The following is a 57671-nucleotide window of genomic DNA, read 5'->3' on the forward strand; positions in this document are numbered from 1 at the left end:
CGCCGATGGCAGAACCTCAGCTCGAACCGCCGACACCCAGGGTCGAGCCGCCCGTTCCTGCCGCCCAAGCACCCGTCGAAGCACCCCCGGCAGCGCCCGCCGAGCCTGCGCCCCAGACTAGACGCACCACTGACAGTGGCGAACGCGTATTGCGCGTCACCGCCGAGCGCTTGAACAGCCTGCTCGACCTGTCGAGTAAGTCCCTGGTGGAAACCCAGCGGCTCAAGCCGCACCTGGCCACCATGCAGCGCCTTAAACGCATGCAGAGCAATGGCCTGCGGGCGCTGGAAAGCCTCAACGTCCATCTCAAGGACCATGCCTTGAGCCTCGAAGCTCAGGAAGCCTTGGGCGATGCCCGTCGATTGCTGGCTGAATCCCAGCAATTGCTGGTGGAAAAAAACGCTGAGCTGGACGAGTTCGCCTGGCACGCCAGCCAGCGCGCACAGGTGTTGTATGACACCGCGCTGGCCTGTCGCATGCGGCCGTTCGCCGACGTGCTGAGCGGGCAAGTGCGCATGGTCCGCGATCTCGGCCGCAACCTTGGCAAACAGGTGCGGCTGGAGATCGAGGGCGAAAAGACTCAAGTCGACCGCGACGTACTGGAAAAACTCGAAGCGCCGCTGACGCACCTGCTGCGCAATGCGGTGGATCATGGCATCGAAACCCCGGAACAACGGCTCTTGGCGGGCAAGCCGGAAGAGGGCCTGATCCGTTTGCGAGTGTCGCATCAGGCCGGTCTGCTGGTGCTGGAACTGAGCGATGACGGCAATGGCGTCGACCTGGAAAAGGTCCGCCGCACTATTGTCGAGCGGCAGTTATCCCCAGCCGAGACGGCCGCCCAACTGAGCGAAGAAGAACTGCTGACGTTCCTGTTTCTGCCGGGGTTCAGCCTGCGCGATGCGGTCACCGAAGTGTCCGGGCGCGGCGTCGGGCTCGATGCGGTTCAGCACATGGTCCGTCAGTTGCGCGGCGCCGTGGTGCTGGCGCAAACGGCGGGGGCGGGCAGTCGCTTTCATCTGGAAGTGCCGCTGACGCTGTCGGTGGTGCGCAGTCTGGTGGTGGAAGTCGGTGACGAGGCGTATGCCTTCCCGCTGGCGCATATCGAGCGCATGTGCGACCTGGAGCCGGAAGACATCGTGCAGGTCGAAGGCCGGCAGCACTTCTGGTACGAAGGCCGGCATGTCGGGTTGGTCGCCGCCAGTCAGCTGTTGCAGCGCCCGGCGAGCCAGAACAGCGCGCAGACCCTAAAAGTGGTGGTCATCCGCGAGCGCGAGGCGATCTATGGGGTGGCGGTCGAGCGGTTTATTGGCGAGCGAACGCTGGTGGTGCTGCCGCTGGACGAGCGCCTGGGCAAGGTGCAGGACATTTCCGCCGGGGCCTTGCTCGACGATGGCTCGGTGGTGCTGATCGTCGACGTCGAAGACATGCTGCGCTCGGTGGACAAACTGCTCAATACCGGGCGTCTGGAGCGCATTGCCCGGCACCCCGATCAGGCCGTCGAAGCGGCGCGTAAACGGATTCTGGTGGTAGACGATTCGCTGACCGTTCGTGAGTTGCAGCGTAAATTGCTGCTCAATCGCGGCTACGACGTCGCTGTGGCGGTGGACGGTATGGATGGCTGGAATGCCTTGCGTTCGGAGGATTTCGATCTGCTGATCACCGACATCGACATGCCGCGCATGGACGGCATCGAGCTGGTGTCTTTATTGCGCCGTGACAATCGCCTGCAATCGCTGCCGGTAATGGTGGTGTCCTACAAGGACCGCGAAGAAGACCGTCGCCGTGGACTGGACGCCGGCGCCGACTATTATCTAGCCAAGGCCAGTTTTCATGATGACGCGTTGCTGGATGCCGTGGTTGAGCTCATTGGAGGGGCGCGGGCATGAAAATCGCTATCGTCAATGACATGCCCATGGCGGTAGAGGCCTTGCGCCGCGCGCTGGCGTTCGAGCCGGCGCACGAGGTGGTCTGGGTCGCCGGCAACGGCGCCGAGGCAGTGCAACGTTGCGCCGAATACACCCCGGATCTGATCCTGATGGATTTGATCATGCCATTGATGGACGGCGTGGAAGCGACCCGGCGGATCATGGCCGAAACCCCGTGCGCGATTGTCATTGTCACCGTCGACCGCCAGCAAAACGTGCACCGGGTGTTCGAAGCCATGGGCTATGGCGCGCTGGATGTGGTGGATACCCCGGCGATCGGGGCCGGCAATGCTCAGGAAGCCGCCGCACCGCTGCTGCGCAAGATCATCAACATTGGCTGGCTGATCGGTGACCACAGCAATCGGGTGCGATCGGCACCGAGCCCGCACCGCAACTCGGCCTCGCGCCAGCGCCTGGTGGCCATCGGTTCATCCGCCGGCGGACCGGCGGCGCTGGAAGTGCTGCTCAAGGGCCTGCCCCGAGATTTTCCGGCGGCCATTGTGCTGGTCCAGCATGTGGATCAGGTGTTCGCCGCCGGTATGGCCGAATGGCTTGCCAGCGCCAGCGGCCTGGACGTGCGCCTGGCCCAGGAAGGCGAGCCGCCGCAAAGCGGCACGGTCCTGCTGGCCGGTACCAATCACCATATTCGCCTGCTGAAAAACGGCACGTTGGCCTACACCGCCGAACCGGTCAACGAAATCTATCGGCCTTCGATCGATGTGTTTTTCGAGAGTGTGGCCAGTTACTGGAGCGGTGACGCCGTGGGCGTTCTGCTGACCGGTATGGGGCGCGACGGCGCCCAGGGGCTTAAACTCATGCGCCAACAGGGCTACCTGACCATTGCTCAGGACCAGCAAAGCAGTGCGGTGTACGGCATGCCGAAGGCGGCCGCGGCCATCGACGCGGCCGTGGAAGTTCGCCCACTGGACAAGATAGCGCCACGATTGCTGGAGATTTTCCAAAAATGACTATCATTAGCAGCAATCGTGGCCCAGGCAGTACTCAGGTGACCGCACATGAATGATTTACAGCTCGACGATTTCAAAACCGACGAAAACGCCGCCATGGTGCTGTTGGTGGACGATCAGGCGATGATCGGCGAGGCGGTGCGGCGTGGTCTGTCGAACGAAGAAAACATCGACTTCCATTTCTGCGCCGACCCGCACCAGGCCATCGCCCAGGCGGTCCGCATCAAGCCGACGGTGATCCTTCAGGACCTGGTCATGCCCGGCCTCGACGGCCTGAGCCTGGTGCGCGAATACCGCAATCACCCGGCGACCAAGGACATTCCGATCATTGTCCTGTCGACCAAGGAAGACCCGCTGATCAAGAGCGCGGCGTTCGCCGCAGGCGCCAACGATTACCTGGTCAAACTGCCGGATAATATCGAACTGGTGGCGCGCATCCGTTATCACTCGCGCTCCTACATGACCCTGCTGCAACGTGACGCGGCGTACCGCGCGTTGCGGGTCAGCCAGCAGCAGTTGCTCGACACCAACCTGGTGCTGCAACGCTTGATGAACTCCGACGGCCTGACCGGGCTGTCGAACCGCCGGCATTTCGATGAATACCTGGAGCTGGAGTGGCGGCGTTCGCTGCGTGATCAGACGCAATTGTCGTTGCTGATGATCGATGTCGATTACTTCAAGTCCTACAACGACAGTTTTGGCCACCTCGAAGGCGATGAAGCCCTGCGCAAAGTCGCCACGGCGATTCGCGATGCCAGCGCCAGGCCATCGGACCTGCCGGCCCGTTACGGCGGCGAAGAGTTCGTTCTGGTCCTGCCCAACACTTCGCCGGGCGGTGCGCGGCTGGTGGCGGAAAAACTGCGCCAGACCGTGGCCGGGTTGAAGATCCCGCACACTTTCCCGACCGAAGGTTCGAGCCTGACCATCAGCATCGGCCTGTCGACCATGATCCCGCAGCCGGGCAGCGACTGCCGGCAATTGATCTCGGCGGCGGACAAGGGGCTGTACCTGGCGAAGAACAATGGGCGCAATCAGGTGGGGATCGAATGAACCATCAGGTTCATTCGCCGCTAAAGCCGCCAGGCGGGCTGCCGTGACAGCTTGATTACGTTATACTCGCCGGCTTTCAAAAGTTCGCCAACGAGTGCTGCCCGCCATGGAAATCAACCCGATCCTTAACAGTATCAAGGACCTGTCCGAGCGCTCCGAAACTATTCGGGGGTATCTTTGACTACGATCAAAAGCATGAGCGTCTGACTGAAGTCAATCGCGAGCTTGAAGATCCGAGTGTCTGGAGTAACCCTGAGTACGCTCAGAACCTGGGTCGCGAGCGTTCGCTGCTGGCTCAGATCGTAGAAACCCTCGATGAAATGTCCAGCGGTCTGGCCGATGCCAAAGACCTGCTGTTGATGTCTGCCGAGGAAGAAGACCAGGCCGCCGTCGACGACGTAGCCCTTGAAGTGGAGCGCCTGCGCGAAGCCCTCGAGAAGCTCGAGTTCCGTCGCATGTTCAGCGGCGAGATGGACCCGAACAACGCCTACCTGGACATCCAGGCCGGCTCCGGCGGTACCGAGGCTCAGGACTGGGCCAACATCCTGCTGCGCATGTACCTGCGCTGGGCGGATAAACGCGGTTTCGACGCGACCATCATGGAACTGTCGGCCGGTGAAGTCGCTGGTATCAAGGGCGCTACCGTGCACATCAAGGGCGAATACGCCTTTGGCTGGCTGCGCACCGAAATCGGCGTGCACCGTCTGGTGCGCAAGAGCCCGTTCGACTCCGGCAACCGTCGTCACACCTCGTTCTCGGCCGTGTTCGTGTCGCCGGAAATCGATGACAACATCGAAATCGACATCAACCCGTCGGACCTGCGCATCGACACCTACCGCTCCTCCGGTGCCGGTGGTCAGCACGTAAACACCACCGACTCGGCCGTACGGATTACCCACGTACCGACCAATACCGTGGTCAGCTGCCAGAACGAACGCTCCCAGCACGCCAACAAAGACACCGCGATGAAAATGTTGCGGGCGCGCTTGTACGAGCAGGAAGTGCAGAAACGCAACGCTGCTTCCCAGGCCCTGGAAGACACCAAGTCGGACATCGGCTGGGGTCACCAGATCCGTTCGTATGTGCTCGATGCCTCGCGGATCAAGGATCTGCGTACCAACATCGAACGCAGCGACTGCGACAAGGTGCTCGACGGCGACATCGACGAATACCTGGTGGCGAGCCTGAAACAAGGCTTGTAAGACATGCAACAAAGGATCGCCTGATTCACCGCGATCCTGTGGGAGCGGGCTTGCCCGCGATCCCCAGCCGAAGGCTGGGGACAACGAACCTGATGGAATATTTAAAGACATGAGCGACCTACAACTCGACCCGCAAGCCCTGCAACAGGAAGAAAACTCCCTGATCGCCCTGCGCAAGGAAAAGCTTGCTGCCGAGCGCGCCAAAGGCAATGCCTTCCCCAACGACTTCCGCCGCGACAATTACTGCGAAGATTTGCAGAAACAGTACGCGGACAAGACCAAGGAAGAGCTGGCAGAGGCTGCAATTCCGGTCAAGGTGGCGGGTCGCATCATGCTCAACCGTGGCTCGTTCATGGTGATTCAGGACATGACCGGGCGGATTCAGGTTTACGTCAACCGTAAAACCCTGTCCGAAGAAACCCTGGCCGCGGTGAAAACCTGGGACATGGGCGACATCATTGCAGCCGAAGGCACCCTGGCGCGTTCCGGCAAAGGCGACCTGTACGTCGAAATGACCAGCGTGCGCCTGCTGACCAAGTCGCTGCGCCCGCTGCCGGACAAGCACCACGGCCTGACCGACACCGAACAGCGCTACCGTCAGCGTTACGTTGACCTGATCGTCAACGAAGATGTGCGCCAGACCTTCCGCGTGCGTTCGCAAGTGATTGCGCACATCCGCAGCTTCCTGATGAAGCGTGACTTCCTGGAAGTGGAAACACCGATGCTGCAAACCATTCCAGGCGGCGCGGCGGCCAAGCCGTTCGAGACGCATCACAACGCGCTGGACATGGAAATGTTCTTGCGCATTGCGCCTGAGCTGTACCTCAAGCGGCTTGTTGTTGGTGGGTTTGAAAAGGTGTTCGAGATCAACCGCAACTTCCGTAACGAAGGCGTTTCGACCCGTCACAACCCTGAATTCACCATGTTGGAGTTCTACCAGGCTTACGCCGACTACGAAGACAACATGGACCTGACCGAAGAGCTGTTCCGCGAATTGGCTCAGCTGGTTCTGGGCAGCACCGACGTGCCTTACGGCGACAAGGTGTTCCACTTCGGCGAGCCGTTCGTGCGTCTGTCGGTGTTCGACTCGATTCTCAAGTACAACCCGGAGCTGACCGCTGCCGACCTGACTGACATCGACAAGGCCCGCGCCATCGCCAAGAAGGCCGGCGCCAAGGTGCTCGGCTTTGAAGGTCTGGGCAAACTGCAGGTGATGATTTTCGAAGAACTGGTCGAGCACAAGCTGGAGCAGCCGCACTTCATCACCCAGTACCCGTTCGAAGTGTCGCCGCTGGCCCGTCGTAACGACGAGAACCCGAGCGTCACCGACCGTTTCGAACTGTTCATCGGCGGCCGTGAAATCGCCAACGCCTACTCCGAGTTGAACGATGCGGAAGATCAGGCCGAGCGTTTCATGGCGCAGGTGGCCGACAAGGACGCTGGCGACGACGAAGCCATGCACTACGACGCCGACTTCGTTCGCGCGCTGGAGTACGGCATGCCGCCGACCGCTGGTGAAGGGATCGGCATCGACCGTCTGGTGATGTTGCTGACCAACTCACCGTCGATCCGCGACGTGATCCTGTTCCCGCACATGCGGCCGCAAGCGTAAGTGTTTCAATTAAAAAGCCGCCTATAACAGGCGGCTTTTTATTGCCTGTCTGGTACAAACGTATCAATTGGTTACTTTTGACGTTTAGAGAGGAATACCTGTCGTGAATCGTGCAATGGCTCAAGAAGGTGCAGCGGATATCGCCACTGCGGTCGCTGAAAGTGTTCAGTACCAGGGCCGCAAGGCCAGCCGACAGGGCAGCGAACAGCGTCGACAGGACATTCTCGACGCGGCGATGCGCATTGTCGTGCGCGATGGCGTGCGGGCCGTGCGTCACCGTGCGGTGGCCGCCGAGGCCTGTGTGCCGCTGTCGGCCACCACGTACTATTTCAAAGACATCGATGACCTGCTCACCGATACCTTCGCGCAATACGTGGAACGCAGCGCGGCGTTCATGGCCCGGTTGTGGGCCAGCAACGAAGGCCTGTTGCGCGAGATGGTTGTCAGCGGCGATGGCACCCCCGAGTCCCGCTCACAACTGGCGGACGATATCGCGCGGCTGATGGCTGACTATGTTCATCGGCAATTGATCAATCGCCGCGAGCACTTGATGGCCGAGCAAGCCTTCCGCCAGGAAGCGCTGCTCAACCCGCGTCTGGCGTTATTGGTGCGCTCCCATCAGCAAATTCTGCTGCAGGGCACCTGCCAACTTTTCGAAGTATTGGGTTCCCGTGAGCCACAACAGGATGCCAAAGTGTTGACGGCGATTATCGGACGGATGGAATATCAGGGCCTGCTCAACGACGCCGAGCCTGTTGCCGAAGAGGAAATGCTCGGCATCCTCAACCGCTACATGCATTTGGTACTGGCGTCGGTGTAACCCCTGAGTGGAGGCTAACCCCTGTGGGAGCGAGCCTGCTCGCGATGACGGTCTGACATTCAACATCTCTGTTGCCTGACACACCGCCATCGCGAGCAGGCTCGCTCCCACAGGGGCCGGCTTTCACTTGAGGTTGGTGTTGTGTTCATAGGGAGTGTTGAATGAAAGCCTGGCGTGTCGTTGTGATCGCCTTGTCGTTCCTGCTGCTCAGTGGCTGCCTGGTGACCTTCAAGGAGCCATTGCCCGCCAGCGAGCCCGCGCCCAAAGGGCTGCTCGGCGAATGGACCAGCACCAACGCCTGGGGCGAGCCGATGAACCTGGAACTGACGCGCATCGGTGACAACCACTATCAGGCGGTCAGCTACTTCAAGGCCAAACCCCATGAGCGTGAAGCCTATCCCTTCACTGTGTCGCGCCATGGCAATCGCTGGTACCTGTCGGCGAAGGTGCCGGCGCAGTTCGGCGGGCACTTCACCATCGCCGGGTTCGAACTCAACGAAAAGCACGAATTGGTGGTCTACAACCTCGACCTCGAGCAGATCAAGCAGGCCATGGGGCAAGAAGCCCTCAGCGGCGAAGGCTTCCAGACCGACGACGGCGACGGGATGTTGGTCAACAACAGCATGGATCAGGTGTTTGCCTACCTCGACGACCCGGCCAATTCCGATGTCTTCGTCGAAGCGGTGCGCTATCAGCGCCTGGCCAAAACCAAATAAACCCAGCACGTAACGGTTTACTACAGGAGTTTCGGGTGGACGAATACCAGCAGACGATACGCATGTTGTCCGATCGCATAGTGCTGGCGCAGACGCCGATTCGCGTTCTGGATGCGGTCAAGTGGGATGACAGCATTCGCAAGGGGTTCCTCAAAGGCAAGGGCAAGGAAATGCCGGCCGTGGACCGCGATTACTACCTCAATCGACCGCTGTCGTTCGACTCCAGCAAAGTGAAGCTGGAATTCCAGAACATCGAGCGCGACATCACCCGCCAGCTCGGCCAGTTCAACCCGGTCGGCCAGATCATGCGCCGCATGTGCAAGGAGTACCGGATGGTGGTGCGCATGCTCGAAGCGCGCGGCACCGAGGATTTCGGGCTGATTTCCCAGGAATTGTATGGCGCGGCGTCCGATGCGTTTCACGCCGGCGACCCGACCCTGGCCGACCTGGGGCTGATGCTCTCCGACTACCTGAACAACATCGACGGCCGTGGCGACCTCAAGGACGAACCGAAAATCCTCACCGCCAAGGAAGCCGTCAACCTGCTGCAACATCGGTTGAACAAGGTGTTTGGCGAAAACGAGGAAACCATTCGGGTATTCGAATCCGACGGGATCGTCGCCGATGCGGCGGCCGGTGCCGACTACATCAAGATCCGCGCCGACGCGATGTTCAACGATCGTGATGTACGTGCGCTGGAAGTCCACGAAGGGTTGGTGCATGTGGGCACCACGCTCAACGGCCTGAATCAGCCGATCTGTACGTTCCTGTCCAAGGGCCCGCCGTCGTCCACCGTGACCCAGGAAGGCCTGGCGATCCTGATGGAGATCATCACCTTCGCCTCCTACCCGAGTCGCCTGCGCAAACTCACCAACCGCACCCGCGCCATTCATATGGTGGAGGAGGGCGCGGACTTCCTGCAGATCTTCGAGTTCTTCCGTGAGCAAGGCTTCGAAATGGCTGAAAGTTACGGCAACGCCAGTCGGGTTTTCCGCGGTTCGGTGCCGACCGGTCTGCCATTTACCAAAGACTTGTCCTACCTCAAGGGCTTCATCATGGTTTACAACTACATTCAGTTGGCCGTGCGTAAAGGCAAGCTGGAGCAGATACCGCTGCTGTTTTGCGGCAAGACCACGCTCGAAGACATGCGGACCTTACGCCAATTGGTGGACGAAGGCCTGGTGGTGCCGCCCAAGTACCTGCCCGACCAATTCCGCGACATGAATGCGCTGTCGGCGTGGATGTGCTTCTCCAACTTCCTCAACCACCTGAGCCTGGACCGGATCGAAGCGGATTACTCCAATATCCTGTAACGACGATGAAATCTCCTGTGGGAGCGAGCCTGCTCGCGATAGCGGCTGAACATTCAACATCGATGTTGTCTGACACACCGCCATCGCGAGCAGGCTCGCTCCCACAGGGGGGTGTATTCCAATCCCCCATTTTTTGCGAGGCTTCACCGGATGAGAATCCTCGGCATCTTTTGCCTGCTCCTGGCCCTCGGCGGTTGCAGCTCGTTGCTGTTTTACCCCGAGCCCGGTCAGCCGTTCACCCCGGAAAAAGCCAAACTCGAATTTCGCGATGTCACCCTGACCAGCGCCGATGGCCTCAAGCTGCATGGCTGGTGGCTGCCGGCGAAAAAAGGTGTCGAGGTCAAAGGCACGGTGCTGCATCTGCATGGCAACGGCGGCAACCTGGCGTGGCACCTGGGCGCGAGCTGGTGGTTGCCGGAGCAGGGCTATCAAGTGTTGCTGGTGGACTATCGCGGGTACGGTTTGTCTGAAGGTAAACCGGCGTTGCCGGCGATTTATCAGGACATCGACGCCGCCTTCACATGGCTCGACCGGGCGCCGGAGGTCAAGGGCAAGCCGTTGATCCTTCTCGGTCAGAGCCTTGGCGGTTCAATGGCCGTGCATTACCTGGCCCAGCATCCCGAGCGCCAGCGGCAACTCAAGGCGTTCGTGCTCGATGGCGTTCCTGCCAGCTACCGTGATGTCGGGCGTTTTGCCCTGAGCACATCCTGGATGACCTGGCCGTTTCAGGTGCCGTTGTCCTGGTTGGTGCCGGACGGCGACAGCGCGATCCATTCCATGACGCAGCTCAACGGCGTACCGAAACTGATCTATCACAGTATCGATGATCAACTGGTGCCCCTTTCCAACGGCATCCGTCTGTATCAAGCTGCGCCGCCGCCGCGAGTGCTGCAACTGACCCGGGGCGGTCATGTGCAGACCTTCGCCGACCCGGTCTGGCGAAAAGTCATGCTGCGCTACCTTGAAGACCCACAGCATTTCAACGGCTTGCGCCGCCTGGGTGAGATCCCCAATTACCCGGCACCCCCGTATTCAGAAGATGAACCACCAGAGAGTCCGCAATGAGTGAAGAACGTAACGCCATCCCGCTGATCATCACCGGTATTTGCAGCATCCTCGGCACCGTCGGGGCCCTGTGGTGGTACGGCTACCTGCACTTCGCCAAACCCGAGGATGCGCTACTGCTCAGCGACTTCACCATGCTCAAGACCGTGCCGGGCGAAGACTACAAGGTCTCCCTGGAACCGGCCCCGCAAGTGGCCCAGTGCATCGATGGCGTGCTGGTGATGTTCGACACCGAGCAGAAAGGCCTGACCGGCGTATTGGTCAACAACAAGAAAAAAGCCGTGCGCTGCATGGGCCAGGAAACGCCGCAGAAACTGCAGCCGTAACCATTCCGTAGGACGGCATAAAAAAGCCCCGCCTGATCAACTCAGGCGGGGCTTTTACGTTATCGCAGGTTCTTAGTTAGAGCTGATCGCCGAGCGCGGGACGACAGGCTGGTTGTCATTGGAGATGGTCACTTCCACCCGACGGTTCATCGCACGGCCCGAGACGCTGGCGTTCTCCGCGACCGGGTATTCCTTGCCGTAACCCTGGACCACGATGCGCGCAGGGTCGACACTCATCTTGATCAGGGCCACTTGCACCGAGGTCGCGCGACGCTCGGACAGCGACTGGTTGTACGACTCCGAGCCAGTGCTGTCAGTGTAGCCTTCGACAATCACTTTACGGTCCGGGTTTTCCTGAAGGAACTGCGCCAGTTTGTTGATATTCACCAGTCCGTTGGACTTCAGGTCCGCCTTGTTGGTGGCGAACAGCACATCACCAAACGTCACCAGCGTGCCGCGATCGGTCTGTTTGGCATTCAGGCTGTCTTGCAGCTGTTTGATCTGCTGGTCGCGGGCATCCAGACGAGCCTGGGCCCGTTGTGCCGCGGCGTTTTTCAGGTTGTTTTCAGCGGTGCGCAGGGCGATGGTCTGCTTGGCCACTTCAACACGCTGATTGGTCAGATAAGCCAGTTGGTCGACCTTGGCCTGGTCTTCCCTGTCCTGGTAAGCCTTGTCGGCCTTGTCCAGGTATTCGCTGGCGTCTTTGGTTTCCAGCGCCGCGACTTTGCTGGCTTGCGGGTTGGCTTGCAGGCCAGCGTAGTTGGTGCGGGCTTGCTCCAGGTTTGTGTTAGGCGGTGTGGAGCAGGCAGCCAGTGCAACACTTGCGGCCAGGAGGGCGGGGATCATCAGTTGTTTGCGCATAATGGTTCGTCCTTTTTATCGATAAGCGTGTCAGGTCTGGAAATCGGGATGCGCGCTTACTGCACGGTGCGCTGACTTTCCTGACGCAGTTCCTGAACACCTTTCTGGGAGTCCTTCACAGCTTGTTCGGCTTTCATCGCCTGGGCCTTGCGTTCCGCCACACGGGCGTCCCACTCGGCCTGTTCGGCCAACATTCTGGCCTCGTCATACTTTTTGTCGTGCATGGCGATTTCGGCTTGTTTGAGCTTGTCCTGCGCGGCCTTCATTTCCACTGCGGCGAATTCGGTACCGCCAGCGCTGACGGCGCTGTTCACGGCCGATTGGGTCACGGCGTATTGCTCGGTCGGCGGATTACCGGCGCAACCGGCCAGAACGAAGCTGCCGCCGATGGCCAGGGCAGCCAGTTTGAGACCGCGCAAGTGGGTGAACGAGGAGGGTGGGGTGCTGGTCTTCATGGTCTTCAACTCCATTGGATAACTCCTGAAAACATCTGAATCCATCCTGGACAAGGAGCCGCAGCCTTCAATTTCCAGCGCACTTTGAAACGGCCGTCCCAGGCATGGTTACTGGGTTGACCCCAGGTGTTTTTTAAAAGTTCAGAGAAGATGGCCTGTCGCCCGAAAAAAGGTTGACCGAGTGGCCAGGGCTCTAAAACGGGAACTTTAGTGATGTGCAGCGGTATACCCGACCGTCTCATGACCCGGGAATACGCCGTTTTGAAGGAGGGATGCAATCAAACTGTGGGAGCGAGCCTGCTCGCGAAAGCGTCAGTAAATCCAGCATTGAGGATGGCTGATCCAGCGCTTTCGCGAGCGGGCTCGCTCCCACAGGTTCTAGTGTTTTGGCTTGTCGTTATCGCTCGACAAATCGTGCAAATGACGACGGGACAAGGCGAGAAAACGCGGGGTCGGGCCGACGTCTTCGTACAGCGGATCGCCTTCTTCATCGGTGGCGACCACCGTTGACCCTTTCACATACGGAAAGCTCGCTTCGAGCTCTTCCAGGGCGGCGCCGATCAATTCTCCGAGCAGTTCTTCGGGGTGCCGTTTAGGGTACATTTCGATAATCGCCGCCAGCCGTGCGGCAGCTTCCACGTCCAGACGAATCGTGTAGCCGGTGTCGGTCAGGCGACCCTTGGCGTTTTCTTCCCAGTGCTTGGCGAGCTCGCGGATTTTCATAGTGACCTCATTGCGCACCTGCTCGTGGCAGGCCGGGTGAGTGTCCGGCGGTGGCCGGCGGCAAGCCGTTGTACGGCTCATTATTATTGAGACTAACTGCAACGCCTTGTGTTTGAAGTCCCTTCGTCTGCTTGTAAGAACCGCTTTACGACGGCACTCTCTATGTCAGAGCCTCTAATAAAGCATAGCCGCCCGGATTTTCGCTGGAGAACTGCTGATGACCGATATTGATGCACGCTTGCGCGAGGACGTTCACCTGTTGGGTGAGCTGTTGGGCAACACCATTCGTGAACAGTACGGGGACGGCTTTCTCGACAAGATCGAGCAAATCCGCAAGGGCGCCAAGGCCGACCGTCGCGGCTCGATGGACGCCGAACTCAGCGCCAGCCTCAACCAGTTGAGCGAAGGCGAGTTGCTGCCGGTGGCGCGGGCGTTCAACCAGTTCCTCAACCTGGCCAATATCGCCGAGCAATATCAGCTGATTCACCGCCGCGAAGAGTCGCAGCCCGCGCCGTTCGAGGCCCGGGTGTTGCCGGAACTGCTCGCTCGCCTGCTGGCTGCGGGGCATGACGCCGAGTCCCTGGCCCGGCAACTGGGGCGGGTGGAAATCGAACTGGTGTTGACCGCGCACCCCACCGAAGTGGCGCGTCGCACACTGATCCAGAAGTACGACGCCATCGCCGCGCAACTGGCCGCCCAGGACCATCGTGACCTGACGACTGCCGAGCGCGAGCAGATCAAAACCAGGTTGCAGCGTCTGATCGCCGAAGCCTGGCATACCGAAGAAATCCGCCGCACCCGGCCGACGCCGGTAGACGAAGCCAAGTGGGGCTTCGCGGTGATTGAGCATTCGCTGTGGCAGGCGATTCCCAACTATTTGCGCAAGGCCGATCAGGCCCTGCATGCGGCCACCGGCCTGCACCTGCCACTGGAGGCCGCGCCGATTCGCTTTGCCTCATGGATGGGCGGCGACCGCGACGGCAACCCTAATGTCACCGCCGCCGTGACCCGCGAAGTGTTGCTGCTGGCGCGCTGGATGGCCGCCGATTTGTATGTGCGCGACGTCGATCACCTCGCCGCCGAATTGTCGATGCAGCAGGCCAGCGACGCCTTGAAAGCCAAAGCTGGCGACAGCGCCGAGCCTTACCGCGCGGTGCTCAAACAGTTGCGTGAACGCCTGCGAGCGACCCGTAACTGGGCCCACGCCTCCCTGACGGCAACCACGCCGGCATCCGCCGATGTGCTGCAAAACAACCGCGACCTGTTGGACCCGCTGGAGCTGTGCTACCACTCGCTGCATGAATGCGGCATGGGCGTCATCGCCGATGGCCCGTTGCTCGATTGCCTGCGCCGCGCGGTGACGTTCGGGCTGTTTCTGGTGCGCCTCGATGTGCGCCAGGACGCCTCGCGCCACACGGCGGCCATGACCGAAATCACCGATTACCTTGGCCTGGGCCGTTATGAGGACTGGAGCGAGGAAGAGCGCATCGCCTTCCTGATGCGCGAACTGAACAATCGTCGGCCGTTGCTGCCGGCGTACTTCAAGCCGTCTGCCGACACTGCCGAAGTGTTGGCGACGTGCCGGGAAATCGCCGCGGCACCGGGGGCTTCCCTCGGTTCGTATGTGATTTCCATGGCCGGTGCCGCTTCCGACGTGCTGGCCGTGCAACTGCTGCTTAAAGAATCCGGCGTATTGCGACCGATGCGCGTGGTGCCGTTGTTCGAAACCCTCGCCGACCTCGATAACGCGGGCCCGGTGATCGAGAAACTCTTGCTGCTGCCGGGCTATCGCTCGCGCCTGCAAGGGCCACAAGAGGTGATGATCGGCTATTCCGACTCGGCCAAGGACGCCGGCACTACCGCGGCGGCCTGGGCGCAGTATCGGGCCCAGGAGCGGCTGGTCGACATCTGCCGCGAGCAACAAGTGGAGTTGCTGTTGTTCCACGGTCGCGGCGGCACCGTGGGCCGTGGCGGTGGCCCGGCGCACGCGGCGATTCTGTCGCAGCCGCCGGGGTCGGTGGCGGGGCGTTTCCGCACCACCGAACAGGGGGAAATGATTCGTTTCAAATTCGGCCTGCCGGACATCGCCGAGCAGAACCTCAATCTGTACCTGGCGGCGGTGCTGGAGGCGACCTTGCTGCCGCCACCACCACCTGAGCCTGCCTGGCGCCATTTGATGGACGAATTGGCCGCCGATGGCGTCAAGGCTTACCGTGCCGTGGTGCGGGAGAACCCGCAGTTCGTCGAGTATTTCCGCCAGTCCACCCCAGAGCAGGAGTTGGGGCGTTTGCCGTTGGGCAGCCGCCCGGCCAAGCGCCGCGCCGGCGGAATCGAAAGCCTGCGCGCGATTCCGTGGATCTTCGGCTGGACCCAGACGCGCCTGATGCTGCCGGCCTGGCTTGGCTGGGAAGCGGCGCTGAGCAAGGCGCTGGAGCGCGGCGAAGGGGCGTTGCTGGGGCAGATGCGCGAGCAATGGCCATTCTTCCGTACCCGCATCGATATGCTGGAAATGGTGCTGGCCAAGGCCGACGCCGATATTGCCCGGTCTTACGATGAGCGCCTGGTCGAGCCGGATCTGCTTCCTTTGGGTGCGCATTTACGCGACCTATTGTCGCAGGCTTGCTCGGTGGTCCTGGGGCTGACGGGTCAGTCGCAACTACTGGCACACAGCCCAGACACCCTTGAATTCATCCGCTTGCGCAACACCTACCTCGACCCGCTGCATCTATTGCAGGCCGAGCTGTTGGCCCGTTCGCGGCAGCAGGATGAGGCGCAGGGCAGCCCGGTAGAACAGGCGTTGCTGGTGTCTGTGGCGGGGATTGCCGCCGGTTTGCGAAATACCGGCTAAGGTTTTCGTCGTGGGGACAGGCACCCGGCGCGAGCGTCGAGTGCCTGCGGGCGAGCGGTCGAAAAGGTCTGTCACGCGACAGTTAATGATGGGGTTGCGACTTGGGTTACCCTTTCGCAGGGGCTCCTCAGGCGCGGGTTTCTCCGACTTTCGGCGGCTTGTGTGGGCAGGGTCTGCTGTGTATCTTGATCAGCCTTTGGCCGTTTGGGCGGTCGCGATCCTATTTTTGAGATTGGCCCCACGAGGCGAATCTGACGTTATCTATATAAAAAATTGAGGAGCACATCGATGCGCGTCATTCTGCTGGGAGCTCCCGGGGCCGGTAAAGGTACTCAGGCTAAGTTCATCACCGAGAAATTCGGCATTCCGCAAATCTCTACCGGCGACATGCTGCGTGCTGCCGTAAAAGCCGGTACCGAGCTGGGCCTGATCGCCAAGAGCGTCATGGACAGCGGTGGTCTGGTTTCCGATGACCTGATCATCAATCTGGTCAAGGAACGCATCAGCCAGGCCGATTGCGCCAACGGTTTCCTGTTCGACGGTTTCCCGCGCACCATTCCTCAGGCTGAAGCCCTGGTGAAGGCCGGTGTCGAACTGGATCACGTGGTCGAAATCGACGTCAAAGACGAAGAAATTGTCCAGCGTATCGCCGGTCGTCGTGTTCACGAGGCTAGCGGTCGCGTGTACCACATCGTCTACAACCCGCCGAAAATTGCCGGTAAAGACGACAGCACCGGTGAAGAGCTGGTGCAGCGCAAAGACGATACCGAAGAAACCGTGCGTCATCGCCTCTCGGTTTACCACGCCCAGACCGAGCCACTGGTGAAGTTTTACCAGGAGCTGTCCAACGCTCAAGGCAAGCCGAAGTACAGCCACATCGAAGGTGTTGGCTCGGTAGAAGCGATCACCGGCAAGGTGCTTGAAGCGCTGAGCTGAAAAGTCTGATCGGCTTCATCTTCTACGGCCCGCTTGCGGGCCGTAGTTGTTTATACTGGCGCACTTTTTCTGACCTTTCTTACGGAAACATCGATGAGCACCTTGCTGGCCCTGGACACCGCGACCGAAGCTTGCTCCGTTGCCTTGCTGCATGACGGCAAAGTCACGAGCCATTACGAGGTGATCCCGCGCCTGCATGCGCAAAAGCTGCTGCCGATGATCCAGCAACTGCTGGCCGATGCCGGGACCACCCTGCAAGCGGTCGATGCCATTGCGTTCGGCCGTGGGCCGGGCGCGTTCACTGGGGTGCGGATCGCCATCGGCGTGGTGCAGGGGCTGGCGTTTGCGCTGGATCGTCCGGTGTTGCCGGTCTCCAATCTGGCGGTACTCGCCCAGCGGGCTCATCGCGAACACGGTGTCAGCCAGGTCGCGGCGGCCATCGATGCGCGCATGGATGAGGTGTATTGGGGGTGCTACCGCGAAACGGCGGGGGAGATGCGGCTGGTGGGCAACGAAGCGGTACTGCCGCCGGAAGTCGCCGCGCTGCCGGCCGATGCCAGTGGCGAATGGTTCGGCGCGGGCACCGGTTGGGGATATGCCGAGCGCATTGCCGTCAACCTGAGCGGCCAGGACGCGGGCATGCTGCCTCACGCCGAAGACCTGCTGACCCTGGCGCGTTTCGCCTGGGAACGCGGTGAAGCGATCGTGGCTGACGATGCGCAACCGGTGTATCTGCGCGATAAAGTCGCGACGCCCAAAGCGCGTTAATTCCCAAGACCGAGCGGGTCCAATCGCGGACAAGTCGGATCGCCGCACCGCCGCTCCCACAGGGTTTGCGGAGATCCTGTGGGAGCGGGCTTGCCCGCGATGGCGGTCTACCAGCCAGTGCCAATCGTCATTTTCTCTCCTGCGCTTTTAAACCTTTTGTCTTTTATGTGTTCTAGTTATCACTCGGCAGTTTGCGAAGTGGGTGATGTGCCACTAAGCTGCCATCATCGATACCGAGCATGCACTTATGCGTATAGACGGCCTTTCCTCCCAGTCCTACCCCATCAAGCGCAAGCCCCGCAAAGGCCCTGTGGCGGATGACGACTACGTCGATATCGACGGCGAGCTGGAATTCCCAACCGAAGAGCAATTGGCCGCCCGTGCCGCCAAAGCCTCTGCGCAACGCCTGAGCAATCTGCCCGCGCGTCAACAAGACATGATTTATCACCGCGCCATGAGCAAAAGCGTGGCGATGGCACTGGCCAGCTACCTGAGCACCGCCACTTTTGTCGATTGGGATGCGGATGTACTGGGTCTCGACCTGTACATCTGATGGCGCTGCCTTACTACCTCGGCTGCCCGTCCTGGAGTGAAAACGCCTGGCGCGAGTACTTGTATCCACAAGACGCCAGGCCCGCCGAGTTTCTCAATCTTTATTCTCAAGTGTTCAACGCCGTGGAAGGCAATACGACCTTCTACGCGAGCCCCTCTGCCGCCACCGTGCAGCGCTGGGCCGACACCATGCCCGCACGCTTTCGCTTCACCGCCAAGTTCCCCGGCGACATCAGCCACAGCGGCGACTTGCGCGATCAACTGACCGCCGCCGAGACCTTCCTGCAATTGCTCAGTCCTCTGGGTGAGCGTGTTTCTCCCGTCTGGCTGCAATTGTCCAAAAGCTTCACCCCTCAACGACTGTCGGAGCTGGCCGGCTTTATCGATGCAGTGGACCGGCCCTTGGCGGTCGAAGTGCGGCATGACGAATTCTTCGCCAAGGGCGATGCCGAGCGGATGCTCAATCGCCTGCTGCTGGATCGTGGTGTCGAGCGCATCTGTCTCGATCCGCGAGCGCTGTTCAGCTGCACCTCCACCGATCCGTCGGTGCTCCACGCCCAATCGAAAAAGCCCAGGGTACCGCCTCGCCCCGCTGCGTTTACCCAGTTTCCACAGGTGCGTTTCATTGGCCATCCTGTGCTTGAAGCCAACGACCCGTTCCTGGTGCCGTGGGTCGAGAAAATCGCCGTCTGGATCGAAGAGGGGCGCACGCCCTATATCTTCTTGCACACCGCCGACAACCTGCTGGCAGCGAAACTCGCACAACGTTTTCATGCACAACTGATGTTGCGTTTGCCTGGCCTGCCGCCGCTGCCTGAGTTATACAGAGAACCCGCCGCCGAGCAACTTGGCTTGCTTTGAAGCGGCCTCGTTCCCTGATGTCAGTCCGTTAAGGCGCGAAACCTGTGGAATTGCGTTTAACTGACTGGCATCAGCTTCGTTTTCCCCTTTTCAGGAGTCTGCCAATGGATGCGCAAACCCTTCGAGCCCAGGCGTTCAAAGCACTGCACGAACGCGAGGGCGCTTTTGTCATTCCCAACCCCTGGGACGCCGGCTCGGCGAAAATGCTCGCCAGCCTGGGTTTCGAGGCGCTGGCGACTACCAGCGCCGGTTGTGCCTTTTCCCAAGGCCGCCCCGATGGTGGGTTGACGCTCGACGATACCCTGGCGAACGTTCGGGCGATTGTCGCGGCCACTGATCTGCCGGTAGCGGTGGATCTCGAAAACGGTTTTGCCGACGCCCCCGCCGACTGCGCCCAAAGTATTCTTCGTGCCGCCCAGGCCGGTGCCGTCGGTGGTTCGATCGAAGATGCCACGGGGCGTGAGGAGGGCCCGATCTACTGTTTCGAACATGCCGTGGCGCGTATCGAAGCGGCCGTCGCGGCGGCTCGTAGTTTGCCTTTTCCCTTCGTGCTGACGGCGCGTGCCGAGAACTTTTTGCACGGCAATCCTGACCTCGACGATACCATTCGCCGTTTGCAGGCATTCGCCGAGGCGGGAGCCGACGTGCTTTACGCACCGGGCTTGCGCAGCGCTGAAGAGGTCTTGGCGGTGGTTCGCGCCGTGGCGCCGAAACCGGTCAATGTGCTGATGTCCGGCGGGCTCAAACTGACGGTGGCGCAGTTGAGTGAAATGGGCGTCAAACGCATCAGTGTCGGTTCGGCCCTGGCGCTGGCGGCGTATGGCGAGTTCTTGCGCGCCGCAGAGGAAATCCAGCAACACGGGACCTTTGGCTTCACTTCCCGGTCGATGCCGTTCCAGAAGGCCAATCAATTGTTCAAAGGCTGACGATGCGGTTTCGGTGGGGGCTGTTGCTGGTGCTGTTGATCATCGGCGCTGCCGGGTTGAGCGTCTGGCGCGGCTGGGTTTCCATTCCCCCACAATGGAACCCATGGGCGCCGCTGGACGTAAAGGCCAAACCGAACCTGCTGACTCGCTACAAACTGATGCGTCTGCGCGATGATCCGCAGTTGTGCGACCAGGCCCTGAGCAGCTCCGGGTTACGTGTAAGCCGTCAGGCCGACAGCCCGGACGCGGCTTGCCCATTGACCAACACCTTGCGCGTGCAAGGTGGCGAGGCGGCGCTGAGCAGCAGTTTCCTCGCCAGTTGCAGCCTGGCGGTGGCGTTCGCCTTGTTCGATCGCCACGCCCTGCAACCGGCGGCTCAGGCGGTCTACGGGCAGGCGGTGAAACGGGTCGACCATCTCGGCAGCTTCGCCTGTCGCAACGTCTACAACCGCGAAAACGGTAGACGCAGCCAGCATGCCACGGCCGATGCCCTGGATATCAGCGGATTCCGGCTGGCGGACGGCCGATTAATCAGCGTGCTCAAGGATTGGCCTAAGGACAATCAGGACGCGAGATTTCTCCATCAGGTCCGCGACGGCGCGTGCGATATGTTTAGTGTGGTGTTGAGCCCGGACTACAACGCCGCCCATCGCAATCACTTTCATGTGGATGTCGGGCCGTGGTGGCGGTGTCGCTGAGGGTTAGGCGGCGATGCGCAGGTTCTGCAGAACGATCGGGCGAGCCCAGCCGTTATCGAAATCGAATTGTTTCTGTTGTTCCACCAGTTCCTCGGGCGAGAACGGCGGGAACGGTTTGTCCAGCAGGTCGAGTTCGAACTCGGCGATCGGCAGATGCAGCGGACGCGGTTGCGGTGCGGTGCCTGGCTCTGGCAGCGGTTGACCGGCGGTGAGCACGATCGGGCGAACCCAGCCGCTTTCGAAGTCCTGTTGTTGCTGTTGCGCGACGATTTCTTCCGCTGGAAACGGTGGGAATGGCTTGTCGGCCAAATCCATTTCGAACTCGGCAATCGGCAGGAACAGTGGCTCTGGCGGGCGGACCGGGGTTTCTGTGACGTTGCATTCACGCTGAGAGACGATGTGTGCCAGCAGCTCGCTGCCGACGGTCGGTTCGACCGGGCTGTCGATATCGACTGGCGGAAAGTTGAGAGACTCCGGCACGACATCGCCCGACTGATCGGCCAGGGCCTGGGCAAAAAAATCCTGCCACAGGTGACTGACGCCGCTCAGTGCTTGGGAATTTCGCAGGCCAAAATCGCCGTGGGGCGAGATGTAGCCTATCGATGTGCGTTGAATGTCTGACATTTCTCTCGGTCGACGCTCAGCTCTGGCAAAATGCTCGATAGTTTGGTTATCGGCCGTTTTTGCCGATCATTAATTTTTTGAGCGTGTTTTCCCATGATTGAGCAACCTGCGGCTTGCCGTATCCATGTCGAGGCCTTGGGCACGACTTTCCAGCCACAGGCCGAGCAATGGGCCGAGCGCCTGGGATTGCCGTTGCAGGTGGAGGACGGCGAGTTTGCCTTGCAGGTGGGTGAGCAGGGGTTGCAGCTGCAACAACTCGGGCCGGACGCTCCAGGGCCGGTGCGGGTGGATTTTGTCGAGGGCGGCGCGGCCCATCGTCGGTTGTACGGCGGCGGCAGCGGCCAGATGATCGCCAAGGCGGTTGGTGTCGCTCAAGGCGTGCGCCCGCGGGTGCTGGATGCCACGGCGGGGTTGGGCAAGGACGCGTTCGTACTGGCCAGCCTGGGCTGCGAGATGAGCCTGATCGAGCGCCAGCCGCTGATCGGCGCTTTGCTTGAAGATGGCCTGGCGCGTGGCGCGGAAGATTTCGACGTGGCGCCGATCGTGGCGCGGATGCGTTTGCTCAAGGGCAATTCGATCGAGGTGATGCGCAACTGGGAGGGTGAGCCGCCGCAGGTGATCTACCTCGACCCGATGTTTCCTCATCGCGAGAAAACCGCGTTGGTGAAGAAGGAAATGCGCCTGTTCCGGCCGCTGGTCGGCGACGACCCGGATGCGCCAGCCCTGCTCGAAGCGGCGTTGGCCCTGGCCAGTCACCGGGTGGTGGTCAAGCGCCCGCGCAAGGCGCCGTGCATTGCCGGGCCGAAGCCGAGTCATGCGCTGGATGGCAAGTCCAGCCGCTACGACATTTATCCGAAGAAAGCGCTCAAGCCCTGATTCGATACTGATCGTTCCCACGCTCTGCGTGGGAATGCCTCAATGGACGCTCTGCGTCCGCTTCGAAAGGGACGCGGAGCGTCCCGGGCTGCATTCCCACGCAGAGCGTGGGAACGATCATCAGGCTAACCCCGGCCGATAAGCCCGCATAAACAACCCCACCACTTCCCGCACATGGGCTTCGGCAGCATCCCCGGTCACCGGCTCACCACAGCCGTACAGCAACCGGAAATTCCCCGCGCCCTTGAGCAGGCAAAAGAAGTGCTCGGCGGCGTTACGTGGTTTATCGATGCTCAACGCGCCGCTCTTATCGACCTTGATCAGCAACCGCTCCATGCCGTGCAACATGCGCTCTGGCCCGGCCTCGAAGAAAATCAGCGAGAGCTTCGGGTCCTGGCTGCCCAGCGTCATCATCAGCCGGTGCAGGTTCACCGATTCGTCGCTGTTGATCAATTGATGAAAACCGCGCGCGATGTTCAGCAGCACGGTTTCCACCGTAATGCCGTCCGGCAATTCAAAAAACAGCGGTGGCAGTTGTTCTTCGCATTTGGCCACCACGGCGGCGGAGAACAGCGTCTCCTTGTCGTTGAAGTGGCTGTAGACCGTCAGTTTCGACACGCCGGCCTCGGCCGCCACGTTATCCATGCTGGTGTTGGCGTAACCCTTACTCAGAAACAGGATTTTCGCCGCATCGAGGATTGCCTGGCGCTTGGCCAGATCCTTGGGACGGCCTGGACCGCTGGGTGTTGAAAGATTGTCTGACATTTTTCGCTTTAATACTGGACTGGTGAGTTTGCTATTAATAACATACTGGTCAGTATAATTATTCCAAGCACCATTAGCGAAAGGTCCTTCACCATGCTGCGCTATGCCTTGCCCCTCGCGTTGCCGGTCAGTCTGGCTTTTTTATTGTCGGCGTGTGGCCATGAAGAGGCGCCTCAAGTCACCGTGCGTCCGGCCATGGTGGTGCAGCCAGAGCCTTCGGCGCAGGCCATGGAAAGTTTTCCCGGTGAAGTCCGCGCGCGCTATGAGCCTGATCTGGCCTTTCGCATTGGTGGCAAAGTCACCCGACGACTGGTCGAGGAGGGGCAGCGGGTCAAGGCTGATCAACCCCTGGCGGAGCTCGATCCTCAGGACGTACGCCTGCAACTGGAAGCCACCCGTGCCCAGGTCGCGGCCGCCGAGGCCAATCTGAGCATGGTGCGTGCCGAGCGTGATCGCTACAAGACGCTGATGGAGCGGCAGATGGTCAGCCGTTCGCAGTACGACAATGCGGAAAACCTCTACCGTTCCGGTGAAGCACGTCTCAAGCAAATCAAAGCCGAATTCAATGTCTCGACCAACCAGGCCAGTTACGCCGTGCTGCGTGCGCCGCAGGATGGCGTAGTGGCCAAGCGTGCGGTTGAAGTCGGGCAAGTGGTAGCGGCCGGGCAAACCGTGTTTACCCTCGCCACCGATGGCGAACGCGAAGTGTCGATCAGCCTGCCGGAGCAGAGCTTTGGCCGCTTCAAGGTCGGTCAGCCGGTTTCGGTGGAACTCTGGACCCAACCCGATCAACGTTTCAGCGGACGCATTCGTGAACTGTCGCCCGCCGCCGATCCCAAATCCCGCACCTTCGCCGCCCGTATCGCTTTTACCGCCGGCAAGGTTCCCGCCGAGCTGGGCCAGAGCGCCCGGGTGTTTATCCAGACCGCCGAAGTAGTGGCGTTGTCGGTGCCGCTGTCGGCGGTCACTGCGGAAAACGGTGCCACCTATGTGTGGGTGGTCAGCGCCAACAACACCTTGAAAAAAGCCCCGGTGCGGGTCGGTGCATTCGGCGAGAAAACCGTGCCGGTGCTCGAAGGCCTGAACGCCAGCGACTGGGTGGTGGCCGCCGGTGTTCATGTGCTTCACGACGGGCAGCAAGTGCGCCCGGTGGATCGCTCCAACCGCGTGGTCAATCTGGCGCACAAGGAGTAATCCCCGATGGGTTTCAATCTTTCCGAATGGGCGCTGCGTAACCGCCAGATCGTACTGTTCCTGATGCTCTTGCTGGCTGTCGTCGGCGCGTTGTCCTACACCAAACTCGGCCAAAGCGAAGACCCGCCGTTCACCTTCAAGGCCATGGTGATTCGCACCAACTGGCCGGGGGCCACGGCCGAGGAAGTGTCGCGCCAGGTCACCGAGCGTATTGAAAAGAAACTGATGGAAACCGGCGAGTACGAACGGATCACCTCGTTCTCCCGCCCGGGGGAGTCCCAGGTCACATTCATGGCTCGGGACTCCATGCATTCGGTAGAAATCCCGGACCTCTGGTATCAGGTCCGCAAGAAGGTCAGCGACATCCGCCAGACCCTGCCACCGGGCATCCAGGGGCCGTTTTTCAACGATGAATTCGGCACCACCTTCGGCAACATCTACGCCCTGACCGGCGACGGTTTTGATTACGCGGTGCTCAAGGACTACGCCGACCGCATCCAGATCCAGCTGCAACGGGTCAAGGATGTGGGCAAGGTCGACCTGCTCGGTCTGCAGGACGAGAAAATCTGGATCGAACTGTCCAACGTCAAACTGGCCACCCTCGGGTTGCCGTTGGCGGCGGTACAGCAGGCGCTTGAAGAGCAGAATGCGATGTCTACCGCAGGCTTCTTCGAAACCACCAGCGAGCGTTTGCAGCTACGGGTCTCGGGGAATTTTCAGGCGGTCGACGAGATAAAGAACTTCCCGATCCGCGTCGCTGATCGCACGTTCCGCATCGGTGATGTAGCGAACGTTCGTCGCGGTTTCAACGATCCACCGGCGCCGCGCATGCGCTTCATGGCCGAAGACGCCATCGGTCTGGCGGTGGCCATGAAGGACGGTGGCGATATTCTGGTATTGGGCAAGGCGCTGGAAATCGAGTTCGCCAGGATCCAGCAAAACCTCCCGGCCGGCATGCAACTGCGCAAAGTGTCCGATCAACCCGCCGCGGTGAAAACCGGTGTCGGCGAGTTCGTTCAAGTGCTGGTGGAGGCCTTGGCGATTGTGTTGCTGGTGAGCTTCTTCTCCCTCGGCGTGCGCACCGGCATGGTCGTGGCGCTGGCGATTCCGCTGGTGTTGGCGATGACCTTCGCCTGCATGTATTACTTAGGGATAGGTCTGCACAAGATTTCCCTCGGCGCGCTAGTGCTGGCGCTGGGCTTGCTGGTGGACGACGCGATCATCGCCGTGGAAATGATGGCGATCAAAATGGAGCAGGGTTTCGACCGGATCAAGGCCGCCAGCTATGCCTGGACCAGCACCGCGTTCCCGATGCTCACCGGTACGCTGATCACCGCCGCCGGTTTCCTGCCGATTGCCACCGCGCAATCGGGCACTGGCGAATACACCCGCTCGATCTTCCAGGTGGTGACCATCGCGCTGCTGGCGTCGTGGGTTGCCGCCGTGATTTTTGTGCCTTATCTGGGGGAAAAACTCCTGCCGGACCTGGCGAAAATTCACGCCGCCAAACACGGCACCGGCGACGGCCAGCCCGACCCTTACGGCACGCCGTTCTATCAGCGCGTCAGACGGCTGGTGGAGTGGTGCGTGCGCCGGCGCAAAACGGTGATCGTCCTGACCATCGTGATGTTCGTCGCGTCCGTGGTGCTGTTCCGTTTCGTGCCGCAGCAGTTCTTCCCGGCTTCGGGGCGGCTGGAACTGATGGTCGACCTGAAACTGGCCGAAGGTGCGTCCCTGAGCAACACCGCAGAAGAGGTCAAACGTCTCGAGGGGCTGCTCAAGGATCACGCCGGGATCGACAACTATGTGGCTTATGTCGGCACCGGTTCGCCGCGTTTCTACCTGCCGCTGGATCAGCAACTTCCGGCAGCGAGCTTCGCCCAGTTTGTCGTCCTGGCCAAGACCATCGAAGACCGCGAAACCCTGCGCACCTGGCTGATCGAAACCCTCAACGAACAGTTCCCGGCCCTGCGCTCGCGGGTTACGCGGCTGGAGAACGGCCCGCCGGTTGGTTATCCGGTGCAGTTCCGGGTCACTGGTGAACACATTGCGGACGTCCGCGCCCTGGCGCGCAAAGTCGCGGCCAAGGTTCGCGAGAATCCCCATGTGGTCAATGTGCATCTGGACTGGGAAGAGCCGAGCAAAGTCGTTTACCTGAATGTCGATCAGGACCGCGCGCGAGCGCTGGGTGTGAGCACGGCGAACCTCTCGGGTTTCCTGCAAAGCTCGCTGACCGGTGCCAGCGTCAGCCAGTACCGCGAAGATAACGAATTGATCGAGATCCTGCTGCGCGGCACGGTGCATGAGCGCACCGAACTGGCATTGCTGCCAAGCCTGGCCGTGCCGACCGACAATGGTCGCAGCGTGGCGCTGTCGCAGATTGCAACGCTGGAATATGGCTTCGAAGAAGGCATCATCTGGCACCGTAATCGCCTGCCCAACGTGACGGTTCGCGCCGACATCTATGGCAAGGAACAGCCGGCGACGCTGGTGCAGCAAATCATGCCTACCCTCGATCCGATTCGCGCCGAACTGCCGGACGGCTATCTGCTGGAGGTCGGCGGTACGATGGAGGACTCGGCCCGTGGGCAGAACTCGGTGAAGGCCGGCGTGCCGCTGTTCATCGTGGTGGTGCTGACGTTGCTGATGCTGCAACTGCGCAGTTTCTCACGCACCGTCATGGTGTTTCTGACCGCGCCGCTGGGATTGATCGGCGTGACCCTGTTCCTCATGGTGTTCCGTCAGCCGTTCGGTTTTGTGGCCATGCTCGGGACCATCGCCTTGTCCGGGATGATCATGCGTAACTCGGTGATTCTGGTGGATCAGATCGAGCAGGACATCGCCGCTGGGCTGAAACCGTGGCAGGCGATCATCGAGGCGACGGTGCGGCGGTTCCGGCCGATTGTGCTGACTGCGCTCGCTGCCGTGCTGGCGATGATCCCGCTGTCACGCAGCGTGTTCTTCGGGCCGATGGCGGTGGCGATCATGGGTGGGCTGATTGTGGCGACGGCGCTGACGCTGCTGTTCTTGCCGGCGTTGTATGCGGCGTGGTTCAGGGTCAAGAAAGAGCCCGTTTGATCTTGGCGGCCTCGACCTCGTGGTTTGGCTCACCGCATTCCCTTGTAGGGGCTGCCGAAGGCTGCGATCTTTTGATCTTGAAATCCATATGAGGATCAAGATCAGAAGATCGCAGCCTGCGGCACAGCTCCTACATGTATTTCAGATCCGTCTGATATTGAGTCAGAGCAAGGGCGGTGCTGTACTCAAGACTCGGTTTCGTGAGTTTTTGAGACAGCAATGATGAAAAAGCCGCCCATGCTGAAGGGCAGATCCGATCCGGTGTTCGATCGGTTGGGGCAATCGCCCAATAAGGAGCGCCTCTCGGACTACCTCGCACTGCTCAAGCCTCTGGACGATAAGGGGCGTTACCTTCCATTCGATGACTTGCGCTACCGCTGGGCGCCGGGGCTGGACTCGAATCTGTGCTGGGCCTTGGTTAAAAAAGCCCGGACCGCCCAGTACTCAACCCTTCTGCCATTGGGCGAGCCTGTCCAATGGGGCCGCTTCGTGCTCACGCCGCTGGCGCAGAAAGCTATTTCTGCCGTCGATCGGCAAGCGACAACGGCAGCGCTGGAACACATGACCAGCCAGATCGGCGAGCATGCGCATTTCAGCTACCTGCTCAACGATCTGATTGAAGATGAAGCAATCAGCAGCAGCCAACTCGAAGGTGCTGCGACCACTACCCGAGTGGCAAAAGATATGCTCAAGCGAAAGCGGCTGCCGCGTACGCCGGATGAGCGGATGGTCATCGGCAACTACAAAATGATGAACTTCGCCTGGGAAAAGCGTTATGAACCCTTGAGCGTCGAGCTGATTACGGCAATGCATTGTGTCGGCGTCGAGGGCATCGACGACACTCAATATTCACCTGGGGCTTTCAGGGCCAACGATGATGTGGTGGTGCAGGATGGCGAGGGCAATACCGTGCATACACCGCCGCCCGCAGCGGGGCTGGTGTCACGACTGCAGGTGCTGTCGAATTGGATCAATCAATCCCACAACGACCCCTATCAAGTGGATTATCTTCATCCGTTGATAAAAGGCATCGCCCTGCATTTTGCGTTGGGCTATGAGCATCCTTTTCGCGACGGCAACGGCCGGGTCGCGCGGGCGCTGTTTTACTGGTTCATGTTCAAGAATGACTTCTCGGCCTTTCGCTATATAGCGATCAGCATTTTGCTGCGCAATGCGCCGGTGAAATATGGCCGCTCGTATCTGAATACGGAAGCTGATGAGCTGGACCTGACTTATTTCATCGATTTCCAGTGTTCGGTGATTCTGCGTGCTGTCAGTGGTTTTACTGAGGCTTATCGGAAAAGTCTGGCTTATGCCGAGAACTTTGATCGATGGTTGTTGGCATCCGGTTTTTTCGACCAATTGACCGAGAGACAGCGAGCTGTATACCAAGTGGCCAAGAGTGGAATGGCCAAGGAATTTACGGCGGTCAATGTGAAGGAGAATCTGGCCTGCTCTTACAACACTGCGTCAGCGACCTTGAATGGGTTGGTTGAGTTGAACGTATTCGAGAAGAGGAAGATGGGCAGGGAATGGGTGTTCTTTTTGCGCGGAGCACCGTAGGCGCTGGCTTGCCAGCGATGGCTGCCATCCTCAGTCCGTGACGCAAATGAAAAGCCCGCTGAACCTTTAAAGGTCAGCGGGCTTTTTGGTTGAGTCTGATTGTTCCCAGAGCGTGGGAACAATCAGGTTACGGGTCAGAACAATATCTTCGCTACATCCGCAAAGCGCTTGGCAAAGTGCACGGTAATCCCTTCCTTCAAGTATTCCGGCAGTTCCTCGAAGTTACCGCGATTGGGCTCCGGCAAAATCAGTTCATTGATCTTCTGCCGACGCGCCGCGATGACTTTTTCACGCACGCCGCCAATCGGCAGTACATGCCCGGTTAGCGTCAGTTCGCCGGTCATGGCCACGCCTTTTTTCGGCGGCTGGTTGCGGGCGAGCGAGAGCAGGGCGCTGGCCATGGTCACGCCGGCGCTCGGGCCGTCTTTCGGCGTGGCGCCTTCCGGTACGTGGAGGTGGACGAAGGCTTCGTCGAAGAACGTCGGATCACCGCCAAATTGCTTCAGATGGGAGCTGACGTAGCTGTAGGCAATTTCCGCCGACTCTTTCATCACGTCCCCCAGTTGCCCGGTGAGTTTGAAGCCGCGGTTGAGGGTGTGAATGCGCGTGGCTTCGATCGGCAGGGTGGCGCCGCCCATGCTGGTCCAGGCCAGCCCGGTGATCACGCCGACGCCGGACAGCACTTGCTCGTTGCGGAACACTGGCCGGCCGAGTGAGGCTTCCAGGTCTTTCGGGCCGAGTTTGATCACCGCTTTCGGTTCGTCGATGAGCTTCATCACGGCCTTGCGCACCAGTTTGCCAAGGTTTTTTTCCAGCTGTCGCACGCCGGCTTCACGGGCGTAGCCGTCGATCAGCGCTTTAAGGGCGTTGTCACTGATGGACAGGCTGCTTTTGGACACGCCGGCCTTTTCCAGCTGTTTCGGCCACAGGTGACGCTTGGCGATGGCGACTTTTTCTTCGGTGATGTAGCCCGACAGGCGAATCACTTCCATCCGGTCCAGTAACGGGCCGGGTATTGAATCCAGGGTGTTGGCGGTGCAGACGAACAGCACTTTCGACAGGTCCAGGCGCAAATCCAGGTAGTGGTCGAGGAACTCGACGTTCTGTTCCGGGTCGAGGGTTTCCAGCAGCGCCGAGGCGGGGTCGCCCTGGTAGCTCTGGCCCATTTTGTCGATCTCGTCGAGCATGATCACCGGGTTCATCACTTCGACGTCTTTCAACGCGTGGACGAGTTTGCCCGGTTGCGCGCCGATGTAAGTGCGGCGGTGGCCCTTGATCTCGGCTTCGTCACGCATGCCGCCGACGCTGAAGCGATAGAACGGCCGGCCCAGGGTTTCGGCGATGGATTTACCGACGCTGGTCTTGCCCACGCCCGGCGGGCCCACCAGCAACACGATGGAGCCGCTGATCTCGCCTTTATAGGCACCGACTGCGAGGAATTCGAGGATGCGGTCCTTGATGTCATCGAGGCCGGCGTGGTGTTTGTCCAGCACCTTGCGTGCGTGTTTGAGGTCGAGTTTGTCCTCGCCGTACACGCCCCACGGCACCGAGGTCGCCCAGTCGAGGTAGTTGCGGGTCACTGCGTATTCCGGCGAACCGGTCTCGAGGACCGACAGCTTGTTCATTTCCTCGGTGATGCGTTTCTGCGCCTGGGACGGCAGCACCTTGCCCGTCAGACGTTGCTCGAACTGCTCGATATCGGCACTGCGGTCGTCCTTGGTCAGGCCCAGCTCTTGCTGGATGACCTTGAGCTGTTCCTTGAGGAAGAACTCGCGCTGATGCTCGCCGATCTTGCGGTTAACTTCGGCGGAAATCTCTTTCTGCAAGCGCGCGACTTCGACTTCCTTGCGCAGCATCGGCAGGACTTTTTCCATGCGCTTGAGCATCGGCACGCAGTCGAGTACTTCTTGCAGTTCGCTGCCAGTGGCGGAGGTCAGCGCGGCGGCGAAGTCGGTCAGCGGCGACGGATCGTTGGGGCTGAAGCGGTTGAGGTAGTTCTTCAGCTCTTCGCTGTACAGGGGGTTGAGCGGCAGCAGCTCCTTGATCGCGTTGATCAGCGCCATACCGTAGGCCTTGACCTCGTCGGTCGGCTCGGTGGGCTGGTGCGGGTATTCGACTTCCACCAGGTACGGTGGGCGATGGTGTTTGAGCCAGGCTTTGATGCGCACCCGGGTCAGGCCCTGGGCGACGAATTGCAGTTTGCCGTTTTCGCGACTGGCGTGGTGCACTTTGACCAGGGTGCCGTATTCCGGCAGGGCTTTGGTGTCGAAGTGGCGAGGATCTTCCGGGGGCGTGTCCATGAAGAACAGGGCCAGGGAGTGGTGGTCGGATTGACTCACCAGTTCGAGGGTTTCGGCCCACGGCTCTTCGTTGACGATCACCGGCAGTACTTGCGCCGGGAAGAAGGGCCGGTTGTGGATCGGGATGATGTAGACCTTGTCCGGCAGGTTCTGGCCAGGCAGGGCGAGGCCTTTGCCGGTGACGTGGTGTTCGGCGTTGTCTGTTTCGGTGTATTCGCTCGCGTCTTCAGGGAATTCTTGCTGGTCGGTCATGGGGCACCTGCGCAATAGGGTATGGGTCTTAGATGGGGCAGGTGGGGGGTGGTTTCAATGGGCCTGGGTATTTCAGCGTGTGTGTTCAGGGTTTTGACAGGTCTTGGCAGTCTGACAGCTAACCAATCTCTTGCAGATTCACACGGTTCAACTGTGGGAGCGGGCTTGCCCGCGATGGCTGAGTGTCAGTCAACATCAAGGTTGAATGTTAATCCGTCATCGCGGGCAAGCCCGGCTCCCACAGGGATTAGCTGTGTGGCGCAGGCTTCGGCACGGCCACGTTATCCAGCATCCGGTTCACCGCCAGTTCTGCCAGCATGACGATCTGTTGAATCGCCATCGCCGTGTGCCGGTGCGGCCCTTCCAGATACCCCGCAAAATCACTGGCCATCACACTGGCCTGGGCCAACGATTCACAGGTGTGGGCCAGCAGGTCTTCGTCTTTGATATCCGGCGCAACCCTATACATCGTGCTCGGCTTGCGGGCCACGGGGGATTTGAGGGCGGCTGGGTTGAGGTAGTGATCAAGCGTGCGGTTGGCGGCGTCGTGGAATTTTTTTGAATCGTTGGATTCGTGGGGCGAAACGTTTTCGGTTTCTGGTGTAAACATGGCGATGCTCCAAATAGGGAATGGAAAAGCACCAAGTAAAAATTCAGGCCGCGACGCCCGATCGCTGATTTGCAGCGACCCCCAAAGCCTATCCACCTCACTTCCGACCGACAACCGCCAGAACTTGTCGGAAATATCCTTAGAAATCAGAGCGTCTGTAGGACAAACGGTCCGGATCAAAAGTAGAAAAACAGGCCGGTACCTTTACTTCGGGCTAGCGCAGTCAGCTGTTTGAACCGTGCCTTGAGGTCCGCTGGCAGTGTCGCTTGCTCAAGCAGCTCCTGAACGATTTCAAGCGCAGTGGCACCCTGGATGCTGGCGTCTTCATAGTCATCGACCAAGCTGCCTAGAACGCTGTTGACGCGCTGGATCAACCCTGAGTCCCACAATTGCTGGTAGTGCTCGGAGCTCAACGTCCACGTTTCCACTTCACCCGGTTGGCTTTGATCAAGGTCCAGTCGATGCAGGGCCGCCGGGCTCAGCGGGACGACAATTTGCTTCATCGCCGAACAGCCTGGGGTTGCAGGACAAACCATTCGATTGTCGTGATCAATTGCAGTTTGTCGGCCGTCCTGAATGCACCCGACCCGTCGCCTGAATTTGGCGTCAGCTCCAGTTCAAACAGGTCGGTGACCTCGATGCGCCAACCGCTGGGGATGCGCAATGGTTGTAGCCGGTACTTGATTGGGCCGTTCATGGAGGTCTTCTCGGTCAAGGCAGGTCGAGCCGTGCGTGCAGCTCGCGTTGCGCTTCGGTCAGGCGTGCGGTCAGTTCTGCCAGGGTCTGCGCCTGGCCCGTCCACTGTGGGTAGTCCCAGTGGTGATCTTTTATGACCACCACTCGAAAGGCACCGTCCTCATCGAACTCGGGATACCAACCGACATCCAGCAGCAGTTGCTTGCCGTACTCGACCTGCAACAGGTCTTCCTTGAGCGCATCGATCTGGCCAGCCAGAGGCTGGTCGGTCAGGAGAGACAGGTCGTCGAAGATGATTTTGCCGGTGAGCAGGCTCAGGTCAAACAACTGGCGGTTCCTGTGTGAGGAGGATGGTCAGGCCATGGGCAAACCATTTCATGCCTCGAACCTGGCCTTGAGCGCTTGGCATTTCAAGAGGACGTTGTCCCGATCATGCTCAGCGTGGAGGTCGCACCAGGTGCAGATGTAGCGGATGGCTTCCGGGGTGGGCAGGGTGACGAACGCGTCCATGAATTCGAAGGTGATGCCGGGCACGCCGATCAAGTGGTCGGCAATGTTGGCCGGGTCGAGGTCGACGTCAATGGTGATTCCGGACATCTCAATGCCGACACTAGTCGGTATCAGCAGGCAATCGAGCAATATCGGGAGAAAGCTGGACGTGTCGAAGGAGCGGCACATCTGAAAATCGGTCAGGCACCAATGCAGGGTACCGTTTTGTGACTCGTTCAGTTGCGCGATAGAAGGCACCTGGATGGTGGTCAGGTTTTTCATTACACGGCGTTCTCGGCTTTGGTGAGCAAGCTTTTCAGTTCGGGCTCGATCTCTTCAACCGGAAGACACTGGATGACTGCCTGAATGTAAGGCGCGTAATTTTTTTCGATGGGGGTTTCGCACCAGTCGAGTTCGTAGATGGCCTGGATGCGGACGTCGAGGTAAGCCGACTCCAGCAGCAGGCGTTTCAACAAGGCGATTGCCGGTACCGAGCGGTCTTCTCCCAGTGAGACTGTGCAGCGCTGCTGCCAGTACTCCGGTTTACTCAGTAAAGTCTGGTCGAGCAGTGCCCATTGTGTGGCGGTGAAGTCAATAAGCACACATTTAGCCACCATTTCGGTGGTGTATTCGGTCCAGTTGGCGGCTTCAGAGTCGCCAATCCAGTGCTCCAGTTTTTGCCAAAGCTCATCACATTGATCCCTGTGCAAAATGTTTCTCCTGAGGCGACGGCTCGCGTCAGCAAGCGCGGTTCAGTGCCGTAGCTGGCTCGCAATGGCCGATCTTGCCTCATTTAGCCGAGGCTTCCCATCCTTGGCCGTTCAGGCATCAGCGGATTCGCAGGTACAAAAAAGGGCGGCTCCCCGAAGGTAACCGCCCTGTTTTTTAACCGCCGCTAAAACTTACTCGGACAGTTTGTACGCAATCACATAGTCACCCTGCTTGGTGCCCAGCGATCCGTGACCACCCGCAACGACGAGCACGTATTGCTTGCCGTCTTTACCGGTGTAGGTCATCGGCGTGGTTTGCGCGCCGGCTGGCAGGCGGCCTTCCCACAGCTGCTTGCCGTTTTTCACGTCGTAGGCGCGCAGGTACTGGTCGAGGGTGCCGCTCAGGAAGGCCACGCCACCGGCGGTGGTGAAGGTGCCGCCCAGGCTTGGAACGCCCATGCTCAGAGGGATCGGAACCGGCGAGCTGTCGCGCACGGTGCCGTTTTTGTGTTTCCAGATGGTTTTGTTGGTGGTCAAATCGACCGCGGCCACGTAGCCCCACGCCGGTGCCTGGCACGGCAGGCCCATTGGCGACAGCAGGGCTTCGAGGATCACCCCGTATGGCGCGCCTTTGTTTGGCTGCACACCTTCGGTTTCGCTGACGCGCGGACCTTGTTTGGCGATTTCCGCGGCCGGGATCAGTTTCGATTTGAACGCCATGTAGCTCGGGTTCACGAAAGCAATCTGACGAACCGGGTCAACCGACATGCCGCCCCAGTCGAACACACCGAAGTTACCGGGATAAACGATCGAGCCTTGCAGCGACGGCGGGGTGAACATGCCATCGTAACGCAGGGATTTGAAGTCGATCCGGCACAGCATCTGATCGAACGGGGTCACGCCCCACATGTCGCGTTCCTTGAGGGTTGGCGGCACGAAGTTCAGGTCAGACATCGGTTGGGTCGGCGAAGTGTGGTCGCCTTCCACCGCGCCTTGCGGCACCGGGATTTCATTGATCGGCACGATCGGTTTGCCATTGCTGCGATCCAGCACATAGATGCTGCCTTGCTTGGTGGACGCGAGCACCGCCGGTTTCACACCGTCTGCGGTTTTCAGGTCCATCAGGGTTGGCTGGCCACCGACGTCCATGTCCCACAGGTCATGGTGCGTGAACTGGAAGTGCCAGCGCACGTTGCCGGTGGCGATGTCCAGCGCGGTCAGGCCGGCGGCGTGCAGTTCCGATTCAGGGGTGCGCGCGCCACCGAATTGATCCGGGGTCTGGTTGCCCATCGGCAGGTAGAGCATGCCGAGTTTTTCATCGACGGCGAACATGGACCACATGTTCGGCGAGTTGCGGGTGTAGACCTTGCCTTCGGCAATCGGCGTGGTGTCGTCCGGGTTGCCGCTGTCCCAGTTCCACACCAGCTTGCCGGTGTGCACGTCGAACGCGCGGATCACGCCGCTTGGCTCGTCGGTGGAAACGTTGTCGGTGACGTGGCCGCCAATCACCACCAGGTCTTTGGTGACCGCCGGTGGCGACGTGGAGTAGTAACCACCAGGGGTGAAGCCGCCGATGTTGGCCGTCAGGTCGACCTGGCCACCGTTACCGAAGTCTTCGCACATCTTGCCGGTGTCGGCGTTCAGGGCGATCAGGCGGGTGTCGGCGGTCGGCAGGAAGATCCGGCGCGGGCAGACGCTGGTCACTGGCGCGTTGGCGGTGCCGGTCGGGCTCTGCTCGGACGCGTAGGCGGCATCATCGTGATAGGTCACGCCACGGCAGGTCATGTGCGCCCAACCCTTGAAGTTCGCCGCCTTCTGCGTGGAGAGCTTCGGATCGAAACGCCAGATTTCCTTGCCGGTGTCCGGGTCCAGTGCGATCACCTGGCTGTGCGGCGTGCAGACATACAGCATGCCGTTGGCTTTGAGCGGGGTGTTTTCCGCGGTGGTTTCGCCCGGGTCGTTCGGGCCCGGCAGGTCGCCGGTGCGGTAGGTCCAGGCGGGAACCAGCTTGTTGACGTTCTGCGGCGTGATCTGTGCCAGTGGCGAGTAACGATCGCCATGGGCGCTGCGGCCGTAGGAGTTCCAGTCACCGTCCGGCATGGCCGGGGCGGTGTTGGTCATGCCAGGCACGGCGTCGCGATCCAGTTGGCCTTTGATTTCACCCGGGTTGGTGAACAGGCTGGCCAGCGCGGCGATACCGGCGATGACCACGGCAGCGCTCAGCACACCGGTGCCGACCGGGTTGAACTCGCCGGTACGCAACGGGCGACGAAACCATGGCAGCAGCATGACGATACCGAGGGTAAAGAGCAGCGCCAGACGTGGCACCAGTTGCCACCAGTCCAGACCGACTTCCCACAGTGCCCAGACCGTACTGGCGAACAGCACCACCGCGTACAGGCTCAATGCCGCAAAACGGTCGGCCAGCAGCAGCCCCCCGGTCAGCATCAGGCCGATACCGGCCAGCAGGTAATACAGTGAGCCGCCAAGCATGCTCAGCTTGATCCCCCCGGCCAGCAAGGCCAGGCCCATTAGCAGAAGCACGATACCGAGCAGGCTCGGCAATAGACGGCTTCGACTCAAAGCACCATCAGTGCTCATAGTGTGGTTCTCCGTGACGTTTTAAGTAGTCCCGCGCAGTAGTCACTGTAGATGACGATCTGGTGTGGGCATGGTTCATAGAAAAGCTGTTCAGTTGATGCGGTCCTTGTGGGAGCGAGCCTGCTCGCGATGGCGGCTTGACATTCAGCGCTGATGTCGACTGACACACCGCTATCGCGAGCAGGCTCGCTCTCACAGGTTTTTGCATAAGTATTAGAAGGACGACTGGATCTTGATCCCGCCAATCAGCGCGTCATCGACCTTGTCCACGCCACCGGGGTGGCGGATGTATTGCAGGTTCGGGCGCACGGTCAGCCAGTTCGTGACGTGCACGCCGTAATAGAGCTCGCTGCTGTACTCGGTGTCTTGCGGTGGCAGAAACGATGGGTCGTCGTAGTCGAAGACGGCGCGGGCCTGATTGGTCGCCTCGGCGTTCTTGCGGTAGGCCGGGTTGACGTGGACACGGGCCAGGGCGAAACCGATGTCGTCCCTGGCGCGGGCATCGAACAAGCCTTTGTAGACGACGCCGGCCTGGACGTAGTTGTCGATCGCGTTGGTCTTCTTGTCGTGCATCGTGCCGTTGGCGAACACGCTCAGGCCCCGAGAGTTGTCGCTGGCGTGGCTGGTCAGCTGCTGCTGAATACCGAGCCACACGCCGTGCTTGCTCGATGCGCTGCGATAAGCCTCGCCGCTCAGGGCGGCAGGCTGGCCATTGTTGTCCTTGTAGACATCGGTGGCCTTGGCGTTGCTGTAGTAGTAACCGGCGCGGTATTCACCCGGCAGGCCGTTGAGCTTCGGGGTCCAGACCAGTTCCACCGGCAGGATCGCGCCCTGAGTGCCGCTGCCGCTGAGCTTGAAACCGTTGTCGCGATCCAGATTGGACGGGTTTTGCTCGTAAACCCCGACTTGTGCGTAAAGCTGCGGCGTCAGGTGATATTTGACGCGCATCGCCCACTGGCTGACCGGCCAGTTGTACCAGATGCCACCAACCCAGTTGCCGACCTGAGAGCCGCAGAACGCCAGGTTCTGGAAGTCGCAGGGGAAGCTGTTGAAGTCTTCGCCCTCGCCGAAGCGGCCGAGCTTGATATCGAGTTTCTGATCGAAGAATTTCTGCTGATACCACATCTGCGTCAGGCGCCAGGTCTGGCCACGGCCCCAGACTTCCTGAGCCGAAGTGAAGCCGCCGACACGCGGGTCGTTGATCCGGTCGTTGCTGATGTTGTTGCCGTTGCGTTCGGTGATGGTCAGCTGAAATTCAGCGTCGTCCCAACCCAGAATCTTCTGCAAGTCCAGGTGGCTGCCGAAGCCGAACTGGTCGCTGTAGCGCGCGGTGCGGTCATGGTCGTAGCCGCCGTGCAGGTTACTGCCCATTTCGCCGGTGTAATCGACCTTGAAGTCGTAGCCCTTTTCCGAAAGTTCGGTACGAGTGCCGTTCCAGTCACCGAGCATCCACGGCGAATCGCTATCGAATGCCGGTGCCGCCTGGGTACAGGTGGCGAGGCCCAATACGGTGAATCCGCCGATCAGGTTCAGGGCTTTTCGACTGGCCACAGGGAGCAAGACAGCGCTGTCTCGCGAAGTATGAAAATCAGGCATAGAGAAGAAATTCTTGGTCTTTTTTCTAAAGGGGGGGACTGAACGCAGCGGGATGAAGCAGAGGAGAAGCGTTTCAGCAGGACAGGCGTAAGGATAATGTCCTGTAACACATAGAGAAAGGGCTTTTATTGACATGGATCATTTCGGATTTGGTAACAGTCGGCTGCGACCTGTCGCCGCAGTATCTGCCCGTGCAAAAAAAAGGGCGGACTAAAGCGTCCGCCCCTGCATGTTTCAGTGCCGTCAAGTCAATAGATAGACCGGAAAGCATTCACACAAATGCATCACCCGTCGGCGGACTTTTTCCAGCAGTACCGCATTGGTCGGTTGCTCAAGCAGATCGGCAATCAGGTCGGCCACTTCGGCGCATTCGGCTTCACCGAAGCCCCGTGTGGTCAGGGCAGGTGTGCCAATGCGAATGCCGCTGGTGATCGCAGGTTTTTGCGGATCGTCGGGAATCGCGTTCTTGTTCAAGGTGATGTGGGCACTTTCCAGCAACGCCTCGGCCTCTTTGCCGGTGATGTTCTTCGCGCGCAGATCGAGCAGGAACATGTGGCAGTCGGTGCCCCCTGACACCACCCGCAGGCCTCGCCGAGTAAGGATGTTCGCCATGGTCCTGGCGTTGTCGATGACGCGTTGCTGGTAGTGCTTGAACTCATCACCGAGGGCTTCGTTGAACGCCACGGCCTTGGCGGCGATGACGTGCATCAGAGGTCCACCCTGGTAGACCGGGAATATCGTCTTGTCGAGCAACGTCGCATGTTCGCGTTTAGCCAGGATCAGACCGCCCCGTGGGCCGCGCAGCGTTTTGTGAGTGGTCGAGGTGACGAAGTCTGCAATGCCGACCGGCGAGGGGTACAGGCCGGCTGCGATTAGTCCGGCGTAGTGCGCCATGTCGACCATCAGGTAGGCCCCGATTTCATCGCAAATATTGCGAAAACGCTGGAAGTCGATGGTCCTGGAATACGCCGAGGCACCCGCAATGATCATTTTCGGTCGGTGTTCCCGGGCCAGGGCTTCCATCTCGGCGTAGTCGAGGGTTTCGCTGTGTTTTTCCAGGCCGTAAGAGTACGCGGTGTAGAACTTGCCGGAGAAGTTTACTGAGGCGCCATGGGTCAAGTGGCCGCCATCGGCCAGGGACATTCCCAGAATCGTGTCGCCAGGTTTGAGCACAGCGAGAAACACGGCCTGATTGGCCTGGGAGCCGGAGTGCGGCTGGACGTTGGCATATTCGCAACCAAACAGTTTGCAGGCACGTTCGATGGCGAGGCTTTCAATCTCATCGACCACTTTACAGCCACCGTAATAGCGCTTGCCTGGGTAGCCTTCGGCGTACTTGTTGGTCAGCACCGAACCTTGGGCTTCCAGCACTTCTTCGCTGACGTAGTTTTCCGAGGCGATCAGCTCCAGATGGGTTTCCTGACGGTTGCGTTCACGGCTGATCAGGCGGGCGATGACAGGGTCGAAATTGTGCAGGCTCATGGAGTCATTCCTTGGATAAGTGCTTCGGCCACGCAGGCTGGCGCGAGATGCGGTGATGCGTGTGACAGTCCGCCGCCGACCACAATGGAGTCGTACGAGCGATCATGGTCGGCTGCCCTCGGTGACGGCGGTGGCTTTGCTTTCCCTGGTGTAGGTCAGTACGAAATGCGCCACGAGCCCGAAGATCAGCCCCCAGAATGCAGCGGCCAGCCCCAGGAAACTCATGCCCGAGGCGGTAACCAGGAAGGTGATCAGCGCCGCTTCACGTTGTTTTTCGTCAGCCATGGCGCCGGTCAGCCCGGCGCTGATCGCCCCGAACAGGGCCAGGCCGGCGAGGGAGGCGATCAGCTCTTTGGGCAAGGCCGAAAACACCGAAGCCAGGGTCGCGCCGAAGATGCCCATCAGAATGTAGAACACCCCGCAGGCGATCCCGGCGATGTAGCGCTTGTCGCGATCTTCATGGGCTTCGCGGCCGGTGCAGATAGCGGCGGTGATGGCTGCGAGGTTTAAGCCATGGGAGCCGAATGGCGCCATCAAAATCGAGCCGATGGCCGTGACCGAAATGATCGAGCGCGCGGGGGTGTTGTAGCCCGAGGTGCGCAACACCGCCATGCCCGGCACGTACTGCCCGGTCAGGGTGACGAGGGCCAGCGGCAGGCCGATATTGATGATCGCGTGCCAGCTCCACTGCGGGGCGATGAAGATCGGGTGGGCGACATCGATGGTGATCGAACCGGTGTTGAGTTCACCGAATGAGGCGGCCACGGCACAGCCGACAATCAATACCGACAGGATGGCGTAGCGCGGTGAAAAGCGTTTGAAGATCAGGTACGCCGCGATCATTGACAGCACCATGCTCGGCTGCAGCTTGATCGAGGTGAAGAGTTCGGCGCCGAAACGAAACAGGATGCCGGCGAGCATGGCGGCGGCGATGGCTTTTGGCAGGCGATTCATCAGTTTGTCGAACGCGCCGGACAGGCCGACCACCGCGATGATCACCGAAGCCACCACATAGGCGCCGATGGCCTGGGGCAAGGAGACCGTGGGCAGCATCGACACCAGCAACGCCGCGCCCGGTGTCGACCATGCGGTAATCACCGGAATCCGCAAACGCCAGCTCAATAACAGACCGGTAATGCCGCTGCCGATGGAAATGGCCCAGATCCAGGACGACACCTGATCATTGGGCAGGTGCGCCTCCCGGGCCGCTTGAAACACGATGATCAGCGGGCCGGCATAGGAAATGATCACGGCAATGAAGCCTGCAATGACCGCTGACAGGGATAGATCCTTTCTGAGTGTGTCCATGATGTCTCGGCTAGGCGTGGCGGGCACGCGGTGATTCAGAATTGATATTGAGTCGATTGATTCGATTCTTGATGAGTGTATTTGAATGAATTGAGTTGATTCAATAGGTGGGGGGAGTTGTTAGGAGATGTTTTTTTGCTATCGAGGTGTATTTATCAGGTTTTTCTCAAGTAACTATTTGATTTTCAAATAAATATGGCTGTTGAAAAATATTCTGAATGAGGGACGTTTTTCGATTCATTCGTCGAATCAATCGACTCAATTTATTGATTGTATCCATTTATTAGTTGCCTAACTTCCCTGTGATATGCTCGGATATTCATCATTTCTACGATGGGTAGCGATCATTCATGTGGGTTCCTCAGCTAAGCGAGTTCGGCCAGCCGATGTATTTGTCGATTGCCGACGCGTTGGCGCGCGATATCAGCAACGGCGTGTTGAACGAAGGTGATCGTCTGCCGACCCTGCGGGAGCTGGCCACCACGCTGAATGTCACGCCCGGTACCATCAGCCGTGCCTATAGCGAAGCCCATCGGCGGCGTCTGGTGCAGGGGGAAGTGGGGCGTGGCACTTATGTGCTCAACCAGAAGCAACTGGAGTTGCCGGCCAGCAACAATGCCGCCCCGCTGAATTTGGGGCAGTCCGAATTATTGGATCTTTCGATCATCAAGCCTTACAGCGAAACCCTGGAATACTGGTTGCGCGACGCATTGGTGGGCATGGCCAAGAGCACGGATTTTGCCCGTGCCCTCGATTACGCCCCCGATGGCGGGCATCCGGCTCATCGCGAGGCGGGTGCGCAATGGCTGCGCCATTCATTGCCCGATGCGCAATGGCAGCAAGTGGTGATCACCGCCGGCGCACAGCATGGTTTGATGGTCGCGATGAGTGCGCTGACCAACGCCGGTGATCTGGTGCTCTGCGAGTCGCTTTGCTACCCCGGCATCATTTCCCTTGCCCATGGGCTGGAACGACGTCTGCGTGGCGTGCCAATGGACGATGAAGGGATCATTCCCGAAGCGCTACGCGAACTGTGCCAGCGTGAGAAACCGGCGATGCTGGTCTGCGTGGCGACCTGTCAGAACCCGACGGCCGCGATCATGTCGCAAAAACGTCGGGCGCAAATCGCGGCGTTGGCCGAGGAGTTCGACTTCATCATCCTGGACGATGACATCTACGGTTTTCTGGCCACCGACCCGTCGATCAAACCGCTGTCGGCGTTTGCCCCGGATCGTTCGGTGTACCTGACCAGTCTGTCGAAGTCGATCATGCCGGCCTTGCGGATCGGCTATCTCTATAGCCCGCCGAAACTGTTGTCGCGCCTGACCTCCATGGTGCGCAGCAGCGTCTGGATGCCGTCGCCGTTGACCGCCCAGTTGGCCAGCAACGTGATCACCGAGGGGTTGGATAAAAAGCTGATCCGTATTCAGCGCAACGAAGCCGCCGGGCGGCAAGCGATCGCTCAGGAAGTCTTCGCCAATTTCGAGCTCAAGACCCAGCCGTATTCCTACCACATCTGGTTGACATTGCCCGAGCCCTGGACCAGCGACGAGTTCACCATGCTGGCCCGTGCCAACGGTGTGTTGGTCCTTAGTGGCACCCAGTTCCAGGCCGAACGTGGCGGCATTACCCGCTGCGTGCGATTGGTGCTGATGTCGCCCACCAGCCAGGACGAATTGAGGTTTGCCCTGACCAAGCTGGCCAGTCTGATCGATTCGGACCCGCGTCGTTATTACTGAGCCCAGGCGCTATCTCCAGACGTTTGTCCCTCAGAGGATGGCCAACTCGCCTACAGTTAATTCAGCATCTGACGAATGCCTGTGTCCGGAGCCCTTCCACCGGACGAAAGCCTCCGCTAAGGTGCGCGGCTTCTCATCCTTTCATCGCTCGAAGGCCCGGCATGACCGAACAGAACACCAACCCCCTGCACGGCGTGACGCTGGAGCAAATCCTCAACGCCCTGGTTGAGCACTACGAATGGTCGGGGCTGGCCGAGCGTATCGATATCCGCTGCTTCAAGAGCGACCCGAGCATCAAGTCGAGCCTGACATTCCTGCGCAAAACCCCGTGGGCGCGGGAGAAGGTCGAGCGCCTGTACGTGAAGCTGATGCGTACCAAGCGCCCGGTCTGAGCATGGTCATACCCTCGGCCGCGAGACGTCGTTGTGTCGCCGTGGCGGCGATTCTGGGCTGGGCAGGCTTAAGCATTCAGCTGTACCTGATTTTCTACTCACGCTGGAGTGTCGCGGCCAGTCTGCTGGGCGGGCTGGTGAGTTTTTTCAGCTATTTCACCGTGCTGACCAATACGCTGGCGGCAGTGGTGCTGACCTGCGAACTGACGTCCCGCGAGTCGGCGACGCGACGCTGGTTTTTGCAGCCGTGGGTGAGCAGTGCGATTGCGGTGAGCATCGCCGTGGTCGGTGTGGCGTACAGCCTGTTGTTGCGCCATTTATGGCATCCCGAAGGTTGGCAATGGGTGGCCGATGAGCTGATGCATGACGTCATGCCGCTGCTGTTTCTGGTTTATTGGTGGTGCTGTGTGCCTAAAGGGACGTTGCGGCTGCGGCACATTGCGTTGTGGGTGATCTATCCGCTGGTGTACTTCGGCTATGCGTTATGGCGTGGGCATCTGCTGGCGGTTTATCCCTATCCGTTCATTGATGTGGACAAGTTGGGTTATCCACAGGTGTTTGTGAATGCCGGGGGATTGTTGGCGGGGTTTGTGGTGATTTCACTGCTGGTGATTGGGTTGGATCGGTGGCGCACGGGACGGATGTGAACACTGACTGTGGCGAGGGAGCTTGCTCCCGCTGGGTTGCGAAGCGACCCCAAAATCTGCAACCGCAGGTTTTCAGGCACACCGCATAAGCCGGTTTTGCGACTGCTTCGCAGCCGAACGGGAGCAAGCTCCCTCGCCACAAAAGGCATGTAACCACAGTGTTGCGGTTATTCCTCGTCACTGTCATCCAGTCGCCAATAGCCGACGGCCTTCACAAACTGCTCGTTCAGGCCGTGCTCATCGAGCAATACCCGGCGAATCTGCCGCGACACTTTGGATTCGGTCGCCACCCACGCATACAGATTGCCTGCGGGTACCTTGATGTGTTGCACGGTGGTCAGCAGGTTGTTTCTGCCACCTTCGCGCAGTACCCAGATCACATCGACCTGCGCGGCGCTTTCGAGGCGTTGTTGTTCGGCGCCGTTTTCCACTTCCACGATCACCAGCGCATGCCGGTTGGCGGCCAGGCCTTCGAGGCGGCGGGCGATGGCGGGCAGGGCGGTTTCGTCGCCGATCAGCAGGTAGCTGTCGAAGATGTCCGGCACGATCATCGAGCCCCGTGGCCCGCCGATGTGCAGGAACTGGCCGGGTTTGGCCTGTTCCGCCCAGGTCGAGGCAGGACCATCGCCGTGCAGTACGAAGTCAATGTCCAGTTCCAGCGTGTCCAGGTCGTAACGACGTGGCGTGTAATCACGCATCGCGGGCATCGGCCCGTTGTCCTTGCCGGCACCGAGTACCAGGGTTTCCAGCGCCACCTGTTCCGCAGCGTTTTGTGGGAACAGCAATTTCACGTGGTCGTCGGTTCCAAGGCTGACGAAGCCGGCCAGCTCCGGTCCACCAAGGGTTATGCGGCGCATACGCGGGGTCAGGTCGACCACCCGCAGCACTTCCAGACGACGGCGTTTGATCTCATGCATGACACGGTGAATAGATTGGGATGGCACGATAACGTCGGTCATTCGGCGTTCTCCTGAACGGGTTGAACGGCGGGGCCATCGACGATGGCTTTGGCCGTGTTGTTGAGCAAATCGCGTACCCGCAGGATTTCTTCCGGGCTCCAGCGACCATGGTGCATTTGCAAGGCATGGCGCAGGTTGTGCACCGCTTCGTGGATCTCGGCCGGGCGGTCCTGGCCGCGCAACGAGCGCTTGCTGACCTCGATGCGCATGCGCACGCCATCCAGGGCGATCGCTTGTTCACTTAAAGACAGACGTCCGGCGTCGGTGATGCTGTAGCGTTTTTTTCCGCCCTCGGCGTCGCCCAGGATCATTTCGCTTTCTTCAAGGAAGGTCAGGGTCGGGTAGATCACGCCGGGGCTGGGGCTGTAGGCGCCGTCGAACATGCTTTCGATCTGGCGGATCAGGTCATAGCCGTGGCACGGCTGCTCGGCGATCAGCGCCAGCAGCAGCAATTTCAGGTCGCCAGGGGCGAACACCCGCGGTCCGCGTCCACCGCGCTCGCGGCCAGGCCCTGGGCGTTTCTCGAAGCCGTCGCGGCCGTCGCCGTGTTCGCGGTGGGGGGAATGATGGTCTCTCATTTCGGTCTTCTCTCATCACGTTTAGATACAACTTAAGATATATCTTAGCGTTCAGGCAAGACGTTTTTTGCCGGATCCTTGCGCGGCTGACGAGCGGCGGTCTCATCGAATAATGCAATAGGCCTCTTTTTGGCGAATGCCTGCGATCGATAAATTTGAAGTTAAAGTGAATGCTCTATTTGTCTTGAGTATATATTCTAAAAACTCCAACAAGTCCCACTATTGCGAGTGATGATTGCTGTATGGTTTTTTAACTGAATCTGTATGTAGGGTATAACTTACAGGCAGTGTTTTAATTATCTATTTTTTGTTCTTTTTTCTTGCGGGTCTTAGGGTCGTTTAACTACGTGCTTATAGGAAGTTGCTTGCTTACTTTCCAGAGGCAACAGTCGATGATGCCCCGGCATTGAAAGTTCAGGTTGATCTGGCTCAACTGAAGTTACGGTTGTCTTCAACTTTCAATGCACACCTCCTCATAAAGAAAACAAGGTACTGAACGATGTTCAAGAAACTCGCAATCGCTGCTCCGCTGGCTCTTCTGGCGCTGGGTTCCTCGGGAGCGTTCGCCGCTGGTGAAGCTGCCCATTCCATCAACATCATCGCTCATGTGCCGACCAACGGCTTCTATGTGGTGCCGACCGATCCTGAGCTGGTCAACAAGGATCAGGACATGAGCTTTCAGCCAAGCACCGGCAAGATGGGCGAAGTAAACGGTTACTTCGATGTGCGCAACAACAACGGTTCGGTTCACGCCAGCCTGGACAGCGCACCAAAACTGATCTCCGGTGCCAACAGCATTGATCTTAAAGTCGAGATCAACAACACAACCCTCACCACCACGCCTCAACAAGTTGTCGGCGAGGCTGAGTCCGATGTGAACTACCGTGCACCGCTGAAGATCAGCGCCATCGGCACTACGTTCAACCCGGGTGATTACACCGGTGTCGTGGCGATGACCTTTGACGCCGTTCCTCCGGTCGGTACGCCTTGATCGGGCGATCCGGCATCAGGCGCTGACTTCCCCGCAGCGCTAACCAGCGGGGCAAGCCACCGTGCTTGCCCCGCCGGACTTCCATTGTTCGTAATCAGAGTAAGAGTTCATGTTCCCGATGACACCCATCGCGGCTGCGCTTGCGCTGTTGTTTTGTGCCAGTGCAGCCGTGGCTTCCAATTCCGCTGGTACGACCCCGCGAAGTCTGTTGGCGCAGGCCAAAGGCCTGCCGGCGGATTTCGAGGAGCATTTCTTTGATGTGCCTCTGGCTGTTCGGGTGGAGCTCGATCATCAACCGCTGGGTGAAGCCATGGTGGTGTTGTCCCGCGACGATCGCGTCACCCTGCTCGAATTTACCGACACCAGCGAAAACCGCTTCGGCTCCGCCGAACGGGAAAAATGGGCGAGTTATCTCAAACCGGGTGTGCCATTGGGCAATTGCACCGGTTCATGTCCGGATCAGGTGCTGGCCGTGCACTACAACCTGGAAAGCTCGCTGGTCTCGATTGTCACCGAAAACGCCGAGCGCGATGTCGAAGCCAAGCGTTACTACGAGCAGCCCCATGGCGGCAGCAGCGGCCTGATGGTGCGCAACCAGCTCAATCTCAATGGCGGCCAGGATCAGGACTTGGGCGGACGCTTTGGTCTTGAAGCCAGCGCCAGCCTGGGTAACTGGAGCCAGACACTGAACCTGCAACTGGCCCGTCTCGGTGGCCCGGACGACAAGCTCTACCACGCCGTGCATGAGCTGCACACCCAGCGTGAACTGCAAGGCAGTTTTTTCCGTCTGGGCTATTTCACCCCCAATTCCGAAGGGCTGACGCGCCAACCGCGCACGTTCGGCACCAGCCCCGACACCGCCGTCGGCGTCATGTACGGCAGCTCCGACAGCCTGGCCATCAACAGCCCGATGCCCAGCGTCTATCCGATCTACGTCACCGCCAATCGCCAGGGCTCGGTGGAAATCTGGCGCGATGGGCTGCTGATCAACACTCAATCAGTGCCGGCCGGTTTGCAGACGCTCGACACCCGGCCATTGCCCGGTGGCATCTATGAAGTGGAAGTGCGCCTGATCGAAGACGGCCAGATCACCTCCACCACCCAGGAGTTGGTGTACAAGCCCAATAACTGGCGCAACCTCGACGAACGCTGGCGCTACAACCTGTTTGCCGGCGAAGAAAGCAAACTGCTGAGCAACTGGGACACGCAATCCAGCGGCAGCCCGACGGCCGGGGCATCGGTCAACTACCTGATGCACCCGCGGGTGATTCTCGGAATGTCGGCGCGCCAGATTCGTGAAAAGCTGCAATACGGCACGTCCATCGACTGGACGCTGGCCAATCACATCAGCCTGTACGCCAACGTTTATAAAACCCAGGACTACGGCACCGGTCTCGACCTGCAAAGCCTCTATAACTATGGGGCCGGTAGCGTGGTGGTCAGCCACAACCGCAGTTGGCTCGACACCACCAACATGTACGACACCTTGCCGGACGGCACCCGGATTCGACCGCGCAACGTGTTCATCGGCCAGACCAGCAATTCGTCGCTGGCGCTCAACCATCGTGTCAGCAGCAAAAGTTCGCTCAACGCCCGGGTGTCGCACAGTGAGGGTAACGTTGAGGGCGTCGGTCTGGATCTGGGCTGGACGCAGCGCACCGTGTTGCTGGGCAGCGATGCCAGTTGGCGGCTGTCACTGTTCGACCGGCCGGGCAGTTTCAGCAGCGGCGAGGCGCGCAATCGCGGTGTCGATATGAGTGTCAATCTGGCATTGGGCGCGCCCGGCCAGCAGTTCACCGGCAGCATCGGTTCGCGCACGGCCCGTGATGGCAGTCGCGATAACAACGCCTCCCTCGGCTGGCGCAAGGATCTGAAAGATCATGTACTGCAAAGCGTCTCGGTGACCGCGCTCACCGACACCTATGGCGTCGGCATGTCCAGCCTGGCGAACTTTCGCACCGACGCCATCAATGGCGATGGCTTTGTTCAGCGTTCGTCCTACAACGGCAACTTTACCGGCGGTCTGAACGTGGATAGCACGCTGGTCGTCGGCGGTCAGCAAATGGTCCTGACCAGTCAGCATGAGATGCGCGGTGCCGGGCTGATCGTCGACGTGGAGTCGGATATCGATGACATCGCCTTGCGCGCCGACGATTACAGCGGCGGCAGCGCGGCGTTGAAGCCGGGGCGCAACTTCATCCCGATTACCGCGTATCAGAACAGTTCGGTGAGTTTCGACTTCGAAGGCAACCACGTGCCGGCGGCCACCATCGAGCCGGCGCGCACCCGCTATCACCTGAACAAGGGCGGGGTGGATTACCGCAAGGTGCGAGTGATGAAAACCCTGACGGTGCTCGGCCGACTGGTTGATGCGCAAGGACAGCCACTCAAGGGCCATCACGTGATCAACCACGCCAGTCGCGGGGTGACGGAAGTCGACGGTTTCTTCTCGATGGAAATGAACGCTGGCTCGCCGACCCTGGAAGTGCGCCAGGGCAATCAGCTGCTGTGCCAGTTCCGCCTCGATGCGAGTCGGCATCGCAGTGAAAACAACGTGTTGATGATCGGTGATCTGCGCTGCACGCCGGACACCCTGGCTGACGTCACGTCCACCGAACAGAAGGCGGGCTGAGCCGATGAAGCGATCCATGGGTTGTATGGGGCTGCTGCTGGCACTGACCGGGCCGGCGACCGAGGCGGCGAATCAGGAAATCAGGGCGTTGTTCCAGCCCGATTCGTCCCAGCCGGGCAAGAACGTGTTTATCAACCAGACGGCGAACAGCGGTTACTGCGCGGACTATCCGGGCGAGTGCGCGCAGAACAATATGTTCAGCATTCAGTTGCCGGTGCGCTTTGACTCGACCCGCGCAATCATGCCCGACGAAAGTATTGCGCTGAAGGTGCCGGCCAACTGGCGGCAACTGACGGTGACCAACGCCGAGACCCAGGAAACGGAGACCGTCGAGGTGCGCATCATCGGCATTGGCTCCAGGTTCACGCTGAGTGACTCAGCCGCTAACCTGGTCGGGGTGACGGACATACTGGAGGGCCATCAGAAGCTTTGGACCAGCAGAAGTTGGGTGTACGCCCCGGCGCCCTGTCTTTACAGCGGTGTGGGTGCCTACGGCCCGGCGTCCTATCGGTTTTTCTGGAAGGCGCCAGTGGAAGCGGAATGTAGCAAAGTGGCCACCCACACCATTCCTTCCATGTATTTCAACACCCTCGATTTTGCCTATGAACTGCGCACGCCCAATCCGTTGGGCATGTCGAGCGGGCTGTACACCGGTGCGTTGTCTTACCGCCTGGGCCCGGGCGCCGATTTCGATCTGGGGCCGTTGATGGTTCCGGATGACGGCAACCTGACCCTGGACTTCGTATTGGACGTGCAGCACACCCTGAAGGTCGATCTGCCACCGGGCGGCAACAAAGTGCTACTGGAGCCCGAAGGCGGATGGCAGCGCTGGATCGACAGCGATCGCAAACCGACGAGGATCTACCGCGATCAACTGTTTTACCTGTCGGCGTCGTCGCGCTTCAAAGTCATGATGCTGTGCAACTCGTACGGCGGCACCCGCTGCAAGTTGGGAAGCCCGAAAGGCAATACCACCGAGGTGGAAACACTCCTCACCTTGCCCGCTGGCATCACCGGTCCCGGCGGCGGGCCGGTCACGCTTTTCAGGCTGCAATACAACACGTGGTCAGGCCCTTTTCAGCCCGGAATCTATGTGGATCGAAAGGCCGGCTCGTTGCGTTTCGAGATGCCCCAGGACGCCATCAACTTTTTGCTGCGTCCCGGCTTGAGCGACACGCTCAGCGGCAGCATCACCATTATCTGGGACTCGGAAGTTTGACCGTTCAGGCCTGGCCACTTTTTATTCTGATGGGATTGAAGACGATGAAGCGTATGTTTTTGCTGTGGGTACTCAGTGTGTTTTACGTGACGGCACAGGCGGGGCCACAGATCAATGTCGGTACTGTGTATGACTATCTGGATGCCGATAAAAGTACCTACCTCAAACGGGTATTCAACAGTGGCGACAGCACCGCTTTCGTCAAGGTCAACGTGCTGGAAATCGTCTATGACGCCGACGGTATGCCCCGGGAGATTCCGGTCGAAACCGCCGCCGACGGGGCGTCGCGCAATGGCGTAATGGCCAGTCCGGCGCGGCTGATCGTACCGGCCCAGGGCATGCAGGGCACTCGCTTGTTGTACATGGGTGAGCGTGACAGCGAACGCTACTTTCGTGTGCGTTTCGTGCCGGTGGTGCCAGAAAAGGAAGATGAATTCGCGGTCAGTGCCGAGGAGAGCGAGGACTATAAAAAGACCCTGTCGGCCGGGGTCAACGTGATGACTGGGTTTGGCACGATTTTCTTCGTGCGGCCCAAAGACGCACGTTTCGCGACGGCCATCAATGAAACCGACAACCGCTACGAACTGCGCAACAACGGCAACACGGTGGTCATCGTCGATGAATTCAAAAGCTGCTCATTGAGCAATGAAACCGACTGTGGGGCAACCACCAAACACCATGTGCTGGCGGGCAAGACGTTCGGCTTCGACAAGGAAAAGGGGCGTGAGTACCGGTTCATCCTGATCGAAGGCGACAGTAAGAAAAACCTGAAGATCGCCAGCCGCCAGGCCTGACGCCAGCCAGTCAAGCGCAATCCATGTGGGAGCGCCTTAATTGACTGGCATTGGCCGCCAGGCCCGCTTTTCATAGACGCAACGGGTATCAAACATGATCAAGCAATGCGCCGTCTTCGCGCTGATGGCAATGACCGTACTGATGAGTTCTTTGGCATGGGCGGCTCGGGAAGAGCACACCTTCGAGGTTTCTCTAACCATCCCGAACCGCTCGTTTTACTTGATCCCGGCTGAACCCGACTGGATTCACCGGCCACAGCAGCTGAACTGGGACTATCCGACCTCGACGCTGAGCAGTGTGCGCAAGAACTTCGATGTGCGCCATGACACCAGCGCGATTGAAGCACGCCTGGAAACCGCACCCTACCTGTCCAATGGCAGGCCGGGCGACGATATTGCCTTGCGGGTCACTTTCAACGGTGTGGAGTTGAGCCCTGATATTGCCCCGCGGCAAGTGGTGTCGGCGGCCGACGCGGCCGTGGGCATGCGGGTGCCACTGGAAATCGCGCCGGTAAAGCCGGACGGGGGTTATCGGCCGGGGGACTACAGCGGCAACGTCCTGTTGTTGTTCAGTGCCAGGGCGCCAGGGGAGTGAGTGCAAGCGCAGATAAGCCTGTGGCCGGATTGGCCAGGGAATGACAGTCAGCATGACCAAGAGTGTATTAGTAATGAAACTTGCAAGTACGGCGAGCGGCCTGTGTGCCCTGATACTGACAGGCTTTATGACATCGGCCGGTGCCGCGAATGTAGAGATCACGGCGCTGTTCCAGCCTGACTCGACGAATCCGATGCACAATGAATTTGTAAATAAAACGCCCCAGGGCGGCTACTGCGGTGGCCATCCGGAATACTGCGAGGACGGTGTCTTCAGTATCGACTTGCCGCTTCGCTTCAGGTCCGTGGCGGCCATTGAGGCGCTGCATGACGAACGCCAAGGCCCGATGTTCCGGGTGCCATCCTCCTGGAGGGATATCAGGGTCATTCATGACGAAACCGGCGAAGAGGAGACGGTAAGGATGCGGGTGAACGGTATTGGTGCCGCCTATACCAACAAGGTGCCGCTTCCCGTGGGAGTCTGGCAATTCGGTTGGGTCTACGCTCCAGCCCCCTGCCGGTATGGGGGCGTGGGCTTTGGCAACCAGACTTACTATGCTTTTTTCTGGCGCGTTCCGCTCGATGCGGGTACCTGTTCCAAACAGGCACAAAAAACAATTGATCAATCCTATGATTTTGCTTACCGAGACATGGGGTTCTCTTATCAACTCATTACGCCCAATCCCCTCAAGATGTCATCGGGCACCTACCGCGGTGTATTGAATTACAGCGTGGGCCCAGGTCAAGATTTCGACATGGGTGACGTCATGCTGCCTGACGACAGTTTGATCTCCGTCAACTTTACCCTGATTGTCGAACACACCTTGAAAGTCGACATTCCCCCAGGCGGCAACCGCGTCATATTGGAACCGCAAGGCGGTTGGCAATCCTGGCTGTCACAGGGGCGTAAACCCACGCGTTTGTTTCGCGATCAGACGTTCAATATTTCCGCGTCGAGCCGCTTCAAGATGAACCTGCGATGTCAGTTCGTCATCGGGAACAACTGTGCGCTGTGGGAGCCGACCGCCGGTCATCCTGTGCCGCTGGAAGTCGCCGTTACTCTGCCTGGCGGGTTGACGGACGCCGCGGGACAACCGGTGAGTCGACGTCCGCTGCGCCGTGATGGTGTTGGCACGGAGCTGTTTCAGCCGGGCTTTTACGTAGATCGCAAACCTGGCACGCTGCATTTCGAAGTGGCCCGCGAAGCCATTGATGAAATGCTCAAACCGGGCATTGCCCGCAGCTATTCGGGCAATGTCACGGTCATCTGGGATTCGGAAGCGGGCTGAACGAAGTGCCCAGGATGAAAAAGCCAGCCCCGAGTGGATGACACTCGGGGGTTAAGCGTTTGCACCCATGGCGCATTGCATTGTTTAGAGTCCGGCGTTTGCCAATGCTTTACGGGTCAGTGTTCTGGCCAACTCGTTTCGTTCTTCGGCCATCTCTGACAGCATCCGGTCATAAAACTGCGTGGTCATTTCCCTTCCGGTAAACACTTGGGTGTGTGGAATATTCAGCTGGTTGGCAAGCGTTTCCACTCTTCCTTTGCGCGAGGAGCGCTCCGCCGGAGTCCGGGCGTTCGCCCAGTTGTTTTGGGCGGTGCGCAGATCTTCGAGCAGAGCATGTTTGGTTGCGAGACGGCGATCACTTGCATCGAATGTGTCCGGGTGGGTTTTGCGCAAGTGTTTTTCCCAAAACGGGTTCTCGAATAAACCGATCATCCCGTCGACCAATCCGTCACCGTCTTCGAAAGCGATGACACTATCGTACGCGGCGTTAATCTTGGCGGCGTCCACGTCTGCTCTCGTCTGATACAGCATGCCTTCAGATTGCCAAGGCAAATCCAGTCGCTTGGCCAGCCCTGTCTCGTACGCAAGGTGCACTTCCACAGGATCCGGAGCGTCGAATTTTCCCGGATTGCTTTTGAATCTGTCGTTCTGACTCTCAACCTCTGCTCTGGCAATTTCGTTTATTTTTTCCAGGCGAGCGGCACTCCTGGCCAGTTTGACAAGTTTGTTTTCAAGCGCCGCGCCAGTTGTCGATTCGGCGTGCGCCTGCGACACCAACACTTTTATTCCCATGTTATTGAACAGTTGTGCCCCGGCATCCCCGCAGGTTTCAGGATGTTTGGCCTGTTTGAACAGTTCCTCGCGCAGATCGGTGTCGAGCGCGACGGCATCGATCATCTGCCAGACCCGCCGGGTCAGTTGCTTGCGCGAATTATCGCTTCGGTAATCCTTGCCGGCTCTCTGTTTACGGATAACTTTGAAAAAATCGGTGGAGTCGGGTTCCGCCATCACATCGTGCCAGTTCTCCTCTCTATAGGTTCCGATCCCCGCCGATTGACTATAAATTTCTGAGTCCGGTAACGATTGCCAATGAGATAACTCATTGGCCGCAGCCCGCTCATAGACTTGCTCACGGGCCAAGCCTACGGACTCGCGGTAGTCTCCAAAACGGACTCGATCAACATCGGAAAGCTTCGTTGCGTCGAGTCGCGTGCGTGCCACGAGAAACGCATGATCGGAGCCAGGCACGACATCGGGTACGTTCGTGATCGGACATTCCCGTAGATCGAGAGAAAAGCCGCGCGGGTGATGTTTCTCGAAAACCCCTTCCTTGAAAAGACCTTCCGGCCAGGCATCGATACCGGTGTTGTTCAGACTCAATACCCTCAGTCTGGGCATGTGGCCGACATCCGGAGGTTGCCTGAGCGGATTGTTATCGAGCCTTAGCGTTTCCAGGCGAGTGAGCTCTCTCAGCGACTTGGCAGAGTCAGCCGTTAATTGGATGCTGTTGTCTGTCAGACGCAAGGATTCGAGCAGACGCATCGTGCCGACACTGGGCGGTAGCTCGGTCAGGCCGCTATGGCGGGCGCTCAAATGACGAACGTTGGGGAAGTCGTTCAACAGACCTTTGGTGTCAGGAGAAAAACGAGCGTTGTCCACATTCAGCACGGTCACTTGGTCGATGTATTTTTTGATATTGGGTTGCTCACGCAAATCCTTCCACCAACGATCGAGTTTCGGGCCCATGAAGTCGGAGGACAAGTCCAGCGTATAGCCGCCTTCTGGATGACTGTTGCGCCCACCGAAGGCCTCGCTTTTGCGTTCGAAGCATTCAAGGAGCCGTTCCCGAATATGCCTTCCGCCGCGATACCTGAAATCATCATATTCAGGTCCGGATCCCGAATCAGCGGAAACGTAGCCCATTGCTTTGTTTTCCCAATCCGCCAATATGTTCTTCAGTTCGACGAGTTCATCCCTGAGCCGGTCGATGGCCTTGTCGGGATCACCCTTGGCGCGCAAGGCCTCAACGAAGGCTCTCACCTCTTGTTCGTTTAATTTCGGATAGAGGTTCCTGACCCTTTTTTCCGGGGTGTTTGCGAATGTGGACAGACTCGGCCCGCGCACCAGGTTGACGGTTTCAATATTGGCAACCGGGCGAATGGGCGGTTCTGCCAGCAATGTCCGGCGTTCGGCAGCAGGCGCGCATTGTTCCATGATCCACGCTTTGAGCAGACGGCCCTGGCCCCGTTGGTAGCCCAATGCCGCGCGTTTGTCGTCAGGCAGGGCGCGCAGAATCGATTCGTAGAAATCACTGGCGTCATGCAGCTTCCTGTTGGCTCCGTCGAGAACCTCGTACTGGCTGTGCTCATCTCTGATCAGGCGCCGGACTGTTGTGGCGTCATCCGGGCCGATGCTGCACCGCAGTGTGCCGTCGTAGGTGCCGTCGAGCACCTCGATGCGCACATCGCCGAAGCCATCGGTATTGAACTTGAGCGTATTAAGCGCCAGCCGCTCGGTATCCGGTAACACCCGTTCATCCCGATAAAAGCCGTCGTAGGCGCGAGCGGTGGAGGCTTCGAAATTCAATTCCCGGGCCTGGGTTTTGATACGTAGCGGCAAGCGATCTTCATCGATCATTCTCTGTAACTCGGCTGCCTTGGCGTGAGACAGGAGTTTTTCCGTGAGGGTGAGCGGCATGTCCGGGAACGTTTGCTTCAGCAAGCGGACATCCGCCTTGTTCGACCTTTCTCCGGCCTGATACAGACGTTTGGATAACTCACCCTGACGCTCGTCGACGGCGTCCGCGAGTAGATTGCGCAACGCCTGGTTGCGTTCAGCGCTCGGCATGTCGCGACCGAGCAGAGCGCTGACCTCGGCCTCATTCAGAAAGCCCACGACGCGTTCGGGCAGTTTGCCGGACGTGAGGTCCGCGAGACTCATGCTCAGGGTATTGGCGTCCGTTGCGTTGGCATTGCCGTACTTGCGCGAATAGCCTGTCAGGTCGGCATTTTCATACACCCTCAATGCCCGCTCTGGCGGCCATCCTGGCAGGCCCGTCGTTATCGGTTCAAACCAGACAGACGCTGGATCGATCGGTCGCCCGCCACGGATATTCGCACTCGCTGTCTGCACTTCGTCATACGCACTGAAGCGCTTGATGGTGTCGGCCAGCACCGGCGGCGGAGGACTGTTGTCGACATGCATCCGACGCAGCTCATTGTCGTCAGTGCCACTGCTGATGCGGATCTGCTCCAGTTCTGTGGGCGAAAAGCGATCGACGCTGTGGCCGAGGCGGCGCATCAATGTTTCACCTTCCCAGTCTCGTGGATTCTCCGCCTCGTGCACCCAGGCGCCATGGCCGTTATGTTCCATCTTGGGCGAGTAGGCATTGGGGCGGGTGGGGTGTTTGACACGGTGCGTATTGGAGGTCGGCTCTGTGGAGGCTTTTTCGACGATGTAGAGCTTGCCTTCCAGCGGCAGAATGTCCTGATTGGCATGTCGATGCAGGCCGTGCTCATTGGGTTTTGAAGCCGCCGACAGGGTGAGATTTTTCTGTTCGTAGGGTGCGAGATCGGGATGCCACAGTGTGTGTTTGCCATTGGGCAGCTTGACCGGTTTCATGCCCTCGACCAGCGGCGACAGTTTGAGCCGAAAAGCGTTGCCGATTTCAGCACCCGCCCCAAACGCCGCCAGTTGAATGAGATCCGTCACCACGCTGATCACATGCTCGGCCGCTTCAAGGCCGAGGCCTTCGGCCAGATCGACGATGCCTTCGATGACATCCGTGGTCAGTTGGTAAGCGGTGTAGGCCATCATGAGTTCGCCCAGCCCCGGCACGAACGGTGTGGCGATCAACAGAGCGACGTTGAAAATGTCGGAGACGATTTTCTTGAAGTTGTCCCACCAGGCCCAGCGCGCTTTGCTGTCGGTGTCGGCGGTGGATACCGCGATTTCACGGGCGTCGTTGAGGATCTTGTTGAGCTTTTGCTGGTAGGCATGCCTCCAGTAATCCCGAGGGAGTGGCCAATGCTCGATTTGCAATCGGGGTCGAAGCACGGGTTCCTTGCGCCACGCCGGACGCTGGTCTGTCGGATCCTCTTTCGTGTGCCATTTGACGGTAAAGAGACGTTGCTCCAGGCCGGCGAAGAAGTGCCCGCGCTGCTGCTGATCGACGAACTGGCTGAAGAATTGTCGATAGCTCAGCTGCGACGATGCGCCGATTTTGTCTTCGCGCAATTGGCGCACCAGCTCATGGGTGAACGCCTCTGTGGATTCGTACTCCTTGAGCGGGTGATCAGGGTCATGGGGGACGTACGCAATGAGCCGTCGAATGCCGCTGCTACCCCGCACCGCATGAATCAACAGCACAATGCCGGTCAGACGGGTGTCCATCATGGACAGGTCGCAGCACAGCATCTGTTTCCCATTGAGGAGCAGTTGAGGTGTGTCCTGTGCCAGATCCAGTATCAGCTTGTAGGCATCGTACTGGATATCGCCGGTGATCAACGCCAACTGCGCGGCGACGGTCAGTGCGTCTTTCTGACTTTCGGTCACCTTGTGCTTCATGACGGCTTCGGCTAGCGGCTCGCCGGGAAGCAGATAGCTTTCGAGATGTTTTTTGTAAAGCGCGCCAATATCCAGCTCCCGGCAAAGCGCCTGGAACTGCCTGATGGTCATTTTGTGTTTGATCGGTATGACTTCGAAATGCCCGCGTTTGTCAGGTTTGGTAATGAACTGCGAGCCGGTATCGACCGTTTCGGCTCGTGCGAAATTGTGCAGCGCTGCATCCAGCAGGGAGACGGTTCGGGCAGTGACGCCACCCGACAGGTCAATCGCGTACCAGGGCTGATCCTTGGGCATGTACAGGCGCAGGTAGGTCGTCGTGACGTCATTCTCGATTCCGTATCGTTCCTTGAGCTTCGCCTGGAGCAGGGGCGCGGCAAACAAGTGGACGTCCCGCAGTTTTTCGAACAGTTGGTCGACCTGGTTCTGCGAGCCCCATGCCTTGAGGTTGGCGGCTTTGAGCTTGTCGTGATGAGCGGCGGGTGCTGTGGTGTACCACGGCACA

Annotated in this window: 49 protein-coding genes (2 of these 49 running past the window's edge); 30 read left to right on the forward strand and 19 right to left on the reverse strand. The window is 59.6% G+C overall.

The window, feature by feature from the left end; translation table 11 throughout:
- The 10 genes from LOY38_RS06100 to LOY38_RS06145 all read left to right on the forward strand — a co-directional run.
- Nucleotides 1-1886, forward strand: partial view of a hybrid sensor histidine kinase/response regulator gene (locus tag LOY38_RS06100; RefSeq protein ID WP_258699238.1) — the 3' portion only. It extends 409 nt beyond the left edge of the window; 1886 of the gene's 2295 nt are visible here — the last part of the coding sequence; its start codon lies off the left edge, out of view; the stop codon is at nucleotides 1884-1886.
- Nucleotides 1883-2893, forward strand: a complete 1011-nt coding sequence (locus tag LOY38_RS06105) for a chemotaxis response regulator protein-glutamate methylesterase (protein WP_258699239.1) — start codon at nucleotides 1883-1885, stop codon at nucleotides 2891-2893. The genes LOY38_RS06100 and LOY38_RS06105 overlap by 4 nt, the downstream gene beginning before the upstream one ends.
- A 48-nt stretch (nucleotides 2894-2941) precedes the next feature.
- Nucleotides 2942-3943: a PleD family two-component system response regulator gene (locus LOY38_RS06110; RefSeq protein ID WP_258699240.1), complete on the forward strand. Its 1002-nt coding sequence runs from the start codon at nucleotides 2942-2944 to the stop codon at nucleotides 3941-3943.
- 106 nt (nucleotides 3944-4049) lie between these two features.
- Nucleotides 4050-5145, forward strand: a protein-coding gene (gene prfB / locus LOY38_RS06115) for a peptide chain release factor 2 (RefSeq protein ID WP_258699241.1) whose coding sequence is annotated in 2 segments (ribosomal slippage) — nucleotides 4050-4121 and nucleotides 4123-5145 — 1095 coding nt in all. Because the reading frame shifts where the segments join, the coding sequence is not laid out codon by codon here.
- A 109-nt stretch (nucleotides 5146-5254) separates the two neighbouring features.
- On the forward strand, nucleotides 5255-6757 hold the full coding sequence (lysS, locus tag LOY38_RS06120; RefSeq protein ID WP_258699242.1) for a lysine--tRNA ligase: 1503 nt from the start codon (nucleotides 5255-5257) through the stop codon (nucleotides 6755-6757).
- Between the two features lie 103 nt (nucleotides 6758-6860).
- Nucleotides 6861-7577, forward strand: a complete 717-nt coding sequence (locus LOY38_RS06125) for a TetR/AcrR family transcriptional regulator (protein WP_258699243.1) — start codon at nucleotides 6861-6863, stop codon at nucleotides 7575-7577.
- A 161-nt stretch (nucleotides 7578-7738) separates the two neighbouring features.
- Nucleotides 7739-8293: a hypothetical protein gene (locus LOY38_RS06130; protein WP_258699244.1), complete on the forward strand. Its 555-nt coding sequence runs from the start codon at nucleotides 7739-7741 to the stop codon at nucleotides 8291-8293.
- A gap of 62 nt (nucleotides 8294-8355) precedes the next feature.
- On the forward strand, nucleotides 8356-9606 hold the full coding sequence (locus tag LOY38_RS06135) for a flavohemoglobin expression-modulating QEGLA motif protein (RefSeq protein ID WP_258700668.1): 1251 nt from the start codon (nucleotides 8356-8358) through the stop codon (nucleotides 9604-9606).
- 150 nt (nucleotides 9607-9756) lie between these two features.
- Nucleotides 9757-10671, forward strand: coding sequence for an alpha/beta hydrolase (locus LOY38_RS06140; protein WP_258699245.1), 915 nt, complete (start codon nucleotides 9757-9759; stop codon nucleotides 10669-10671).
- Nucleotides 10668-10997 (forward strand): hypothetical protein, encoded by a 330-nt coding sequence (locus LOY38_RS06145; protein WP_223486535.1) that lies wholly within the window; start codon nucleotides 10668-10670, stop codon nucleotides 10995-10997. Before LOY38_RS06140 ends, LOY38_RS06145 begins: the two co-directional genes overlap by 4 nt.
- A 72-nt stretch (nucleotides 10998-11069) precedes the next feature.
- On the opposite strand, the gene LOY38_RS06150 is transcribed toward LOY38_RS06145, so the two are convergent.
- The 3 genes from LOY38_RS06150 to LOY38_RS06160 form a co-directional block, all read right to left on the reverse strand.
- Nucleotides 11070-11858: an OmpA family protein gene (locus LOY38_RS06150; protein WP_258699246.1), complete on the reverse strand. Its 789-nt coding sequence runs from the start codon at nucleotides 11856-11858 to the stop codon at nucleotides 11070-11072.
- A gap of 56 nt (nucleotides 11859-11914) precedes the next feature.
- Nucleotides 11915-12328, reverse strand: a complete 414-nt coding sequence (locus LOY38_RS06155; RefSeq protein ID WP_258699247.1) for a DUF4398 domain-containing protein — start codon at nucleotides 12326-12328, stop codon at nucleotides 11915-11917.
- A gap of 363 nt (nucleotides 12329-12691) precedes the next feature.
- On the reverse strand, nucleotides 12692-13036 hold the full coding sequence (locus LOY38_RS06160; RefSeq protein ID WP_258699248.1) for a pilin assembly protein: 345 nt from the start codon (nucleotides 13034-13036) through the stop codon (nucleotides 12692-12694).
- 217 nt (nucleotides 13037-13253) lie between these two features.
- On the opposite strand from LOY38_RS06160, the gene ppc reads away from it, so the two are divergent.
- The 7 genes from ppc to LOY38_RS06195 all read left to right on the forward strand — a co-directional run bounded on the left by ppc (nucleotide 13254) and on the right by LOY38_RS06195 (nucleotide 20625).
- The gene (gene ppc, locus LOY38_RS06165; protein ID WP_258699249.1) at nucleotides 13254-15884 is read left to right on the forward strand and encodes a phosphoenolpyruvate carboxylase; all 2631 of its coding nucleotides are present in this window, start codon (nucleotides 13254-13256) and stop codon (nucleotides 15882-15884) included.
- A 288-nt stretch (nucleotides 15885-16172) separates the two neighbouring features.
- Nucleotides 16173-16820, forward strand: coding sequence for an adenylate kinase (gene adk / locus LOY38_RS06170; RefSeq protein ID WP_258699250.1), 648 nt, complete (start codon nucleotides 16173-16175; stop codon nucleotides 16818-16820).
- Nucleotides 16821-16913: 93 nt separating this feature from the next.
- Nucleotides 16914-17588 carry a tRNA (adenosine(37)-N6)-threonylcarbamoyltransferase complex dimerization subunit type 1 TsaB gene (tsaB, locus tag LOY38_RS06175; RefSeq protein ID WP_258699251.1) on the forward strand — a complete coding sequence of 225 codons (675 nt, stop codon included), beginning with the start codon at nucleotides 16914-16916 and terminating at the stop codon, nucleotides 17586-17588.
- Nucleotides 17589-17835: 247 nt separating this feature from the next.
- Nucleotides 17836-18141 carry a hypothetical protein gene (locus LOY38_RS06180; RefSeq protein WP_258699252.1) on the forward strand — a complete coding sequence of 102 codons (306 nt, stop codon included), beginning with the start codon at nucleotides 17836-17838 and terminating at the stop codon, nucleotides 18139-18141.
- Nucleotides 18141-19001 carry a DUF72 domain-containing protein gene (locus tag LOY38_RS06185; RefSeq protein ID WP_258699253.1) on the forward strand — a complete coding sequence of 287 codons (861 nt, stop codon included), beginning with the start codon at nucleotides 18141-18143 and terminating at the stop codon, nucleotides 18999-19001. Before LOY38_RS06180 ends, LOY38_RS06185 begins: the two co-directional genes overlap by 1 nt.
- Nucleotides 19002-19105: 104 nt before the next feature.
- Nucleotides 19106-19927, forward strand: coding sequence for an oxaloacetate decarboxylase (locus LOY38_RS06190; RefSeq protein WP_258699254.1), 822 nt, complete (start codon nucleotides 19106-19108; stop codon nucleotides 19925-19927).
- Nucleotides 19928-19929: 2 nt separating this feature from the next.
- On the forward strand, nucleotides 19930-20625 hold the full coding sequence (locus tag LOY38_RS06195; protein ID WP_258699255.1) for an extensin family protein: 696 nt from the start codon (nucleotides 19930-19932) through the stop codon (nucleotides 20623-20625).
- Nucleotides 20626-20628: 3 nt separating this feature from the next.
- Here the strand turns inward: LOY38_RS06195 and LOY38_RS06200 are convergent, their stop codons facing one another.
- Complete coding sequence (locus LOY38_RS06200) at nucleotides 20629-21249, reverse strand: energy transducer TonB (RefSeq protein ID WP_258699256.1); 621 nt, start codon at nucleotides 21247-21249, stop codon at nucleotides 20629-20631.
- A gap of 93 nt (nucleotides 21250-21342) precedes the next feature.
- On the opposite strand from LOY38_RS06200, the gene LOY38_RS06205 reads away from it, so the two are divergent.
- Nucleotides 21343-22125: a class I SAM-dependent methyltransferase gene (locus LOY38_RS06205; protein ID WP_408980567.1), complete on the forward strand. Its 783-nt coding sequence runs from the start codon at nucleotides 21343-21345 to the stop codon at nucleotides 22123-22125.
- 120 nt (nucleotides 22126-22245) lie between these two features.
- Here LOY38_RS06205 and LOY38_RS06210 read toward each other — a convergent pair whose 3' ends face one another.
- The gene (locus LOY38_RS06210) at nucleotides 22246-22890 is read right to left on the reverse strand and encodes a TetR/AcrR family transcriptional regulator (RefSeq protein ID WP_258699257.1); all 645 of its coding nucleotides are present in this window, start codon (nucleotides 22888-22890) and stop codon (nucleotides 22246-22248) included.
- A 93-nt stretch (nucleotides 22891-22983) separates the two neighbouring features.
- Here LOY38_RS06210 and LOY38_RS06215 point away from each other — a divergent pair, with 93 nt between their 5' ends.
- The 3 genes from LOY38_RS06215 to LOY38_RS06225 all read left to right on the forward strand — a co-directional run bounded on the left by LOY38_RS06215 (nucleotide 22984) and on the right by LOY38_RS06225 (nucleotide 28725).
- Complete coding sequence (locus LOY38_RS06215; protein WP_258699258.1) at nucleotides 22984-24084, forward strand: efflux RND transporter periplasmic adaptor subunit; 1101 nt, start codon at nucleotides 22984-22986, stop codon at nucleotides 24082-24084.
- A 6-nt stretch (nucleotides 24085-24090) separates the two neighbouring features.
- Nucleotides 24091-27162 (forward strand): efflux RND transporter permease subunit, encoded by a 3072-nt coding sequence (locus LOY38_RS06220; protein WP_258699259.1) that lies wholly within the window; start codon nucleotides 24091-24093, stop codon nucleotides 27160-27162.
- A gap of 222 nt (nucleotides 27163-27384) precedes the next feature.
- Nucleotides 27385-28725 (forward strand): Fic family protein, encoded by a 1341-nt coding sequence (locus LOY38_RS06225; RefSeq protein ID WP_258700670.1) that lies wholly within the window; start codon nucleotides 27385-27387, stop codon nucleotides 28723-28725.
- 134 nt (nucleotides 28726-28859) lie between these two features.
- Here the strand turns inward: LOY38_RS06225 and lon are convergent, their stop codons facing one another.
- The 11 genes from lon to LOY38_RS06280 all read right to left on the reverse strand — a co-directional run bounded on the left by lon (nucleotide 28860) and on the right by LOY38_RS06280 (nucleotide 40769).
- The gene (lon, locus tag LOY38_RS06230; RefSeq protein ID WP_258699260.1) at nucleotides 28860-31277 is read right to left on the reverse strand and encodes an endopeptidase La; all 2418 of its coding nucleotides are present in this window, start codon (nucleotides 31275-31277) and stop codon (nucleotides 28860-28862) included.
- Nucleotides 31278-31524: 247 nt separating this feature from the next.
- Complete coding sequence (locus tag LOY38_RS06235; protein ID WP_258699261.1) at nucleotides 31525-31887, reverse strand: DUF6124 family protein; 363 nt, start codon at nucleotides 31885-31887, stop codon at nucleotides 31525-31527.
- A 176-nt stretch (nucleotides 31888-32063) separates the two neighbouring features.
- Nucleotides 32064-32390, reverse strand: a complete 327-nt coding sequence (locus LOY38_RS06240) for a hypothetical protein (protein ID WP_258699262.1) — start codon at nucleotides 32388-32390, stop codon at nucleotides 32064-32066.
- Entirely contained in the window at nucleotides 32387-32584 is a 198-nt protein-coding gene (locus tag LOY38_RS06245) for a hypothetical protein (RefSeq protein WP_258699263.1), read from the reverse strand. The genes LOY38_RS06240 and LOY38_RS06245 overlap by 4 nt, the downstream gene beginning before the upstream one ends.
- A 14-nt stretch (nucleotides 32585-32598) precedes the next feature.
- Complete coding sequence (locus LOY38_RS06250; protein ID WP_258699264.1) at nucleotides 32599-32910, reverse strand: hypothetical protein; 312 nt, start codon at nucleotides 32908-32910, stop codon at nucleotides 32599-32601.
- Nucleotides 32911-32958: 48 nt separating this feature from the next.
- Nucleotides 32959-33354, reverse strand: coding sequence for a hypothetical protein (locus LOY38_RS06255; protein WP_258699265.1), 396 nt, complete (start codon nucleotides 33352-33354; stop codon nucleotides 32959-32961).
- Nucleotides 33354-33782 carry a HEAT repeat domain-containing protein gene (locus LOY38_RS06260; RefSeq protein ID WP_258699266.1) on the reverse strand — a complete coding sequence of 143 codons (429 nt, stop codon included), beginning with the start codon at nucleotides 33780-33782 and terminating at the stop codon, nucleotides 33354-33356. Before LOY38_RS06260 ends, LOY38_RS06255 begins: the two co-directional genes overlap by 1 nt.
- Before the next feature lie 192 nt (nucleotides 33783-33974).
- Complete coding sequence (locus LOY38_RS06265; RefSeq protein ID WP_258699267.1) at nucleotides 33975-36383, reverse strand: glucose/quinate/shikimate family membrane-bound PQQ-dependent dehydrogenase; 2409 nt, start codon at nucleotides 36381-36383, stop codon at nucleotides 33975-33977.
- Between the two features lie 213 nt (nucleotides 36384-36596).
- Entirely contained in the window at nucleotides 36597-37979 is a 1383-nt protein-coding gene (locus LOY38_RS06270) for a carbohydrate porin (RefSeq protein ID WP_258699268.1), read from the reverse strand.
- Nucleotides 37980-38222: 243 nt separating this feature from the next.
- Nucleotides 38223-39461, reverse strand: coding sequence for a serine hydroxymethyltransferase (glyA, locus tag LOY38_RS06275; protein WP_258699269.1), 1239 nt, complete (start codon nucleotides 39459-39461; stop codon nucleotides 38223-38225).
- A 102-nt stretch (nucleotides 39462-39563) separates the two neighbouring features.
- Entirely contained in the window at nucleotides 39564-40769 is a 1206-nt protein-coding gene (locus tag LOY38_RS06280) for a benzoate/H(+) symporter BenE family transporter (RefSeq protein ID WP_258699270.1), read from the reverse strand.
- Between the two features lie 350 nt (nucleotides 40770-41119).
- Here LOY38_RS06280 and LOY38_RS06285 point away from each other — a divergent pair, with 350 nt between their 5' ends.
- The 3 genes from LOY38_RS06285 (at nucleotide 41120) to LOY38_RS06295 (ending at nucleotide 43547) form a co-directional block, all read left to right on the forward strand.
- Nucleotides 41120-42508, forward strand: a complete 1389-nt coding sequence (locus tag LOY38_RS06285; protein WP_258699271.1) for a PLP-dependent aminotransferase family protein — start codon at nucleotides 41120-41122, stop codon at nucleotides 42506-42508.
- A 161-nt stretch (nucleotides 42509-42669) separates the two neighbouring features.
- Nucleotides 42670-42900 (forward strand): VF530 family DNA-binding protein, encoded by a 231-nt coding sequence (locus LOY38_RS06290; RefSeq protein ID WP_007941719.1) that lies wholly within the window; start codon nucleotides 42670-42672, stop codon nucleotides 42898-42900.
- A 2-nt stretch (nucleotides 42901-42902) separates the two neighbouring features.
- Nucleotides 42903-43547 (forward strand): Pr6Pr family membrane protein, encoded by a 645-nt coding sequence (locus tag LOY38_RS06295; protein ID WP_258699272.1) that lies wholly within the window; start codon nucleotides 42903-42905, stop codon nucleotides 43545-43547.
- A 167-nt stretch (nucleotides 43548-43714) separates the two neighbouring features.
- Here the strand turns inward: LOY38_RS06295 and LOY38_RS06300 are convergent, their stop codons facing one another.
- Together LOY38_RS06300 and LOY38_RS06305 are read right to left on the reverse strand one after the other, a co-directional pair.
- Complete coding sequence (locus tag LOY38_RS06300) at nucleotides 43715-44506, reverse strand: siderophore-interacting protein (RefSeq protein WP_258699273.1); 792 nt, start codon at nucleotides 44504-44506, stop codon at nucleotides 43715-43717.
- On the reverse strand, nucleotides 44503-45084 hold the full coding sequence (locus tag LOY38_RS06305) for a PadR family transcriptional regulator (protein WP_258699274.1): 582 nt from the start codon (nucleotides 45082-45084) through the stop codon (nucleotides 44503-44505). Before LOY38_RS06305 ends, LOY38_RS06300 begins: the two co-directional genes overlap by 4 nt.
- A gap of 499 nt (nucleotides 45085-45583) precedes the next feature.
- On the opposite strand from LOY38_RS06305, the gene LOY38_RS06310 reads away from it, so the two are divergent.
- The 6 genes from LOY38_RS06310 (at nucleotide 45584) to LOY38_RS06335 (ending at nucleotide 52603) form a co-directional block, all read left to right on the forward strand.
- Nucleotides 45584-46075: a fimbrial protein gene (locus LOY38_RS06310; RefSeq protein WP_258699275.1), complete on the forward strand. Its 492-nt coding sequence runs from the start codon at nucleotides 45584-45586 to the stop codon at nucleotides 46073-46075.
- 109 nt (nucleotides 46076-46184) lie between these two features.
- Nucleotides 46185-48707: a CS1-pili formation C-terminal domain-containing protein gene (locus LOY38_RS06315; RefSeq protein ID WP_258699276.1), complete on the forward strand. Its 2523-nt coding sequence runs from the start codon at nucleotides 46185-46187 to the stop codon at nucleotides 48705-48707.
- Nucleotides 48708-48711: 4 nt separating this feature from the next.
- Complete coding sequence (locus tag LOY38_RS06320; RefSeq protein WP_258699277.1) at nucleotides 48712-49926, forward strand: hypothetical protein; 1215 nt, start codon at nucleotides 48712-48714, stop codon at nucleotides 49924-49926.
- Between the two features lie 44 nt (nucleotides 49927-49970).
- On the forward strand, nucleotides 49971-50720 hold the full coding sequence (locus LOY38_RS06325; protein ID WP_258699278.1) for a molecular chaperone: 750 nt from the start codon (nucleotides 49971-49973) through the stop codon (nucleotides 50718-50720).
- Between the two features lie 94 nt (nucleotides 50721-50814).
- Nucleotides 50815-51315 (forward strand): fimbrial protein, encoded by a 501-nt coding sequence (locus tag LOY38_RS06330; RefSeq protein WP_258699279.1) that lies wholly within the window; start codon nucleotides 50815-50817, stop codon nucleotides 51313-51315.
- A gap of 52 nt (nucleotides 51316-51367) precedes the next feature.
- Nucleotides 51368-52603: a hypothetical protein gene (locus LOY38_RS06335; RefSeq protein WP_408980568.1), complete on the forward strand. Its 1236-nt coding sequence runs from the start codon at nucleotides 51368-51370 to the stop codon at nucleotides 52601-52603.
- Nucleotides 52604-52687: 84 nt separating this feature from the next.
- On the opposite strand, the gene LOY38_RS06340 is transcribed toward LOY38_RS06335, so the two are convergent.
- Nucleotides 52688-57671, reverse strand: the 3' portion of a protein-coding gene (locus tag LOY38_RS06340; RefSeq protein ID WP_258699280.1) for an NEL-type E3 ubiquitin ligase domain-containing protein. The gene runs 137 nt beyond the window's last position; the window shows 4984 of its 5121 coding nt (coding positions 138-5121); the start codon falls outside the window, past its right edge — the gene reads right to left on this strand; the stop codon is at nucleotides 52688-52690.

Source organism: Pseudomonas sp. B21-015 (assembly GCF_024749285.1).
GTDB lineage: Bacteria > Pseudomonadota > Gammaproteobacteria > Pseudomonadales > Pseudomonadaceae > Aquipseudomonas.

Excerpts from the sequence above, each read along its gene's own strand:
- LOY38_RS06105 (WP_258699239.1), top strand. The coding sequence starts at position 1,883 with ATGAAAATCGCTATCGTCAATGACATGCCCATGGCGGTAGAGGCCTTG.
- LOY38_RS06110 (WP_258699240.1), top strand. The coding sequence starts at position 2,942 with ATGAATGATTTACAGCTCGACGATTTCAAAACCGACGAAAACGCCGCC.
- lysS (WP_258699242.1), top strand. The coding sequence starts at position 5,255 with ATGAGCGACCTACAACTCGACCCGCAAGCCCTGCAACAGGAAGAAAAC.
- LOY38_RS06130 (WP_258699244.1), top strand. The coding sequence starts at position 7,739 with ATGAAAGCCTGGCGTGTCGTTGTGATCGCCTTGTCGTTCCTGCTGCTC.
- LOY38_RS06135 (WP_258700668.1), top strand. The coding sequence starts at position 8,356 with ATGTTGTCCGATCGCATAGTGCTGGCGCAGACGCCGATTCGCGTTCTG.
- LOY38_RS06140 (WP_258699245.1), top strand. The coding sequence starts at position 9,757 with ATGAGAATCCTCGGCATCTTTTGCCTGCTCCTGGCCCTCGGCGGTTGC.
- LOY38_RS06145 (WP_223486535.1), top strand. The coding sequence starts at position 10,668 with ATGAGTGAAGAACGTAACGCCATCCCGCTGATCATCACCGGTATTTGC.
- LOY38_RS06150 (WP_258699246.1), bottom strand. The coding sequence starts at position 11,858 with ATGCGCAAACAACTGATGATCCCCGCCCTCCTGGCCGCAAGTGTTGCA.
- LOY38_RS06155 (WP_258699247.1), bottom strand. The coding sequence starts at position 12,328 with ATGGAGTTGAAGACCATGAAGACCAGCACCCCACCCTCCTCGTTCACC.
- LOY38_RS06160 (WP_258699248.1), bottom strand. The coding sequence starts at position 13,036 with ATGAAAATCCGCGAGCTCGCCAAGCACTGGGAAGAAAACGCCAAGGGT.
- ppc (WP_258699249.1), top strand. The coding sequence starts at position 13,254 with ATGACCGATATTGATGCACGCTTGCGCGAGGACGTTCACCTGTTGGGT.
- adk (WP_258699250.1), top strand. The coding sequence starts at position 16,173 with ATGCGCGTCATTCTGCTGGGAGCTCCCGGGGCCGGTAAAGGTACTCAG.
- tsaB (WP_258699251.1), top strand. The coding sequence starts at position 16,914 with ATGAGCACCTTGCTGGCCCTGGACACCGCGACCGAAGCTTGCTCCGTT.
- LOY38_RS06180 (WP_258699252.1), top strand. The coding sequence starts at position 17,836 with ATGCGTATAGACGGCCTTTCCTCCCAGTCCTACCCCATCAAGCGCAAG.
- LOY38_RS06185 (WP_258699253.1), top strand. The coding sequence starts at position 18,141 with ATGGCGCTGCCTTACTACCTCGGCTGCCCGTCCTGGAGTGAAAACGCC.
- LOY38_RS06190 (WP_258699254.1), top strand. The coding sequence starts at position 19,106 with ATGGATGCGCAAACCCTTCGAGCCCAGGCGTTCAAAGCACTGCACGAA.
- LOY38_RS06195 (WP_258699255.1), top strand. The coding sequence starts at position 19,930 with ATGCGGTTTCGGTGGGGGCTGTTGCTGGTGCTGTTGATCATCGGCGCT.
- LOY38_RS06200 (WP_258699256.1), bottom strand. The coding sequence starts at position 21,249 with ATGTCAGACATTCAACGCACATCGATAGGCTACATCTCGCCCCACGGC.
- LOY38_RS06205 (WP_408980567.1), top strand. The coding sequence starts at position 21,343 with ATGATTGAGCAACCTGCGGCTTGCCGTATCCATGTCGAGGCCTTGGGC.
- LOY38_RS06210 (WP_258699257.1), bottom strand. The coding sequence starts at position 22,890 with ATGTCAGACAATCTTTCAACACCCAGCGGTCCAGGCCGTCCCAAGGAT.
- LOY38_RS06215 (WP_258699258.1), top strand. The coding sequence starts at position 22,984 with ATGCTGCGCTATGCCTTGCCCCTCGCGTTGCCGGTCAGTCTGGCTTTT.
- LOY38_RS06220 (WP_258699259.1), top strand. The coding sequence starts at position 24,091 with ATGGGTTTCAATCTTTCCGAATGGGCGCTGCGTAACCGCCAGATCGTA.
- LOY38_RS06225 (WP_258700670.1), top strand. The coding sequence starts at position 27,385 with ATGAAAAAGCCGCCCATGCTGAAGGGCAGATCCGATCCGGTGTTCGAT.
- lon (WP_258699260.1), bottom strand. The coding sequence starts at position 31,277 with ATGACCGACCAGCAAGAATTCCCTGAAGACGCGAGCGAATACACCGAA.
- LOY38_RS06235 (WP_258699261.1), bottom strand. The coding sequence starts at position 31,887 with ATGTTTACACCAGAAACCGAAAACGTTTCGCCCCACGAATCCAACGAT.
- LOY38_RS06240 (WP_258699262.1), bottom strand. The coding sequence starts at position 32,390 with ATGAAGCAAATTGTCGTCCCGCTGAGCCCGGCGGCCCTGCATCGACTG.
- LOY38_RS06245 (WP_258699263.1), bottom strand. The coding sequence starts at position 32,584 with ATGAACGGCCCAATCAAGTACCGGCTACAACCATTGCGCATCCCCAGC.
- LOY38_RS06255 (WP_258699265.1), bottom strand. The coding sequence starts at position 33,354 with ATGAAAAACCTGACCACCATCCAGGTGCCTTCTATCGCGCAACTGAAC.
- LOY38_RS06265 (WP_258699267.1), bottom strand. The coding sequence starts at position 36,383 with ATGAGCACTGATGGTGCTTTGAGTCGAAGCCGTCTATTGCCGAGCCTG.
- LOY38_RS06270 (WP_258699268.1), bottom strand. The coding sequence starts at position 37,979 with ATGCCTGATTTTCATACTTCGCGAGACAGCGCTGTCTTGCTCCCTGTG.
- glyA (WP_258699269.1), bottom strand. The coding sequence starts at position 39,461 with ATGAGCCTGCACAATTTCGACCCTGTCATCGCCCGCCTGATCAGCCGT.
- LOY38_RS06280 (WP_258699270.1), bottom strand. The coding sequence starts at position 40,769 with ATGGACACACTCAGAAAGGATCTATCCCTGTCAGCGGTCATTGCAGGC.
- LOY38_RS06285 (WP_258699271.1), top strand. The coding sequence starts at position 41,120 with ATGTGGGTTCCTCAGCTAAGCGAGTTCGGCCAGCCGATGTATTTGTCG.
- LOY38_RS06290 (WP_007941719.1), top strand. The coding sequence starts at position 42,670 with ATGACCGAACAGAACACCAACCCCCTGCACGGCGTGACGCTGGAGCAA.
- LOY38_RS06295 (WP_258699272.1), top strand. The coding sequence starts at position 42,903 with ATGGTCATACCCTCGGCCGCGAGACGTCGTTGTGTCGCCGTGGCGGCG.
- LOY38_RS06300 (WP_258699273.1), bottom strand. The coding sequence starts at position 44,506 with ATGACCGACGTTATCGTGCCATCCCAATCTATTCACCGTGTCATGCAT.
- LOY38_RS06305 (WP_258699274.1), bottom strand. The coding sequence starts at position 45,084 with ATGAGAGACCATCATTCCCCCCACCGCGAACACGGCGACGGCCGCGAC.
- LOY38_RS06310 (WP_258699275.1), top strand. The coding sequence starts at position 45,584 with ATGTTCAAGAAACTCGCAATCGCTGCTCCGCTGGCTCTTCTGGCGCTG.
- LOY38_RS06315 (WP_258699276.1), top strand. The coding sequence starts at position 46,185 with ATGTTCCCGATGACACCCATCGCGGCTGCGCTTGCGCTGTTGTTTTGT.
- LOY38_RS06320 (WP_258699277.1), top strand. The coding sequence starts at position 48,712 with ATGAAGCGATCCATGGGTTGTATGGGGCTGCTGCTGGCACTGACCGGG.
- LOY38_RS06325 (WP_258699278.1), top strand. The coding sequence starts at position 49,971 with ATGAAGCGTATGTTTTTGCTGTGGGTACTCAGTGTGTTTTACGTGACG.
- LOY38_RS06330 (WP_258699279.1), top strand. The coding sequence starts at position 50,815 with ATGATCAAGCAATGCGCCGTCTTCGCGCTGATGGCAATGACCGTACTG.
- LOY38_RS06335 (WP_408980568.1), top strand. The coding sequence starts at position 51,368 with ATGACCAAGAGTGTATTAGTAATGAAACTTGCAAGTACGGCGAGCGGC.